At 41.3% G+C, this 41256-nt stretch carries 33 protein-coding genes and 1 riboswitch; of the genes, 15 read left to right on the plus strand and 18 right to left on the minus strand.

Annotation, left to right across the window (positions count from 1 at the left end):
• Nucleotides 1-793: 793 nt before the first annotated feature.
• The 7 genes from rraA to priA form a co-directional block, all read right to left on the minus strand.
• Entirely contained in the window at nt 794-1318 is a 525-nt protein-coding gene (rraA, locus tag ACHB7C_RS20085; protein WP_042846675.1) for a ribonuclease E activity regulator RraA, read from the minus strand.
• Nucleotides 1319-1438: 120 nt separating this feature from the next.
• Entirely contained in the window at nt 1439-2359 is a 921-nt protein-coding gene (locus ACHB7C_RS20090; RefSeq protein WP_042846674.1) for a 1,4-dihydroxy-2-naphthoate polyprenyltransferase, read from the minus strand.
• A 324-nt stretch (nt 2360-2683) separates the two neighbouring features.
• On the minus strand, nt 2684-4018 hold the full coding sequence (gene hslU, locus ACHB7C_RS20095) for an HslU--HslV peptidase ATPase subunit (RefSeq protein WP_042846673.1): 1335 nt from the start codon (nt 4016-4018) through the stop codon (nt 2684-2686).
• Between the two features lie 11 nt (nt 4019-4029).
• Nucleotides 4030-4560 (minus strand): ATP-dependent protease subunit HslV, encoded by a 531-nt coding sequence (gene hslV / locus ACHB7C_RS20100; protein WP_004265304.1) that lies wholly within the window; start codon nt 4558-4560, stop codon nt 4030-4032.
• A 168-nt stretch (nt 4561-4728) separates the two neighbouring features.
• Complete coding sequence (gene ftsN, locus ACHB7C_RS20105; protein ID WP_395348396.1) at nt 4729-5538, minus strand: cell division protein FtsN; 810 nt, start codon at nt 5536-5538, stop codon at nt 4729-4731.
• Between the two features lie 323 nt (nt 5539-5861).
• A complete protein-coding gene (cytR, locus tag ACHB7C_RS20110; protein ID WP_042846671.1) occupies nt 5862-6890 on the minus strand; it encodes a DNA-binding transcriptional regulator CytR in 1029 nt (342 codons plus the stop codon).
• Between the two features lie 270 nt (nt 6891-7160).
• The gene (gene priA, locus ACHB7C_RS20115; RefSeq protein ID WP_272678197.1) at nt 7161-9359 is read right to left on the minus strand and encodes a primosomal protein N'; all 2199 of its coding nucleotides are present in this window, start codon (nt 9357-9359) and stop codon (nt 7161-7163) included.
• A gap of 219 nt (nt 9360-9578) precedes the next feature.
• Between priA and rpmE the strand changes: the two genes are divergently transcribed.
• The gene (rpmE, locus tag ACHB7C_RS20120; RefSeq protein WP_004265313.1) at nt 9579-9794 is read left to right on the plus strand and encodes a 50S ribosomal protein L31; all 216 of its coding nucleotides are present in this window, start codon (nt 9579-9581) and stop codon (nt 9792-9794) included.
• Nucleotides 9795-9861: 67 nt separating this feature from the next.
• Here rpmE and ACHB7C_RS20125 read toward each other — a convergent pair whose 3' ends face one another.
• From ACHB7C_RS20125 to metJ, 3 genes are all read right to left on the minus strand, one after another.
• The gene (locus ACHB7C_RS20125) at nt 9862-10599 is read right to left on the minus strand and encodes an outer membrane protein (protein ID WP_048605758.1); all 738 of its coding nucleotides are present in this window, start codon (nt 10597-10599) and stop codon (nt 9862-9864) included.
• Nucleotides 10600-10837: 238 nt separating this feature from the next.
• Nucleotides 10838-11581 (minus strand): hypothetical protein, encoded by a 744-nt coding sequence (locus ACHB7C_RS20130; protein WP_042846668.1) that lies wholly within the window; start codon nt 11579-11581, stop codon nt 10838-10840.
• Between the two features lie 284 nt (nt 11582-11865).
• Nucleotides 11866-12183, minus strand: coding sequence for a met regulon transcriptional regulator MetJ (metJ, locus tag ACHB7C_RS20135; RefSeq protein WP_004265315.1), 318 nt, complete (start codon nt 12181-12183; stop codon nt 11866-11868).
• Between the two features lie 315 nt (nt 12184-12498).
• On the opposite strand from metJ, the gene metB reads away from it, so the two are divergent.
• From metB to ppc, 4 genes are all read left to right on the plus strand, one after another.
• The gene (metB, locus tag ACHB7C_RS20140; RefSeq protein ID WP_042846667.1) at nt 12499-13659 is read left to right on the plus strand and encodes a cystathionine gamma-synthase; all 1161 of its coding nucleotides are present in this window, start codon (nt 12499-12501) and stop codon (nt 13657-13659) included.
• A 12-nt stretch (nt 13660-13671) separates the two neighbouring features.
• On the plus strand, nt 13672-16113 hold the full coding sequence (locus ACHB7C_RS20145) for a bifunctional aspartate kinase/homoserine dehydrogenase II (protein WP_042846666.1): 2442 nt from the start codon (nt 13672-13674) through the stop codon (nt 16111-16113).
• A gap of 290 nt (nt 16114-16403) precedes the next feature.
• The gene (locus ACHB7C_RS20150; protein ID WP_155405705.1) at nt 16404-16547 is read left to right on the plus strand and encodes a hypothetical protein; all 144 of its coding nucleotides are present in this window, start codon (nt 16404-16406) and stop codon (nt 16545-16547) included.
• Nucleotides 16516-19155: a phosphoenolpyruvate carboxylase gene (gene ppc, locus ACHB7C_RS20155; RefSeq protein ID WP_395348401.1), complete on the plus strand. Its 2640-nt coding sequence runs from the start codon at nt 16516-16518 to the stop codon at nt 19153-19155. Before ACHB7C_RS20150 ends, ppc begins: the two co-directional genes overlap by 32 nt.
• A 70-nt stretch (nt 19156-19225) precedes the next feature.
• Here ppc and gadC read toward each other — a convergent pair whose 3' ends face one another.
• Together gadC and ACHB7C_RS20165 are read right to left on the minus strand one after the other, a co-directional pair.
• Complete coding sequence (gene gadC, locus ACHB7C_RS20160) at nt 19226-20776, minus strand: glutamate:gamma-aminobutyrate antiporter (protein ID WP_048605761.1); 1551 nt, start codon at nt 20774-20776, stop codon at nt 19226-19228.
• 111 nt (nt 20777-20887) lie between these two features.
• Nucleotides 20888-22288 (minus strand): glutamate decarboxylase, encoded by a 1401-nt coding sequence (locus ACHB7C_RS20165; protein WP_042846663.1) that lies wholly within the window; start codon nt 22286-22288, stop codon nt 20888-20890.
• Between the two features lie 618 nt (nt 22289-22906).
• Here ACHB7C_RS20165 and ACHB7C_RS20170 point away from each other — a divergent pair.
• Entirely contained in the window at nt 22907-23971 is a 1065-nt protein-coding gene (locus ACHB7C_RS20170) for a linear amide C-N hydrolase (protein ID WP_042846662.1), read from the plus strand.
• Between the two features lie 63 nt (nt 23972-24034).
• Here the strand turns inward: ACHB7C_RS20170 and metF are convergent, their stop codons facing one another.
• Complete coding sequence (gene metF, locus ACHB7C_RS20175; RefSeq protein WP_042846661.1) at nt 24035-24919, minus strand: methylenetetrahydrofolate reductase; 885 nt, start codon at nt 24917-24919, stop codon at nt 24035-24037.
• Between the two features lie 238 nt (nt 24920-25157).
• The gene (argE, locus tag ACHB7C_RS20180) at nt 25158-26321 is read right to left on the minus strand and encodes an acetylornithine deacetylase (protein WP_395348405.1); all 1164 of its coding nucleotides are present in this window, start codon (nt 26319-26321) and stop codon (nt 25158-25160) included.
• Nucleotides 26322-26423: 102 nt separating this feature from the next.
• Between argE and argC the strand changes: the two genes are divergently transcribed.
• From argC to argH, 4 genes are all read left to right on the plus strand, one after another.
• On the plus strand, nt 26424-27428 hold the full coding sequence (gene argC / locus ACHB7C_RS20185) for an N-acetyl-gamma-glutamyl-phosphate reductase (RefSeq protein WP_048605764.1): 1005 nt from the start codon (nt 26424-26426) through the stop codon (nt 27426-27428).
• 14 nt (nt 27429-27442) lie between these two features.
• Nucleotides 27443-28219, plus strand: coding sequence for an acetylglutamate kinase (gene argB, locus ACHB7C_RS20190; RefSeq protein ID WP_048605766.1), 777 nt, complete (start codon nt 27443-27445; stop codon nt 28217-28219).
• 44 nt (nt 28220-28263) lie between these two features.
• Nucleotides 28264-29484, plus strand: a complete 1221-nt coding sequence (locus ACHB7C_RS20195; protein WP_042846657.1) for an argininosuccinate synthase — start codon at nt 28264-28266, stop codon at nt 29482-29484.
• Nucleotides 29485-29646: 162 nt separating this feature from the next.
• Nucleotides 29647-31023, plus strand: coding sequence for an argininosuccinate lyase (argH, locus tag ACHB7C_RS20200; RefSeq protein WP_042846656.1), 1377 nt, complete (start codon nt 29647-29649; stop codon nt 31021-31023).
• A 64-nt stretch (nt 31024-31087) separates the two neighbouring features.
• On the opposite strand, the gene ACHB7C_RS20205 is transcribed toward argH, so the two are convergent.
• Both ACHB7C_RS20205 and ACHB7C_RS20210 read right to left on the minus strand, forming a co-directional pair.
• The gene (locus tag ACHB7C_RS20205) at nt 31088-31435 is read right to left on the minus strand and encodes a hypothetical protein (protein ID WP_166685517.1); all 348 of its coding nucleotides are present in this window, start codon (nt 31433-31435) and stop codon (nt 31088-31090) included.
• 79 nt (nt 31436-31514) lie between these two features.
• Entirely contained in the window at nt 31515-31847 is a 333-nt protein-coding gene (locus tag ACHB7C_RS20210; protein WP_166685518.1) for a pilus assembly protein, read from the minus strand.
• A gap of 1263 nt (nt 31848-33110) precedes the next feature.
• On the opposite strand from ACHB7C_RS20210, the gene oxyR reads away from it, so the two are divergent.
• Nucleotides 33111-34016, plus strand: a complete 906-nt coding sequence (gene oxyR / locus ACHB7C_RS20215; protein ID WP_042846654.1) for a DNA-binding transcriptional regulator OxyR — start codon at nt 33111-33113, stop codon at nt 34014-34016.
• A gap of 79 nt (nt 34017-34095) precedes the next feature.
• On the opposite strand, the gene sthA is transcribed toward oxyR, so the two are convergent.
• The gene (sthA, locus tag ACHB7C_RS20220; protein ID WP_042846653.1) at nt 34096-35493 is read right to left on the minus strand and encodes a Si-specific NAD(P)(+) transhydrogenase; all 1398 of its coding nucleotides are present in this window, start codon (nt 35491-35493) and stop codon (nt 34096-34098) included.
• Between the two features lie 431 nt (nt 35494-35924).
• Between sthA and fabR the strand changes: the two genes are divergently transcribed.
• Nucleotides 35925-36581 carry an HTH-type transcriptional repressor FabR gene (gene fabR / locus ACHB7C_RS20225; protein ID WP_042846652.1) on the plus strand — a complete coding sequence of 219 codons (657 nt, stop codon included), beginning with the start codon at nt 35925-35927 and terminating at the stop codon, nt 36579-36581.
• A 12-nt stretch (nt 36582-36593) separates the two neighbouring features.
• The gene (locus tag ACHB7C_RS20230) at nt 36594-36983 is read left to right on the plus strand and encodes a YijD family membrane protein (RefSeq protein WP_042846651.1); all 390 of its coding nucleotides are present in this window, start codon (nt 36594-36596) and stop codon (nt 36981-36983) included.
• Between the two features lie 59 nt (nt 36984-37042).
• Here the strand turns inward: ACHB7C_RS20230 and trmA are convergent, their stop codons facing one another.
• The gene (trmA, locus tag ACHB7C_RS20235; RefSeq protein WP_166685519.1) at nt 37043-38140 is read right to left on the minus strand and encodes a tRNA (uridine(54)-C5)-methyltransferase TrmA; all 1098 of its coding nucleotides are present in this window, start codon (nt 38138-38140) and stop codon (nt 37043-37045) included.
• A gap of 85 nt (nt 38141-38225) precedes the next feature.
• A riboswitch (cobalamin riboswitch) is annotated at nt 38226-38349 on the plus strand.
• A gap of 73 nt (nt 38350-38422) precedes the next feature.
• Here trmA and btuB point away from each other — a divergent pair.
• Nucleotides 38423-40291, plus strand: coding sequence for a TonB-dependent vitamin B12 receptor BtuB (gene btuB / locus ACHB7C_RS20240; protein ID WP_198860997.1), 1869 nt, complete (start codon nt 38423-38425; stop codon nt 40289-40291).
• Nucleotides 40236-41099, plus strand: coding sequence for a glutamate racemase (murI, locus tag ACHB7C_RS20245; protein WP_131680233.1), 864 nt, complete (start codon nt 40236-40238; stop codon nt 41097-41099). The genes btuB and murI overlap by 56 nt, the downstream gene beginning before the upstream one ends.
• The last annotated feature ends 157 nt before the right edge of the window (nt 41100-41256 follow it).

Below are 41256 nucleotides of genomic sequence, written 5' to 3' on the forward strand. Positions count from 1 at the left end.
GTTTCTTCGCCCTAGTCACATACTTATGTATGCTCCTAGGGTCTTATCGACTTTGCCGCCTACCTACAACACGAATTATTTAGAGAAACTTTCGTCATACTTCGTGTTGTAGGGGTGTTGGCTTCGTTTCTTCGCCCTAGTCACATACTTATGTATGCTCCTAGGGTCTTATCGACTTTGCCGCCTACCTACAACACGAATTATTTAGAGAAACTTTCGTCATACTTCGTGTTGTAGGGGTGTTGGCTTCGTCTCTTCGCCCTAGTCACATACTTATGTATGCTCCTAGGGTCTTATCGACTTTGCCGCCTGCCTACAACACGAATTATTTAGAGAAACTTTTGTCATACCTTGCGTTGTAGGGTGTTGGCTTCGTCTCTTTGCTCTAGTCACATACTTATGTATGCTCCTAGGGTCTTATCGACTTTGCCGCCTACCTACAACACGAATTATTTAGAGAAACGTTCGTCATACCTTGCGTTGTAGGGGTGTTGGCTTCGTTTCTTCGCCCTAGTCACATACTTATGTATGCTCCTAGGGTCTTATCGACTTTGCCGCCTGCCTACAACACGAATTATTTAGAGAAACTTTCGTCATACCTTGCGTTGTAGGGTGTTGGCTTCGTTTCTTCGCCCTAGTCACATACTTATGTATGCTCCTAGGGTCTTATCGACTTTGCCGCCTACCTACAACACGAATTATTTAGAGAAAGTTTCGTCATACCTTGCGTTGTAGAGTATAAAAATAAGGGCTGCAATAATTTGCAGCCCTTATTTTTAGAATTTTTAACGGATTATGCGTCGATATTGTCATCTTCGATAAAACCGTCGTTCTCAGACGAGGTTAATGGCTCTTCAGAAAGAATAATGCCGGTATTATCCGCATACAGATAATCACCAGAGAAGAAGGTGACGCCACCAAAATTGACGCGGACATCACTTTCACCAATGCCCTCATCAGGGCAACCTGCTGGCATAGCGGCAATAGCTTGGATGCCAAGGTCAAGTTCCATTAGTGCATCGACTTGGCGAACCGCGCCATAAATCACGATGCCTTCCCAATGGTTGTCAACAGCAAGCCTTGCTACTTCGGCGTCAATAAGCGCTTTACGGACAGAGCCACCGCCATCAACTAGCAGAATACGGCCGGTACCGTCTTCTTCCAGCAAATCATACAGTAGGCCGTTATCTTCAAAGCACTTAACTGTAATGATTTGACCGCCAAATGAAGTACGCCCACCAAAGTTGGAGAAAAGAGGTTCTACCACATTAACGCTTTCTTGGTATATATCGCAGAGTTCGGAAGTATCATAATTCATAGGATTTAGGTCTTTTTTTGCTGCAAGAGGTAGCCAGTATATCCCTTTTGAACAGTACTTGGCAAAGTTACCCGCCTAAAAATAGGCGGGAAAAGTCAAAAAATAGGCAAATAATGATGATTACTTGCTCATCACCACGCCAATAGAGAATAACACGTTGGTGATCAGTGCCGCTTTTACCATATTTTCAAGTAAAGGACGCATACCTTCTGGTGTGGGGTCGCTAAGAACACGGCGTAAATGGTTCATCAATACTGGCACCGCAAGTAAGAATAGCCAGCCACTCCAACCTTGTAAGTAAATCAGGTTGAAAAACACTAAACATAAAATGGCAACGATAATAATAATTGCGTGGTAAATGCGTGCACCCTGCGGCCCTAAACGCACAGCTAATGTATTTTTACCTGCTTTGATATCATTTTCGATATCACGCATATTATTAATGTTTAATACGGCAACTGATAGCAACCCGCAAGCTGTGGCGGGTAACAGGGTGATGATATTGAAACTATTTGCCTGTAAGTAGTAAGTCCCAATCACGCTTAGCCAGCCAAAGAAGATGAGTACCGATATATCCCCCAGCCCTAAATAGCCATAGGGTTTTTTACCAACAGTGTAGGTAATGGCCGCAACGATGGCAATTAACCCTAGGGCTACGAAACCGATAGCATCTTCGGGTTTTTCACACGCGACAATAATTAACAGTAACCCAGAAATACAGGCCGCCGTAATATTGATTTTTAACGCTTTTTTCATGTCAGCTTGCGTGATAACGCCTTTTTGCATACCACGTAGTGGGCCAATACGCTCTTCGGTATCGGAACCTTTTACAGCATCACCATAATCATTGGCAAGGTTAGATAAAATCTGTAATAGTCCAGCGGTAATAAGGGCTAAAAGCGCCACAGGCCATTTAAAGTTGCCTGTTAAATAGGTTAGAGCGGAGCCTGTGACAATCGCAATCACCCCGAGAGGGAGGGTTTTGGGGCGTAGGCTTTCAATCCAAGCTTGTTTACGGCTTATTGTATTTGGTGAGTTCATTTAATTACTTCACAGGTTCATACTTGTCATATTTCAAATTGTAGTGATCTTGGCTGTACTTTATTGCTCTAGTCACATACTCGTATAGGTTACTTGCTATATTCCAGCTACTTTAGTCACATCGGGCTGATGTTATTTTGGTTTTCTACAATCTGAATTATTTAAAGTCGTGTTCTTAAAAATTTAACTAGCCTATCGCAATGATAAATATTGTTGAATTTCAAAGCAGTAGGATTAATATTTCATAGAAAAAAGTGCAGCGATAAAAGCTGCACTTTAGTCGATGTATATTAAGGATACATGAAAACCTGATAATTAATAAGATTATAAAATAAATCTACTCAGGTCTTCGTCAGCAACCAGTTCGTCTAAGTGTTGTTTGACGTACTCAGCATCGATTTGGATAGTTTGGCCATTACGGTCGCTTGCATCGAAAGAAATATCTTCCATTAAACGTTCAAGTACCGTGTGCAGACGACGAGCACCAATGTTTTCAGTTGACTCATTCACTTGCCATGCTGATTCTGCAATTTTACGGATACCGTCTGCTGTAAATTCAATATTGACGCCTTCAGTTGCCATTAGCGCTTTATATTGCTCAGTTAAGGAGGCATTTGGTTCTGTCAAAATGCGGACAAAATCTTCAGTGGTCAGTGCTTGCAGTTCAACGCGAATAGGTAGACGACCTTGCAGTTCAGGGATTAGATCTGATGGGCTAGATACTTGGAATGCACCTGATGCAATAAAGAGAATGTGGTCGGTTTTTACCATACCGTGCTTAGTCGAAATGGTACAGCCTTCGATTAATGGTAATAAGTCACGCTGAACCCCTTCACGGGATACGTCTGGACCTGAGCTTTGACCGCCACGTTTACAGATTTTGTCGAATTCATCGATAAACACGATACCGTTTTGCTCTACGGCTTCAATAGCTTGTTCTTTTAGCTCTTCTGGGTTAACTAATTTAGCGGCTTCTTCTTCCACTAATAGTTTAAACGCCTCTTTGATTTTCATCTTACGAGGCTTTTGTTTTTGACCCGCTAAATTTTGGAACATGGATTGTAACTGGTTAGTCATTTCTTCCATGCCCGGAGGCGCCATGATCTCAACCCCCATTGGGGTGGCCGCAACTTCAATCTCAATTTCTTTATCGTCTAACTGGCCTTCACGTAATTTTTTACGGAATGTTTGACGCGCAGGTGATTGTTCATCAGTGGGTTCAGATTGACCCCAATTGTTTTTTGCCGGTGGGATCAACACATCTAAAATACGCTCTTCGGCCATTTCTTCTGCACGATAGCGGTTTTTTTCGATAGATTGTAAACGCACCATTTTGACGGCAGAATCAGTCAAATCACGAATAATAGAGTCAACTTCTTTACCCACATAACCGACTTCTGTAAATTTTGTCGCTTCAACTTTGATAAACGGTGCATTCGCTAATTTTGCTAAGCGGCGAGCAATTTCAGTTTTACCTACCCCTGTTGGGCCAATCATCAGAATATTTTTTGGGGTAACTTCATGGCGTAACACTTCATTTAACTGCATACGGCGCCAGCGGTTACGCAGAGCAATTGCTACAGAGCGTTTGGCTTTGTTTTGGCCAATAATATGATTGTCGAGTTCGCTGACAATTTCGCGTGGAGTCATTTCGGACATGCTAGCAATCCTTATGATTTTGAAGAAATTTCTTCAAAGTTGACATTGTGGTTGGTGTAAATACAGATGTCGCCAGCAATGGCGAGTGCTTTTTCGGCAATTTCTTTTGCGCTCAAGTCTGTATTTTCTAACAGTGCACGTGCTGCTGATTGCGCGTATGGACCACCGGAACCTATGGCAATTAAGTCATTTTCAGGTTGTACCACGTCACCATTACCCGTAATGATAAGCGAGGTGTGTTCATCTGCGACAGCGAGCAACGCTTCTAGCTTGCGTAGCATACGGTCTGTACGCCAATCTTTTGCAAGCTCAACGGCCGCTTTAGTTAAATGGCCTTGGTGCAGTTCGAGTTTACGCTCAAACAGTTCAAAAAGTGTGAATGCATCTGCGGTGCCACCGGCAAATCCGGCAATGACTTTGTCATTGTATAAGCGGCGAACTTTGCGGACATTGCCTTTCATGACGGTATTACCCATCGTCGCCTGTCCATCACCACCAATTACGACCTGGCCATTACGGCGAACACTTACGATTGTTGTCATGAGTTAGCCCCTGGTTTTATTACAAAAAGAATGCAGCTGGTTTTAATTTCCAAAAGATAAAATTCAAGTGGTAGCTGTTTAATTAGCTAGCACTTGAATTGTGTTGAAGATAAAAACAACCGCTCATGAGTACATTAAAACAGTACATGGGGTGGGAGGTTAGGATTTTCAACCCCCTGAAGCACGAAGAATGCAACCTGATACACCGACACCTGCTGCTCGGTCACGCATTTTCTCTGCGGTTGACTTGGAATAAGGGCCTAATACGATACGGTGCCAGCCACCGCCACTAGAGATACGGCTTTCAATACCTGAAAAGGCGAGTGTTGCTTGTACCGACTCTGCTTGTTCTGCTGTACGGAATGACCCGCATTGAACTAACATATTTTGCAGATTATTCGCTGGTTTTTTATCCGGTACATTTTGTGTCGATGAGGCCGGTGCCGCTGGTCGAGATTCTACTTTCGGTTCGTTATTCACAACAGGCTTACGTTGAACTGGCTCTATAGGTTGAGCCGGTTCATTGATAATGACCTGAGACCGCGGCACTGGTTTACCGTTAGCAGGGATTTCTTGTAAGTTAGTTACCGGTTGGCGCCGGTCAGAATCGATTTGCTCTAATAATTGACGTTGTTCAGGTGTTAAATCTGATGGACGCAGAATATTAGTACCGGTATTAGGCTGCTGAGAGCTTAGTATATCAACACCGCGGCGCTCGAGTTCTTTAATATAGCGCCAGCGCTCTTCAGGTTTGGGCGGAAGTGTGCTGCCCGTAGGTGCAGTTGGTACGACAGATTGTGGTGGTAGGGTATCCTTTTTATTTTGGGTGATATAAAACAGGCCACCAACGAATAGCACGACAATCACCACAGCAACGACCAAAGTAGTCATTGGCAGTCCCTGTGCTTTTTTCGATTTACCTTTGCCTTTTTTACGAGCGGATGAGCGCCCTCGAGCTACATAATCTTTTTGTGCCACGCTATTAATTCACTAATTATTAATTGTTGTCGTCATTTGGCTTAACATGTTACTTAACCTGAGTGGCTTTGACTAGGGGCTGTTCATCTTTGCTGATGATTTTTACAGCGCGTTTTGGTGTTAAAACCAGCTACATGGTTAGGTTTAGTACAACCATGCTCGGTAAGCTACATAATTCAGAAAAATAGACCTTCGGGTTCGATTAAATGTAATTTTTCTCTGTGTTAAGCACTTCTTGCCTAGGTGACTAGACGGTAAATCGCTCGCCTTGAGCAAAATACATTTAATACGAATAAAAATGTACCATTAAAGTTCAATAACCCCTAGCTTTTAGGCGCTTTTGTACTCTCTCTAATGATTAAATCAGAATCTAGGAGACGAGACCCTGGGGTGACATTGTTACCGTGGATCTGTTCTAGTAACAGTTGCATAGCATGATGGCCGATTTCAGTACGCGGTTGGTCGATAGTCGTTAATGCGGGTAAAGTGTATTTTGCTTGTTCTAAGTTATCGAAACCAACGAAAGAAAGGTCATCTGGGAGTTGTAACCCCATTTTCTTCGCTTGCCACATAGCCCCTATGGCCATGATATCACTGTGACAAAAAACGGCAGTTGGGGGTTCAGGAAGTGAAAGTAACGTTTTCATGGCTTCTGCGCCACCTTCGTGCGTAAAATCGCCGCGAATAATATAGTTTTCGCGTAACTTTTCGCCAGTACGCAACATCGCCTTTTTATAACCTTCTAACCGATACTCACTCAACGGCATATGAGAGGGACCTGCGATACAAGCAATCAGCCGGTGGCCTTGCTTTTGTAGGTAATGGGTCGCGTTAAATGCTGCCGTAAGGTTATCAATATGAACGGTAGGGAGCTTTAATTCAGGGGCAAACTCATTCGCCATAACAATTGGCGGTAGGTTTTTTTGTTCTTCAGTGGAGACATCAAAGGGGATATTAGAGCCGAGTAATACCATACCATCGATTTGTTTGGTAATAATCAGGTTAATAAAGGCATTTTCTTGTTTTTGTTGATGTTTGCAATCACCAATTAGCACAAAATAGCCTTCTTGTGCTGCAATTTCTTCGATACCACAAACCACGTCGCTAAAGAAAGGGTCACGGATATTCGGAACGAGTACAAGAATAGTTTTTGATTCATTGCGCTTATAACTTCTAGCAAGGTTGTGGGGGTAATAGCCAACATCCATCACGGCTTGCTCGACCTTTTGCCTTGTCTGCAAAGAAACCTTTTCTGGGTTCATCAAGGTTCTAGAGACTGTCGCTGTCGAAACGCCCGCAGCACTGGCAACGTCTTTCATTGTTGCCGTATTATTGTGTTTTTTACTTTCCACAACGCCTTCCTTAGATTGATTTAATCGTTTGCTTTTTTTGAATGGCGAAAGCACGTCATTATTTATGATTAGAAGTTATTCTAATTGGTTTCACAATAATATCTGTTACCTAGTTTGCATAAAAAGTGTGACTTACGTCATTTTTTAGAGCTGCTTCGCAAATTTAAAAAAAATTTGAGAGGAAATTCCTAAAAATCGGCTGTTGAAACACAGAGATATCTAGAGATACTTTGTTCATGAGTATTCAAATTATTAATTTAAGGAATGAGGTTAGCAATCAGTCGGGTCGACGTCCACATTCCATTTTACTTTACGGCTTTCTGGCTGCTGAAGGATTTCAGGCAGTAGTTTTGCCATAAATTGCTGCAAATATAACCGTGAAGGGTGTTGGAGCAATAATTGCCAGCGGAATCGTCCACCTCGTTTGGCTTGAATCGACGGCGATGGCCCTAAAATCCACAGTTTAGCGTCACTTTGCGGGTGCTCTGCGATATATTGCCGTACATTTTGCAAAAAAAGGCGTGAATCTTGGTTATTGTGGTCTTCGGAGCGGATCAAAATATGGTTAGTGTAAGGTGGTAACATGGCGATACGGCGCTCTTCCATTGCCTCTTTTGTGAAAGCGTCATAGCCGTTTTCAAGTAAATTGAGTAGCAGAGGGTGCTCTGGGTGGTGAGTCTGTAAAAAAACGTCCCCTTGCTTACCAGCTCGACCCGCACGGCCTGAAACTTGTACATATAATTGGGCAAAACGCTCAGCCGCACGAAAGTCACTCGAAAATAGTGCGCCGTCAACGTCTAATAGCGCGACTAAGGTAACATCTGGAAAATGGTGGCCCTTAGCTAACATTTGCGTGCCGATAAGGACCCTTGCCCCACCTTCGTGAACTTGGTTTAAATGTTGCTCAAGTTCGCCTTTACGACTAGTAGTATCACGGTCAATACGGGTCACTGGCGTGTCAGGGAAAAGCTCCGATATCCCCTCTTCAAGTTGCTCTGTTCCCATACCTACGGGCACCAAGTGGGTTGACCCACATTGTGGGCATTGGCGAGGGATCGGGCGTTGGCTGTCGCAGTGATGACAACGTAATTGGTGAAAATTCTGATGTAAGGTGTAGTAATGATCACAGCGTTGGCACTCGGCAATCCAGCCACATTCATGGCAAATCAGTGCCGGGGAATAGCCCCGACGATTTAAAAATAAAATCACCTGATTATTTTTCGCTAAATGTTCTTTAATATGTTGGATTAGCAAGTGTGATAGGCCATATTTTAAGGGTTGGCCTTTTAAGTCAATTAGATGTTGTACTGCAGGGTGAGCATTCCCAGCCCGAATAGTGAGGTTTAATTGACGATACTTATTTTGTTGAACATTAAAAAGGGTTTCCAGTGACGGTGTTGCGGTCCCCATCACAATCGGAATATTATTTTTTTTGGCGCGAAAGACCGCGAGGTCTCGAGCATGGTAACGCCAGCCATCCTGTTGCTTATAAGAGCTATCATGCTCTTCATCGATAATGATGATGCCTAAGTGGGCAAATGGGGTAAATAGGGCAGAACGAGTGCCAATAATAATTGCATTTTGCCCTTGTTTAGCTCGTAGCCAAACGGCTAAACGTTCACTGTCATTTAACCCCGAATGTAGAACATCTACAGGGGCATTGAAACGCTCACGAAAACGGCTAATGGTTTGTGGGGTTAAGCCAATTTCGGGAACGAGAACTAAAGCCTGTTTACCTTGGGAAAGCACATTTTCTAATACGCTTAAATAGACCTCTGTTTTACCGGAACCTGTGATCCCAGCAAGCAGCCATGGTGAGAACTCGTCATCTTGTGCACGGATCGCTCCGACCGCGGTGGCCTGTTCGCTGTTAAGGCGTAGCCTTTCGCCACATATTGTAAAGTTAGGTTGCCATTTTTCCGCAGTAGGCTGAACAGGGTGTAGTTCTATATAGCTTTTCTTTTTTAAGGCTTGTAAGGCACTTTCGCTGATTTCAAGTTCATTGACCTGATGGCGATACACAGACCGGCGACGTAAAAGGGCGAGTGCTTGCTGCTGCTTAGGTGAACGTTTTAGCTCATTAAGGTCAACCGCAAGGCCTAACTCAGTAACTTGCCATTGCCAAATAGGGGTGAATTCTGCGGCTTTACCTTGGCGCAGTAATGTCGGTAGGGCGTGGAAAAGAACCTCACCAACTGGGTAATGGTAATATTGGGCAGACCATAATAATAATTGCCAAACATCGTCAGGAAATAGAGTTTGCTGGTCAAGAACCAGTTCGATAGCTTTGAGCTTGTCTTCAGCAAATTCACTTTTATCGCTATGTTTAACCACAACCCCCAGTGCTTGGCGCTTGCCAAACGGCACCATGACACGGCTCCCAATGACGGGAAGCGCCATGTTATCAGGGAGGCGATAATCAAATGTGCGATTTAAAGGAACAGGTAATGCCACCTGAACGACGATCATAGCTGGATTTCCGTCTGTTTTTTATGCGATGATAATAATAAGAGCGGACTAGAGTAACACAAAATTTACTCGGTTTTCATTGCGTGATAAACAGAATTTCTGTATGATCCGCCGCCTTTGGTAGTTATTTTTGCCAATAATATTAAATTCAATCAACACGACGTGTGGTGTCCGGCGTTAGGGCTGGAATGGCGACACGGCCTTAATAGAGGTTCTCCCATGAAAAAAGGTATTCATCCTAAATACGAAGAAGTTACTGCAACTTGTTCTTGCGGTAATGTTATGAAAATTAATTCAACTGCTGGTCACTCGCTGAACTTGGACGTTTGTGGTAATTGCCACCCGTTCTATACTGGTAAACAGCGTGATGTTGCGACTGGTGGTCGTGTTGATCGCTTTAACCAACGTTTCAGCATCCCAGGTTCTAAAAAATAATCGAACTTGTGAAATGCAAAAAAAAGGGAAAATATATTTTCCCTTTTTTTATGGGTAGAATAAACCGTTAGAAGCGGTAAACCACACCAAGCATAATGTCATTGCTTCTGACTTTCACTTTTGATTTATCTTTGGCACCGTCAGTGTAAGAGCTCACCTCAGATTTACCTGCATCTAAGAAGCGGTAGCTTAAATCTAATGATAGATTGTCATTGATTGCATACTGTGAACCCAATCCTAAACTCCAAGCAAAATTACTATTAGTTTTTGATTTAGACGATGAACTATATTCGCTACCACCGGAATTCGTTTCAGAGTAGGAATACTGTGCTTTATGCTTAATGCTCGCTAACCCTAAGCCCACAGATACATAAGGTGTGAAATTAGTTTCATTTTTGAAGTCATAGTAGGCATTGACCATGAAAGTATTTAGCGTGATATCATTTTTTGCATCATCACTATCTGAATAGAAAGAACCATTGCCATTGTCCCAAGAGCTACTCGCTAGATTATATTTGGAAGATGCTTTCCCTCTAAGGGTTATATCGAGCTCAGTACGAAGAGGTAAAGAGGTCATATCATATAAGTCATAACCAACAGCAAGGCCGCCACCGAACACGCCTTTGGTTTTGCTTCCACCACTGGCACGATCATACTCACCAAGGTCATCAATACTTTCCCACTTTTGGTCGGAAAGTTTTAAGATTGATGTTCCCATTTTACCAGAAACATAAAAACCACTATTCGATGCCATCGCTACGCTAGAAACGACGCTTAAAAGAGATACTGCAATTATCTTTTTCATTAAAAATACCGTTTAGTTAGTTTATTGGAAATAAGGTTTTATTATAAGTCAAATTAAGCGTTTGATTTAAGATAAGTCAAAATTGGGTGAAAAACGATATGATTATCGTTATTCTTTGTTAATAGTTGATAATTAACGGTTTCATGGAGGGGGTTATGGTGGTTATTAGTATTTTATTTTGTTTAAACGCGGCCAATATTTAAGAACGCACTCTTTATGGGGTGCGTTTTAAGCGTATTTAGCGTTTTTTACACGGGGCTGGAGCATATTGTGTCTCTGCGGGGAAAGGGTTTGCTTCGCAGTCGGCTAATTCTTCCCGAACTTCAAAAATCGCAAAACCAATTACGCCAATATTCCGTTCGTCACCTTGAACATTTTGATTTACATAAGAATCTTCTGGTGCTGAGAAGCGAAAAGCGGCGACTTGGTCCTGATTCTTGCGAAAGCCCTCAATGGTGACCTCATGTTTGGGACGGATCAAATATCCATTATTTTGGTATGAACCTGCACGGCCATTTAGTACGTCAATACCATCAACGGTTGTGACCACTTCGTAGGTTCTATTTCTATCGGTATTGGCGATAGTCAATTGATAACGCTGTCCCTCTTGGGCGGGCAAAATATATTGTCCTTGGTTATTACGGTAAATTGGCATTTTACGGTCATTTCCATCAGTGATTTTGATCTCTATGGGGGACAACGGAATATAATTGATGGTTTGAACATGGCTTGGGACACGTTCACCGCGGTAAAAAATAATGGCGGTGTCAAAAGGTGTGTTGGTTAAACGTGAGGCTTTGACCGTTTGTACAGCAGAATTAACATCTTCCCCCCATTTTGTCCCTAATTTTTTCGCTGATAAATCGCTATTAGCAGTTTCTTTATATTCTTTGGTATAACTAGTTGAGTGGTTTGTGCATCCTGCGGTGATGAGTAGTGCTCCGCCGAGTAAGCCGATTAAGACCTGATTATATTTATTCATTACACTATCCTTAATAATTCTAATTATTGGGTGTGGTTATAGATTGGTGTGATGAAGTGTAGAGAAGTTGGGGAAATAAGCCTGCGGGCAATTCTGAAAGTGAACTAATTCAGAGAAATCTTGGTTTTAGGTGTGAGACCAAAGAAAAATTTTAGCGTGGCTTGGGATGAGCGATTAAGTGTAATCACCTTTAGATAAGATAAGAAGAGCGCTACGCCACTGGCAGGGAATACCTGTTTGCGACGTAGTGAAAAACGTATTGCATTACTGAGGCAAAAATTGAGTTAGTACTCCCACGTTTCTGGGTCGATACCTAATTCACGCATGATTTCTTTTGCCGCTTCAGGGATTTCGTCATTACGTTCTTTGCGTAAATCTTCGTCATTCGGCAGCGGTTGCCCCGTGAATGCGTGCAAAAATGCTTCGCACAGTAATTCACTATTTGTAGCGTGACGTAAGTTATTAATCTGGCGGCGTGTACGCTCATCAGTTAAAATTTTTAGTACCTTCAACGGGATAGATACTGTAATTTTTTTTACTTGCTCACTCTTTTTGCCATGTTCAGCATACGGACTGACATATTCACCATTCCATTCAGCCATGAGTTACCTTGGATATTTTCAGTAATAATTAAAAATAATATGCATATTCTTTTTAAGAGAAACTTATTCTAAGCTTCAAATAGGGCGTGTCTGCATATAAGTAAGAAGAAACTTGTCCTAGTTTACCACAATTTTTCCTGTGAAATTAACCAGCTAAGTCTATTTGTGCTATTGATTATCAATGAGCACATAATCATTAAGGCTGATTATTCCATTACTTGATATAAACGTAAAGAGGTTTAGACGTCTAGATATGTTGACGTCTAAACATCTCATGGGTATGATTTGAGCAATCACAAATCAGGAGAAGCGTTTATGGCCTACAAACCGTCAACTATCGCAATTCATAATGGATTAAATGAAGATCAACAATTTGGTTGCGTTGTGCCTCCCATTTATTTGTCCAGTACCTATAATTTTACTGACTTTAATCAGCCGCGAGTTCATGATTATTCACGTCGAGGAAACCCAGGGCGGGATATAGTACAAAAAACATTAGCACAGCTCGAAGGGGGAAGTGGGGCTGTAATGACGAATAGCGGTATGTCTGCGCTTCATCTGTTATGTACGGTATTTTTACAACCGGGTGATTTACTTGTAGCTCCCCACGATTGTTATGGGGGAAGTTACCGGTTATTTAATAGCCAAAGCCAGCGTGGGGCTTATCAAGTACAGTTTGTCGACCAAAGTGACGAAAGTGCATTGCAAAAGGCATTAGATAAAAAGCCTAAATTGGTGTTAATCGAAACACCGAGCAACCCACTATTAAGAATTTTTGATATACAGCATATTGCTCATTTGGCTCATGAAGCAGGGGCATTAGTCGTTGTTGACAATACATTTCTAAGCCCGATTTTACAGCAACCGCTTTCATTAGGGGCGGATTTTGTTGTCCACTCATGCACTAAATATCTTAATGGCCACTCAGATATTGTGGCTGGAGTTGTTATTGCCAAAGATGAAAAATGGGCAATAGAATTAGCGTGGTGGGCAAATAATATTGGTGTTACTGGAGGGGCTTTTGATAGCTATTTACTATTGCGAGGGATTCGAACCTTATCGCCACGTATCTTACAACAGCAGAGGAATACACAAGAAATCGTAAAGTATCTTAAATCACAGACTTTAGTGAAAAAATTGTATTATCCTGAATTGGAAGATCATCCAGGGCATCAAATTGCACTTAAGCAGCAAAAAGGTTTTGGGGCAATGTTAAGTTTTGAATTTGCTGGTGATGAATTACAACTACGTCGTTTTCTGAGCGCCTTGTCTTTATTTACATTGGCAGAATCATTAGGTGGTGTAGAAACCCTGATTTCTCATACGGCAACAATGACCCACGCGGGGATGTCCGCTGAAGCTCGAGCACAAGCCGGTATTACGGATAGCTTGCTGAGAATTTCGGTCGGGATTGAAGACCCTCAGGATTTAATTACAGATTTAGAGCAAGCATTTCAGGTTGCGGCACAACGTTAGCGGAGTTTTTTGATGAGTGTACTAACAGCGGTTGAGGTGGCACCTTGCCACCGCCAGTTACATAAGTTTGGAGGTAGTAGTTTAGCGGACGCAAAGTGTTATCAACGAGTCGCGGCTATTATGGCTAACTATAGCCAACCCGGTGATTTAATGGTGGTTTCCGCTGCGGGTAGTACAACCAATCAACTAATCAATTGGTTGAAATTAAGTCAGATTGACCGTATTTCGGCTCATCAAGCTCAGCAAATATTACGCCGCTATCAACTGGATTTAATTGAATCTCTTTTGCCAGAACCAAAAGCAAAAGAATTAAGCCAATTATTCATTCAGGATTTAGAACGACTCAGTGTTTTACTGGATAAGCCGAATAGTGATGTCACTTACGCAGAAGTCGTCGGTCATGGTGAAATTTGGTCTGCGCGCCTTATGTCTGAAGTGTTATCTCAAGCTGATATGGCAAGTTCTTGGTTAGACGCGCGTTTATTTTTACGTGCTGAACGCGCTGCACAGCCTCAGGTAGATGAAATACAATCACGGTATTTATTACAACAACAATTAACTCAATTACCTAATCGACGTATTGTTGTTACTGGCTTTATCTCCCGTAACCAGCAAGGCGAAACCGTATTACTCGGGCGCAATGGTAGCGACTATTCAGCCACACAGGTTGGTGCGCTCGCCGATGTTGATAAAGTCACCATTTGGAGTGATGTTGCAGGGGTGTACAGTGCAGACCCTCGTAAGGTTAAAGATGCGTGTTTATTGCCTTTATTACGTCTTGATGAAGCTAGCGAATTGGCGCGTTTAGCGGCGCCAGTTTTACATACTCGTACCTTGCAGCCCGTTTCTGTCAGTAACATTGATTTGCAATTAAGGTGTAGTTACCAACCAGAGCAAGGCTCAACCAAGATAGAGCGTGTATTAGCATCAGGAGCTGGGGCTAAAATTGTCACAAGTCACGATGATGTTTGCTTAATTGAACTACGTATTGCTGCAGGGCGGGATTTCAAACAAATCTGTAAGGATGTGGACTTACTATTAAAACGGGTCCAATTACGTCCATTAGCTCTTGGTATTCACCATGACCGTGCATTACTTCAATTATGTTATACCTCAGAACTTGTTGAAAGTGCGTTGAATGTCTTAGAGGAAGCCGGGTTACCGGGGTCATTATCACTGCGTGAAGGTTTTTCTTTGGTTGCTTTAGTGGGGGCGGGTGTTGGCAAAAAACCTCTGCATAGCCACCGTTTTTATGAGGAGTTGAAGGGGCAGCCTGTTGAATTTATTTGGCATTCTGAAGATGCGATTAGCTTGGTTGCCGTATTGCGTACAAACCAAACTGAACATTTAATCCAAGGTATGCACCAAAGCTTGTTCCGTGCGGAAAAACGTATAGGGTTAGTACTCTTTGGTAAAGGGAATATTGGCGCGCGTTGGTTGGAACTTTTTGCAGCGGAGCAACCTAATATTTCTGCTCGTAGTGACTTTGACTTCGTGTTGGCTGGTGTGGTGGATAGCCGCCGTAGTTTATTAAATTATCAGGGGATCGACCCTAGTCGCGCTTTGGCATTTTTTGATGACGAGGCGGTGGAACATGAAGATGACAACTTGTTTTTATGGATGCGTTCTCACCCTTATGATGATTTAGTTGTCTTAGATGTTACCGCCAGTGAAACTTTGGCTGATAGCTATGTTGATTTTGCCAGCTATGGTTTTCATGTTATTAGTGCTAACAAAATTGCAGGGGCCGCACAAACAGCTCAGTATCGCCAAATTCGAGATGCATTTTCAAAAACAGGTCGTCACTGGCTTTATAATGCGACAGTTGGAGCTGGGTTGCCGATTAACTATACGGTGCGAGATTTAAAAGAAAGTGGTGATGCCATCCTGACGATTAGCGGTATTTTTTCAGGGACATTATCATGGCTATTTTTGCAATTCGATGGCTCGGTTCCGTTCAGTGAGTTAGTTGAGCAAGCGTGGCAACAAGGTTTAACAGAACCTGATCCACGTATTGACCTTTCTGGGCAAGATGTGATGCGCAAGTTAATTATTTTAGCCCGTGAAGCTGGTTACGATATAGAACCTAATGACGTACGTGTTGAGTCTTTAGTCCCTAAACAAGCTCAAACCGGCTCATTAGATGAGTTTTTTGAAAATAGTGCTGTGATCAATGAACAGATGCAACAGCGCTTAGAAGCGGCACAGGAAATGGGGTTAGTACTTCGTTATGTTGCGCGGTTTGATGCAGTAAAAGGTAAAGCTAAAGTGGGTGTTGAGGCAGTACAACCGAATCACCCATTGGCTTCATTATTACCGGGTGACAATGTATTTGCGATAGAAAGTCGCTGGTATCGAGATAACCCATTAGTAATAAGAGGTCCAGGGGCAGGGCGAGATGTGACTGCTGGGGCTATTCAATCTGATTTAAACCGCCTTTCTCAATTGTTGTAATCATTGTTTAAATGTATTGGTGCTTTAAATGTAAATTTGGCACCAATACATCATGAAAATTTTTAATCTACAGCCTTCTTTTCTGTCTTTTTATTCTGATGATTTAATTCTTAAGCATTATTCATGTCTTAAAAGTGCTGAATCGACGATATATTGCGCTGAAACAATACTTAAATAAGAAAAATTAATAAAAATGAATCTGTAATTAAATTTCAGAAAAATCCCCCAAAGTCATTTTTTTCTGATATGAATATACATTGAAGGGTAAATTTAGCGGTCTGCATCACAAAATGATAATTCTAACGCAGCCGACTGAAATTTTGTTACAGGAAACAGGTAGCAGTCTGTTAACCGTGAGTCATGCGGGATGCATTCTGCCAGAAGCACAAGGTCAGGAGTCTCATGAATCAGCAATATTCCGCAATGCGCAGTAATGTCAGTATGCTAGGTAAGTTACTCGGCGATACCATCAAGGAAGCTTTAGGCGAAGACATACTCGATAAAGTAGAGTCCATTCGTAAGCTTTCTAAATCTTCCCGTGCAGGTAATGAAATTCAGCGCCAAAAACTGCTGATGACATTACAAAACCTCTCTAATGATGAGTTGCTACCCGTCGCAAGGGCATTTAACCAATTCTTAAACCTAACAAACGTCGCTGAGCAATACCACAGTATTTCACCTCATGGTGAAGCGGCAAGTAACCCCGTCGCATTGAAAAATCTGTTTGGCCGCTTAAAAGAAAAAAGCTTTACTGATACAGACATTCAAAAAGCAGTTGAACAGCTTTCTATCGAATTAGTTTTAACCGCTCACCCCACTGAGATCGCACGTCGGACGTTGATCCACAAACTGGTTGAAGTAAACACCTGTTTATCTCAGCTTGATCATGATGATATTGCGGACTATGAGCGCAATAATATTATGCGGCGCCTGCGCCAATTAGTCGCTCAATCATGGCATACCGATGAAATTCGTAAAATTCGTCCAACGCCAATTGATGAAGCGAAGTGGGGTTTCGCAGTGGTCGAAAATTCACTGTGGGAAGGGGTTCCTGCATTTTTACGTGAATTTAACGAACAACTCGAAGACTCGATTGGCACTGTTTTACCTGTCGAAGCCAATCCAATCCGTTTCACGTCATGGATGGGCGGTGACCGTGACGGTAACCCAAATGTGACGGCGGATGTTACTCGTCAAGTTTTACTGCTAAGTCGCTGGAAAGCAGCAGATTTATTCCTAAAAGACATTCAGGTTTTAGTTTCTGAACTGTCCATGACGGAGGCAACCCCAGAGTTACGTGCATTAGCTGGAGGCGATGATGTGGATGAACCGTATCGCCAAATTGCTAAAAATTTGCGTAGCCAATTATTCTCAACATTAGAATATTTAGAGCGCCGTGTAAAAGGTGAGCAAGCCTTGCCTCCCGCCGATTTATTGACAGATAATGCCCAGTTATGGGACCCGTTATATGCCTGTTATCAATCGTTAATTGCCTGCAATATGAAAATTATTGCCAATGGGCAACTGCTGGATACCTTACGTCGTATTCGTAGTTTTGGCTTACAGTTGGTACGTATTGATGTCCGCCAAGAAAGTACTCGCCATACAGAGGCTATTGCAGAACTCACACAATATTTAGGGCTGGGGGATTACTCACAGTGGTCGGAAGAGGAAAAACAGCAATTTTTACTGTCCGAGCTGCAATCACGCCGCCCATTAATTCCACAAGATTGGCAGCCTAGCCCAGAAACACAAGAGGTATTTGAAACCTGCCGTGTTATTGCGAATGCGAAGAATGATTCGATTGCGGCTTATGTAATTTCAATGGCTAAAGTACCTTCAGATGTCTTAGCGGTTAAATTATTGCTTAATGAAACTGGCGCTTCAGTTCGTTTACCTGTCGCACCATTATTTGAGACCTTAGAAGACTTAAATAATGCTGAAAGCGTAATGCAAAAACTGCTCAGTATTGAATGGTACCGCGAGCTGATCGATGACCGCCAAATGGTGATGATTGGGTATTCAGATTCAGCTAAAGATGCAGGGGTAATGGCAGCATCGTGGGCACAATACAGGGCACAAGATGCGTTAATTAAACTGTGTGAAAAAGAAGGTGTGACACTGACCCTGTTCCACGGACGTGGTGGCACTATCGGTCGTGGGGGGGCTCCGGCTCATTCTGCATTGCTGTCTCAGCCTCCGGGGAGTTTAAAAGGTGGCTTGCGTGTTACAGAACAAGGGGAAATGATCCGCTTTAAATTCGGGTTACCACAAGTCACTATCAGTAGTTTAGCAATGTATACAAGCGCAATCCTAGAAGCTAATCTCTTACCGCCACCAGAACCGAAAAACGAGTGGAAATCGGTGATGGATTCATTATCGGATGTTTCTTGTGCAATGTACCGTGACTATGTACGTGAACAGCCTGATTTTGTTCCGTACTTTCGTGCTGCTACGCCTGAATTAGAACTAGGCAAGTTGCCACTAGGGTCAAGGCCAGCGAAACGTCGACCTACTGGTGGTGTTGAAACATTACGTGCTATTCCTTGGATTTTTGCATGGACACAAAACCGCTTGATGCTTCCTGCTTGGTTGGGTGCGGGCGCAGCACTGAAACATGTCATTGAACAAGAAGGCAAACAAAACATTCTTGATGAAATGTGGCAGCAATGGCCATTCTTTAATACACGTATAGCTATGTTAGAGATGGTTTATGCGAAAGCAGACCTATGGCTGGCGGAGTACTATGATCATCGTTTAGTGGAAGAACGTTTATGGCCGTTGGGGCAAAAACTACGTGATCAGCTGTCGGAGGATATAAAAAGTGTGCTAGCGGTTTCGAAAGACGAAGCGTTAATGGCGGACTTACCGTGGATTGCTGAATCTATTGCACTACGTAATGTCTACACTGACCCGTTAAACGTTTTACAAGCCGAACTATTACACCGGTCTCGCCAACAAGAACACCCAGACCCACGCGTAGAACAAGCGCTGATGGTCACTATTGCAGGGGTTGCTGCTGGGATGCGTAATACGGGCTAGGGGTATTACAGCCGTATTTAAGAAAAAAGCTGCCAATTCATTCGGCAGCTTTTTTTATCTTTATTTCATCTTACTTAGGGGAGTTACTATCTTGCTTATCATCATGCACTAGATGATAGGTAGAACGCGCTCTAGGGTGAATAAAGAAGTGGTTAACTGGTGCATTATGCGTTTTGATATGTACCATCGCCACATTGGTTTTCTTACCTTGCTTGCTATGGAATGCATAAATTACAAATGGCAGTAAGAAGATAATTATAAAGCTGACGGCAAGTAGCGTGACGTAAGTATTATCACTTGCTCCGCCGGGTAATGAGCTTGGTGGGAAGAATGAAACAATAAACGCTAAGATAGAAATAATAAACCCAGCGGAGGCAACAAGTAATTTAACACCTTTGCCACCAGGGATATTAAACGCTCGTTTCTTCTCAGGTTGCTTGCAGACTAAATGCATATAACCAAGGAATAACATAAAGTAGCTACAGAGATAAATAACGACCGTCAGTGCCAATGCAATAAGGAATGACATATTCCCGCCGCCGCCAGTATTGGTGAGGACGATAATCGCGACAGTTGTAATTAATAATTGAGAGACAACCAGTGTGACTGGGACGCCATTTTTATTCACTTTGGCGAAACTTTGCGGCAAAATTCCTTTCTGTGCCGCAACGTACATTCCTCGCGAAGGCCCTACAATCCATGAGGCTATTTCCGCTAAGACACCAAGCAATAATAAAGCTGCAATAATTCGCACTGCCCATTCAAGGGAAGAATTAAAGTGTGTAACAAGTACGTTGAATGTCTGAACTACACCGGCAGACAGGTTAATTTCACTATTTGGGATAGCAACAGCAACAGATAACCCGCCAATAGAGCTTAAACAAATGGCTGCTATCATCAGTAAAAACATGGCTGCTGGGTAGTCTCTACCTGGGTTTTTCATTTCGTTAACGTGGGTTGCGGAAGCCTCAACTCCCATATAACTCAAAATAAACGCAACAAAAACGACCAATGTCCCTATTTGGGTAAAATCAGGAATAAAGGTTTTTTCACTGATTTCAATGGCTAAAGGGGCACCGCTGGATAAATAACTAATGGCTAAAAACACTAAAATGAGTGCAGGAAGTAAAATACCTAAAAAGAAACCTACTTTAGCGATGGTCGCAGTATATTTGGTCCCGCCAAATTGAGTGAAAGCTAGCACCCATAAAATGACTAATGCCCCGATAGTTTTGGTTACAGGGTCCGTATTCAATTCTGGCCAATTTAGAATATAAGATAAGGCCCCTAGCACGAAGTACAGCATTGGGATAAAGCCAATAGCAATCTGTAGGTAACCAAATGAAATTGCAGCAAATCCCCAGCGCTCACCTAGTGTATTAGAAACCCATGCGAACACACCGCCTTCTTCCCAACCTTCCACTGTCGCCATTTCTGCGGCACATAATGCGACAGGAATGAACCATAACAATCCGCCTAACAATAGGAAAAAAACTAAACTAAAACCAGATGTTGCAAACGTTGGGTATTCATATACAGCCATTACCATTGAGGCTGTAATGGCAAAAAAACCCAGTAATGTGAGCTGTTTTGCGGCTGGAGCTGTCGTTGTTGTCGCCATACGAGTTCTCCTAAAGTCTATAAACAATCAGTCTTACAGGACTGATCCCAATAGAAGCCAAAGAACATGACATTCTTTGGCTAATAAATAATAGAGCTAATGACTAGCTAATTAACTGTGGTTAAAACCGCCGCCTTCATCTTCTGTTAGCGGTTTATTGACTGGATGTTTTTCGAAATAATCTAGCGTGCGTTTAAAATCTTCAATTAACAATGCGGCTAAGTCTAAACTTACTCCGTGACGAACTAAGATACGTTGAACAACGAGGTCTTCACGGTTTGCTGGCATTGAATATGCAGGGACTTGCCATCCACGACTACGTAGTTTATCTGCTATGTCATAGAGGGAATAATTGCTGGTGGTCTCGCCTTTTTTCAACTTCCAAGCCAGCGCTGGGATACCTTTTTGGCTATCACCATCGAAAATCATTTCAAATGGACCTAACTTTTCGATTTCGCGGGCTAGGAATTGCGCAGTTGCGTAGCAAGAATTATGAATTTTTGCATAGCCTTCACGACCGAGCCTCAGGAAGTTATAGTACTGAGCGATAATTTGGCCACCTGGGCGAGAGAAGTTAAGCGCGAAGGTTGGCATATTGCCACCTAAATAGTTTACATTGAAAATTAATTCTTCAGGTAAGTCTTGCGCTTCACGCCAGACTACCCAGCCTGCGCCTAATGGAGCTAAACCAAATTTATGTCCGGAAGAGTTAATCGATTTTACGCGAGGTAAACGGAAATCCCATTCTAAATCTGGCGCACAAAATGGTGCTAGGAACCCACCGCTTGCACCATCGACATGGATAGGAATATCTAAGCCCGTTTCTTTTTGTAACTTATCTAATGCATCATGAACTGCTTTAACAGGTTCATATTGGCAAGTAAATGTCACGCCTAACGTTGGTACTACACCAATCGTATTTTCATCTACACGTTTAAGCACTTCCTCAGGGTTCATAATCAGGCGGTCGCCTTCAAGTGGGATCTCCCTGAGTTCAACATCAAAGTAGCGGGCAAATTTATGCCAACATACTTGAACAGGGCCACAGATCATGTTTGGTTTGTCTGTTGGCTTTCCTGCTGCTGCACGTTTTTTACGCCATTGCCACTTTAAGGCTAACCCTCCAAGCATTGCTGCTTCAGAAGAACCGATGGTCGAGCAGCCGAGGGTATTTTCTGCATCTGGCGAATGCCAAAGATCCGCTAGCATATGTACACAACGGTTTTCAATTTCGGCAGTTTGTGGATATTCATCTTTATCGATCATATTTTTATCGATAGATAAGTCCATTAAGTCACGAATTTCATCATCTACCCAAGTTTGGCAGAATGTTGCTAAATTTTGACGTGAATTACCATCTAACATTAATTCATCTCGCACTGCACTAAATACATTGCGAGGTTCTTGTTCTTTTGATGGAAATTTAGTTTTTGGTAATGATTTTGATAACTCTAATGACGCATAAACGTCATCCATCCCATTATATTTTGGATTCAATGAACGATTACTCATATTTTAATTTCCTCAATAACCAAGTGGTAATTATGTGATATTTAATATTGAGAGCAATATTAAATATACGCGCTCTTCTTTAAATATCCAAAGATTTAAACTAAAAAAAATTAATTGAATAGCCATTATCTTAATTAGAATGAAATTAAGGTTATAACTATGGCGGATGGGGGGAAGTAATATATTTAATATTGGTTAGGTGTCTTTTTAAGTCATGTTTACTCTGAGATTTTAGCTGCTTAACTCATCATGAGTGAAAATTTTGGGGTTAACTTCTGTAAATTTATTCTTTATGAGTTAGTTTGTCGTTATCTGATGATGCTAATTAGTGTTGGGTTTTTATAACATATTAAATGGATTACATATTTCATAATTGTGATGATTATTAACGAATAATTCAAATTTAGTTTTCATTAAATTTAAATTTAATGTGATGCTCTAAAAAAGATTTAACGCTAAATTCCCCCTTTCTGTTTTATTTTTATATTCATTTTGTTGGATATAAACGCCAGAATGTATTATACCTTAAATAAGTCAGGTTAATTTATTAAATATCATGGGTTTTATTCATCGTAATTATGGTAATAGGCAAATATATTATTTGATAAGGCTGCTAACATGTTAGAAAAAAACACAAATCCTCGCGCGTTTGCTTGTACATCTCTGGCAATCACAGATAAAAATAATTACGTTTATCACGGTAGAACATTAGAGTTCTCTTCAGATGAACCTGAGTCAATTTTAACTTATTACCCGAAGAACCATATTTTTCAGCGTAAAGCCCCTGATGGCTCTTTAGGACTAAAGTATAAAGTGAAGTATCCTTTTATCGCAATTACTGCACCAGTGAGTATTTTAGGGGAAAGGGATGTTCTTGAGGGCGTTAACTCCGGAGGGTTAGCTTTTAGTTTAAATATGATCACAGATTCTGAATTAGCCCCCCTTAACCCCAAAAAATATACTAAAGCAGTACCGATTGCATCAATTGGTGAGTGGGCATTATCTCAATACGCCACAGTCGCTGAGTTGAAAAAAGCGATCCCTAAAACGGCATTTTGGTCACAAAAATTATTACTGCTGCGTAATATGCCAAGCCCTTTTCATTATGCTTTTTATGACAGAACGGGGGCGTGTATCGTGGTTGAAGTATCAAAGGGGGTTTTGCACGTTTATGACAACCCAACTCGCTGTATGACGAATGGCCCTGAATTTCCTTGGCATCTCACTAACCTTAATAACTATACCCAACTCTCAAATGTTGATGTGTCATCAAGCACGTTAGGTAATATGAAACTCTCCCAGCCTGATAGTGGTATCGCTCTTGCTGCAGTGCCAAATGCTGACACCTCTGTTGGGCGGTTTGTTCGGGCAGTTTATTATTCAACTTACTATCATAAAGTATCAGACCCCAATGTTCAGCTTGTAGAATTAGGGCACGTCATGAATAAATTTGACCGGCCTAAAAATGCCTCTGTTGATCCATTATTAGGGGAAGATGATATCTTCAAGCTTTACCTAACCGAGTTTTCAGTTTGGACAGTATTGACTGATTTGCAGCGGGGGATACTCTTATTTAGAGGGTATAACAATTTAAATTATCAAAAATTTACGATAGAACAATTTGAGAATGAGCAACAACCCGTATTCATTCACGTTAATGTTCCTAACCCAGCCTTGGTTTAGTCTATTTATAGGGTGAGGGGCAACTCGCCCCTTTAATGAACTTATGTGCTGTAAACTCGCCCTTTAAGGCCTAACTCCTAACGTATGACAGATTGCATAAGTAAGTTCAGAGCGGTTAAGGGTATAAAAATGGAAATCTTTCACGCCTTCTCTGCTCAAAATTTTGACCATATCCATGGCGATTGACGCACCAACAAGGTTACGGCTTTCAGGGTCGTTGTCTAACCCTTCATACATTTTGCTCATCCATGCGGGAATGCGTACATTGGTTAATTTGGCAAAACGCTCTAACTGACGGAAATTAGAAACGGGTAAAATACCTGGGACGATTTCAACGTCGATACCTGTTGCAACGCAGCGATCGCGAAAACGGAGGTAGCTTTCAACATCAAAGAAAAATTGGGTGATTGCACGGCTAGCACCTGCATCAATTTTCTTTTTAAGGCTAATTAAATCTGCTTGGGCACTTTTCGCTTCAGGGTGAACCTCTGGATAAGCAGCGACTGAAATATCAAAGTCGGCTTCACCTTTTAATAGTTCAACCAAATCAGTTGCATACATATCGGGTTTATTGCTGTTATCGGGTAGGTCGCCACGTAGAGCTACGATATGGCGTATACCATTATTCCAGTAGTCACGTGCAATGCCTTTTAATTCATCACGGCTCGCATCGATACAGGTTAAATGAGGGGCTGCAATTAAACCTGTTTTATCTTTGATATCTTTAATAATGCTATGGGTTCGATCGCGTTCACCTGAGTTGGCACCATAGGTCACTGATACAAATTTAGGTTTTAAGGTTTTGAGTCTATCGATAGATTTCCAAAGTGTTTGCTCCATCTCTTCACTGCGAGGTGGGAAAAACTCAAATGAAACATTAATTTGGCCATCTAATTCAGCTAAGTTTTGATTTAGCGCTTCGCGCTGGTTTGCGTGAAAAAAACTCATACCCTGTAACCTCGCAATTTGCAGACTCATTATTATCTTTGTGAGTTATGATCTTTATAAATAATCACATCCATGTACGCGTCTATACGTTTAGACGGCTAAATAGAGATTACCGGATATTGGTCGATAGTCAACCCTTAAATTAAATATAGACGCTGAGGTTTTTTCAAAGGTAACAGGAAAAAAATTCATGATAAAAACGCATGGCGCTAAATATAGCCATGCGTTTTTAAGGCAATCATTGATTTTGTTTAGTAAAACAGAAGTGTTCTATCATTTGGCTAATTAGCTGACGAGTCGGTTCTATAAAACGCATATCAATAAACTCATCAGGTTGGTGTGCTTGCTCAATCGAACCTGGGCCAAGTACTAAGGTCGGGCACAGTTCTTGAATGAATGGCGCTTCAGTACAGTAATTTACGGTATCTGCTTTTTGCCCTAGTAACTGTTCAATCACAGCAACCATTTTGTGATTTGTTGGGCATTCATAGCCAGGAATTGGTGGATGCATTGATTCTATTGCTATACGGCCTGGCCATTTGGTGCTTACAGGCTCAAGGGCATGATTTAACATTTCATCCAGATCTTGCAATGTCAGCCCTGGTAGTGGGCGAATATCCATATGCAACTCACAACAGCCGCAGATACGGTTTGCCGCGTCCCCTCCATGAATGTGCCCAAAGTTCATAGTTGGGTATGGAATAACAAAAGCAGGGTTATTAAAACGCTCTTTCAATGTATTTCTGAGCGTCATCAAATGAGAAATCGATTCATGCATTAATTCAATCGCATTAACACCACGCTCTGGGTCACTGGAATGCCCTGATTGCCCAGTAATGCGAATGGCATTCGATATATGCCCTTTATGTGCTCGTATAGGTTGTAAAGACGTAGGTTCACCAATAATAGCAAAATCAGGGCGTAGTGCTGTGTTAGCCGCAAAATAACGTGCACCTGCCATTGACGTTTCTTCATCAGCAGTTGCTAAGATATGCAGTGGGCGTTGGAGTTTTGTTAAATCCATATCTCTTAACGCATCAACAATAAAGGCGAAAAAACCTTTCATATCTGCGGTACCAAGCCCATATAACTTACCATCGTGCTCAGTCAGCTCGAATGGGTTTTTACTCCAACGGCCCTCATCGAATGGTACTGTGTCGGTATGGCCACATAACATTAGCCCACCGTTACCCTCACCGATAGAAGCGAGTAAGTTGTATTTATCACGTGTTTCCGGCACAGGTTGGATGTTAACCGAAAAACCGAGAGTTTCTAACCAACCACCTAAAAGTTCCACAAGGGCTTTATTGCTTTGATCCAAATGAGAATCAGTCGCACTAATCGATGGAGTGGCAATTAATTGACGATAAATCTCAATAAATGCAGGTAATTTAATATTCACTGTTGACAGCCTTTATCCATAATAGTATCAATATTCATGCACTTTATTTGAATAAAAATACACATTAAACTGTTTGGGTCACGAGTACAAGGTAGAAAGCATATGTTGAACACACTCATTATCGGGGCCAGTGGCTATACTGGAGCAGAATTAGCCGCTTATTTGCAGCGTCACCCTGAAATAAATCTTCAGGGATTAATGGTTTCTGCGCAAAGCGCAGATGCAAATAAACGTTTTTCTGATTTGCATCCTCAGTATAAGGGTATTATTGACCTTCCGGTACAGCCATTAACTGATGTTGCAGAGGCTGCGAAAGGTATTGATGTTGTTTTTCTCGCTACTGCACATGAAGTGAGCCATGACATCGCGCCTCAATTTCTTGAGGCGGGTTGTGTGGTGTTTGACTTATCCGGTGCTTATCGCGTTCAAGACCCTGCGTTTTATACGCAGTACTATGGCTTTGAACATACAAATACCGAATGGTTAATGCAAGCGGTTTACGGTTTAGCTGAATGGCAGGCGGATAAAATTCGACAAGCTCAGTTAATTGCTGTTCCGGGGTGTTATCCGACGGTGTCTCAGTTAGCGCTGAAGCCATTAATTGATGCGCAATTACTGGATGACGCAATGTGGCCAGTAATTAATGCAACTAGCGGTGTTTCAGGTGCGGGCCGTAAGGCATCGATGACCAACAGTTTTTGTGAAGTTAGCTTACAGCCATATGGCATCTTTACGCATCGTCATCAGCCAGAAATTGCGACTCATTTAGGTCGGGATGTCATTTTCACTCCTCATCTGGGCAATTTTTCACGAGGAATATTGGCGACTATCACCTGCAAAGTAAAAGCCGGTGTGACCGCAGAGCAGGTCGGTAAAACTTTTAAAGAGGCATATCAAGGCAAACCGTTAGTCCGTTTGTATGAAAAAGGTGTTCCAGCATTGAAATCAGTTGTTGGTACGCCATTTTGTGATATCGGCTATGTATTGAAAGGGGAACACCTGATTTTAGTCGGTACAGAAGATAACCTGCTTAAAGGTGCTGCTGCACAAGCCGTTCAGTGCATGAATATTCGTTTTGGTTTTAATGAAACTCAGTCATTATTTTAATAAGGATCAAACCCATGCAACCCTTAGTGATTAAATTGGGCGGAGTGTTACTTGATAGCACCGAGGCACTTGAAAAGTTGTTTACGGCAATCCAAAGCTATCGCCAGCGACATCAACGTGAGCTAGTGATTGTTCATGGTGGTGGGTGCTTAGTAGATGAACTAATGCAAAAACTACAATTACCTGTCGTGAAAAAACAAGGGTTGCGTGTCACGCCTGCAGACCAAATCGATATTATTACGGGTGCCTTAGCGGGAACAGCTAATAAAACCTTGCTAGCGTGGGCGATAAAATATCAGTTACCTGCGGTAGGTTTGTCGCTGGGTGACGGTCAAAGTGCCATAGTGACTCAATTAAATGAAGAGCTAGGGCATGTTGGAAACGCAAAGCCAGGTAACTCTAATTTATTGAAATTACTTTTGAATTCAGGTTATTTACCAATTGTTAGCTCGATAGGGGTCACCCCAGAGGGTGAATTGATGAATGTGAATGCTGACCAAGCAGCCACCGCTATCGCGCAAGCATTAAATGCAGATCTGGTTTTACTGTCTGATGTGAGCGGTATTTTGGATGGTAAAGGCCAGAAAATTGATGAAATGACGACACAAAAAGCCCAAAAATTAATTGAGCAAGGCATCATCACTGATGGAATGATTGTTAAGGTGAATGCTGCACTTGATGCCGCAACGGCCTTACAGCGCTCGGTTGATATCGCAAGTTGGCGTCATGCAGAACAACTTCCTGAGCTGTTTAATGGGACAGCTATCGGAACTCGGATCTTGGCATCATAAATGAGCCATGGAAATAAATATTAATTGAGCGGAATAGGTACGTTATGAAAAAGGGCATTAAAAAAATCGTATTAGCATACTCAGGTGGTCTCGATACATCGGCAATTATTCCATGGTTGAAAGAAAACTATGATGACTGCGAAGTGGTTGCTTTCGTTGCTGACGTAGGGCAAGACAGAGAAGACTTAGTCGGTGTTGAGAAAAAGGCTCTGCAATCAGGCGCATCTGAGTGTTACGTTGTTGATCTGCGCGAAGAATTCGTTAAGGAATATATTTACCCAGTTCTTAAAACAGGTGCGTTATACGAAGGTAGTTATTTATTAGGTACCTCAATGGCTCGTCCTATTATTGCAAAAGCCCAAGTGGAAATTGCCTTAAAAGTAGGGGCTGATGCGGTTGCCCATGGCGCAACAGGTAAAGGGAATGACCAAGTACGCTTCGAAAGCACTTATACTGCGCTTGCGCCGCAATTACAGGTGGTTGCTCCATGGCGTGAGTGGGATCTTCGCTCACGTGAGGCGCTGCTCGATTATTTAAAAGAGCGCAATATCCCAACGACTGCTAGCCTTGAAAAAATTTATAGCCGTGATGAAAATGCGTGGCATATCTCTACAGAAGGTGGTGTATTAGAAAGCACATGGAATGCAGCAAACCAAGACTGCTGGGTATGGACAGTTGACCCACAAGATGCGCCAGATGAAGCTGAACTGGTGACCGTGGGCGTGAAACACGGCGAGGTAGTTTCAGTTAATGGTAAAACATTATCTGCACTAGGTTGCCTAGAAACACTGAATACGCTAGGGGCAAAACACGGTGTTGGGCGTATCGATATCGTTGAAAACCGTTTAGTCGGCATGAAATCTCGCGGTTGCTATGAAACCCCAGGGGGCACCATTATGATGGCGGCTCTGCGTGGCGTTGAGCAATTAGTTCTGGACCGCGATAGCTACAAATGGCGTGAGCAATTAGGCTTAGAAATGTCTTATGTGGTTTATGATGGGCGTTGGTTTGCGCCATTACGCCATTCGCTACAAGCTGCGGCAGAATCATTAGCACAAGATGTCACCGGTGAAGTTGTTCTGAAATTATATAAAGGGCAAGTCACGGCAATTCAGAAGAAAGCGGACAAGAGCCTATATTCTGAAGAATTCGCCACATTTGGTGAAGATGAGGTATATGACCATAGCCACGCAGGCGGGTTTATCCGTCTTTATTCTCTGTCTTCACGTATCCGTGCGTTGAAAGAACAGAATAAAGCTAAGTAACCTATACTCGTCATACTTCAAGTTGCAGTGGCGTTGATTGTACACATTGACTTGTCGCTTAGCTGCACCTCGAATTATTGGGAATATAACAGGCTAGATCCCCGGCAGCGTTTAGTGTTGTCGGGAGCAAAACTTATTTTATCAATCAGGTAGGGATTAGTTATGGCACTATGGGGTGGGCGTTTTAGCCAGCAAGCGGATCAACGGTTTAAACAGTTTAATGATTCACTGCGTTTTGATTATCGCTTGGCGCAACAAGATATTATTGGCTCAGTCGCATGGTCAAAATCATTAGTCACCGTTGGTGTACTGACTGAGAGCGAACAACAATCTTTAGAACAAGCGCTAAATGCATTGTTAAAAGAAGTGCAAGATAACCCTGAAATTATACTGCAAAGTGATGCAGAAGATATTCACAGCTGGGTTGAAGGTAAACTGATTGATAAAGTTGGTGATTTAGGTAAAAAATTACACACAGGTCGTAGTCGTAATGACCAAGTGGCGACAGATTTAAAATTATGGTGTAAAGACCAAGTCGCATTATTATTAGAAGCGGTCACTGAGCTACAAAAAGCATTAGTCATCACAGCCGAAAATAACCAAGACGCAGTGATGCCAGGCTATACTCATTTACAACGCGCTCAGCCCGTGACATTTGCCCACTGGTGTTTAGCTTATAGTGAAATGTTAGCGCGTGATGAAAGCCGCTTAAAAGACACACTAAAGCGTCTAGACGTTAGCCCATTAGGGTGTGGTGCATTGGCGGGGACAGCGTATGATATTGACCGAGAGCAACTTGCCTCTTGGCTTGGTTTCGCATCTGCGACACGCAATAGTTTAGACACCGTTTCAGACAGAGATCACGTACTCGAATTATTATCCGATGCCAGCATTGGCATGGTGCATTTATCGCGTTTTGCTGAAGATTTGATTTTCTTCAATAGTGGTGAGGCAGGCTTCGTTGAGTTATCTGACAAAGTAACCTCTGGCTCTTCATTAATGCCACAAAAGAAAAACCCAGATGCACTGGAATTGATCCGCGGTAAATGTGGGCGAGTTCAAGGTGCATTAACGGGTATGATGATGACGTTAAAAGGGTTACCGCTTGCTTATAACAAAGACATGCAAGAGGATAAAGAAGGCTTATTTGATGCATTAGACACATGGTTAGATTGTATGCATATGGCAGCGTTAGTCCTTGATGGTATTCAAATTCGTCGCCCACGTTGTGAAGATGCAGCAAAACAAGGCTATGCAAATGCGACTGAGCTGGCGGATTATTTAGTAGCGAAAGGCGTTCCATTCCGTGAAGCGCACCATATTGTGGGTGAAGCGGTTGTTACTGCTATTGCTCAAGGTAAAGCATTGGAAGAAATGGCATTAAGTGATCTGCAAAAATTCAGTGATACTATTCAATTGGATGTGTATGAAATTTTATCGCTGCAATCATGCTTAGATAAGCGGTTAGCAAAAGGTGGGGTATCTCAGAAGCAGGTGGCGAGTGCGATTGTGGAGGCAAAAACAAGGTTGGGGCTTTAATCGGTCATTGTCATCAGAAAATGGGGGGTAGCATGACTACCCCAATTCCCATAACACAGTTCTATTAAATATATTTAACGGTTAGCATGCCTAGTTGTTTCTCCTCGTTAACCCAATTGTATGAATATTCATTTCTGCCATCATTAATAACCTTCCAGCCACTTTTTTGAGTAATATTATTTAGCTCAATACTCTCGGTGGTTGATTCTGTATTATTATTCATACAATGTAATTTAACCTGTGTTTCAGTGATATCATTTGTACAATTCGGATGGACAATTGCGCCATAGAAATTAATGGTGCCAGAATCTTGATTCTGAGCGGCATAAGCACTAAATATACTAGAAGCTGTCACTAATAATAAAGCTGTTATTGAACAATGAAATGTTTTTTTCGCCATTGAATTTTTCATAATAGAATCCTATAACTGAATTTGTTTAAAATCAGTTGGTTATATTGTTTTGGTTATTTAATAAAAAGTCGTTTAATGATTATGCATGTTGTACTGATAGTAGTGCATGGCCTTTATCTTCATTAGTCCATTTAAATTGATAAATGCTACGGTTATTATCTAATTTTTTCCACTCTGTGGATTTTTGCTCTTTAGAAAAATCAATTTTGCTAGTTTCCATTTTATTTTTTTCATTATTAAAACAATTTAAGTTTGTTTTATTATTATTGATATCATAAGTACATGGTGAAGCAACAATAGCAGCTTTAAAATTAATTGTTGTTTGATTTTCTTTAGCTTGTACATTTGTAGTGAATAATGAAGTAGCGACTAAAGTTAATGCTAATACTGAAGAGATACTTTTAATAGTCATGATGTTAATTCCTAATTTAAAGTCTATATAATTTGGTTGATTCAATTTGTTCATGTCTTGCTATGGGAAGAATTATAAAACGAAAAACGCGCCAAAGGTGTAAATTTGAAAATTCAAATGTGTGGAAATATAATAGAAATAGGGGTTGTATAGAATCTATCCTGTTTAATGTCCTATAGCAGATTTTTTATTATCATCTATTAATTTGTCTTTTTTGGTGTTTAATGTTCTGAGTTTGTGGTTTTGGTTCTCTTTTTGATGGTTTAATCTGCTGTGATTTTTTAATAGTGACAGCGAGTAGAGCTCTATTTATATATAAAGTAGTCAGGTTACATTGAGATTTTGAATTAACTTTCAAACAGAAACTTACAAAGATTAATAATAAATGAAAACAAATATAACAAAATGTTTCTAAAAAAAGGCTAGCCAAGCCCATTTTTAAACTTTTGGAGAGTAAAGCTCCCTTGTTTTTCGAGCTATTTCGCTTAAAACTACATTGTGATTAATATAAATGTTTCAATATTACATCCAATTATATTGGAACTCCCCAAATTGATGTTTGACGTCTTTATTTTTGCTTGCTTGCCCTATTAGTTGTTGCTCATGTTAAGGTGCAACTCTTTTTTTGTATTTACAAAAAGAGAAGGCTAAATGGGTTGCCTCTTTACTACATCACATTGCTGATCTCTATTACGCCTTTTGTTGTTATTTGTTTTCAGCCGCCTCACTTGCTTACTTGGCCGTTTCAGCTCTCTTCAATACTCAGGTTTGTTATCATTAGTATGCTGTATAGGGTATCGACAGTGTGGCGACATTCTTTAATCATTTAATAGGGTATTTTTTAACTTGTGAGGGGATAAAGTGTGGTAATAGTAGCATCCATAGTATTTTAGCTCCTCGTGTCATTATCACGGATGAAAGCTTTCTAGAAGCGACTAGACTAGATATAAACTATTATTTGGGGGAGGTTTGTTTATGTACTCATATAAAATTGAAGAAAGGTTTACTTTAATTTGATGTCATAAATACAATTTATAATTGTTTGATTCCTATTTTTGTTTTGTGAAAAATGGGGGAACAAAATTGATTCATTTTGTTTCTAGGCGTTACTATTTATTTCACTAAATGGGTTATTTATGCAGAAATGGGATGAAATACGGTGTTTTTTTAATATATCAATAGATATAACAAACTAATATCGATATAGTGATTGGTATTATCTATCTTTGGTTTGGCAAAGAATTCACGAAAGGAAATAGAAATATGAATATTCGAGATTTGGAGTACCTTGTTGCACTAGCTGAACATAAACACTTTAGACGTGCCGCGGATTCTTGTCATGTTAGCCAACCAACATTGAGTGGACAAATTCGTAAGCTAGAAGAAGAGCTTGGTGTTATGCTACTAGAAAGAACTAGTCGTAAAGTTCTTTTTACTCAACAAGGTTTATTACTCGTTGAACAGGCTCGAACTATTTTGCGAGAAATAAAAGTACTGCAAGAAATGGCCGCGTTGCAAGGCGAGAGTATGTCTGGCCCATTGCATATCGGTTTGATACCTACAGTGGCACCGTACTTATTACCACATATCATTCCTCAATTGCACCAAGCACACCCTAAATTAGAAATTTATTTACATGAAGCACAAACTCAGCAATTACTGGCTCAGTTAGATAGTGGTAAATTAGACTGTGCAATTTTAGCGGAAGTGAAAGAAACAGATCCTTTTATTGTTGTCCCTTTATTTGAAGAACCCATGAAATTAGCTATCTATGAAAGCCATCCATGGCATGGGCGTGACACCATTGAAATGGGTGAATTATCAGGTGAAAAGCTATTAATGCTAGAAGATGGCCATTGTTTGCGTGACCAAGCTATGGGCTTTTGTTTCCAAGCGGGCGCTAAAGAGGATACGCATTTTAGGGCGACTAGTTTAGAAACGTTACGCAACATGGTCGCCGCAGGAAGTGGGATTACACTATTACCTGATTTAGCGGTACCAAATGAAGTTTGCCGTGATGGCGTTTGCTATTTGAATTGCATTGAGCCAGAACCGAAACGTACGATTGTTTTAGTTTATCGTCCGGGGTCTCCATTAAGAGGTCGCTATGAGCAATTAGCAGAAACCATTTATAACTCGATGGATCACTATTATAAGAATCGAGTTTAGGAATAAAGCTCGCTAATTGTTTACATCTCAAAAAGATATGATGGTTGCCAGAAAAACAGGCAACCATAATTGCACATCATTAAAATAAGCGGTTTAAGCCATTTAATGCAGCGACACGGAAAGCTTCTGCCATAGTAGGGTAATTGAATGTGGTATTAACGAAATATTCAATGGTATTACCTTCACCTTTTTGTTCCATAATAGCTTGGCCGATATGAATAATCTCAGCCGCCCTTTCACCGAAACAGTGAATACCTAATATTTGTAGCGTTTCTCTATGAAATAGTATTTTTAAACTGCCGACATTCATCCCAGCAATTTGAGCTCGAGCTAAATGTTTAAATTGCGCTCGGCCAACTTCGTAAGGTACTTTCATTGCCGTCAGTTCTTGTTCTGTTTTACCAACAGAACTAATTTCAGGGATGGTATAAATCCCCGTTGGAATATCCTCAACTAAATGTGCATTACCTAAACTACCGCCGATTGCACGAGCTGCAATTCGCCCTTGGTCATAGGCAGCAGACGCCAGACTTGGGTAGCCAATCACATCACCAACAGCATAAATGTGTTCATTTGTTGTTCGGTAGGCTTTGTTGACTTTAACTAAACCACGGCCATCCGCTTCGATTCCTACATTGGCGAGACCTAAACCGTCAGTATTACCTGTTCTTCCGTTGGCGTACAGTAAACAGTCAGCTTTGACTTTTTTACCTGATTTAAGGTGAACAATGACCCCATCATCTAAACCTTCAATCTTTTCATATTCTTCATTATGGCGGATCACAATGCCACTATTCCAAAAATGATACGACAAGGCATCAGACATTTCTTGGTCAAGAAAAGCCAGTAGGTGATCGCGAGTGTTAATTAAATCAACTTTGACTCCCAATCCACGGAAAATAGATGCGTATTCGCAGCCGATAACCCCCGCACCATAAATAATGACGTGGCGAGGTTCATGGGTTAGGTTGAGAATGGTATCGCTGTTATAAATTCGGGAATGGTTAAAATCTACGTCAGAAGGGCAGTATGGGCGAGACCCTGTTGCTATCACAATTTTATCTGCACTTAAAACATCGCAGCTTCCATCTGCATAGCGGACACTCACATGTTGCTCATCAATAAAAGTTGCTTCACCAGAAAACATTTGGCAACCATTACGCTCATAAAACCCTTGTCGCATACGCGTTTGTTGGCTAATAACTGTTTCGGCATGCCTGAGGATTTCAGAAAAAGAGGAGCTTAAGTTACGGGAATTATCACTATAAAGGGGGTTCTGGTTGAATTCGATAATACGGCTAACTGCATGGCGGAGGGCTTTTGAGGGAATGGTTCCCCAGTGGGTACAGCCTCCGCCGACATTATTATAACGTTCAATAACAGCAACGTTTTTTCCTTGTTTTACCAGTCCCATGGCAGCGCCTTCACCACCAGGGCCGGAACCAATGACTATTGCATCAAAATGGGTAAGTTGCATAAGGTAAGACCTGTTTTTAATACGAAGTGACTACATTATAGTAACATCAGTTGCTTCCTTAACCTAATTTCTCTTTTTCCATCGCCTTCTTTTGCATATTCAAAACACGGATTTATGTCTGTTTATTTAAACCCATTCGTTTGCCGTTTTGCGATAAATTAGAAATTCTGGGGGAACAATATCGAGTGCATTTTTGGTAAAACTATTTTTTCTTGTTCGGGTAGGGTGTAGTGGTGAAGATGATGGTTTCTATATAAGAAAACAGCAAAGATAGTAAGCGAAATTCTGAAAATGGCTAAATTGTAATAAAGAGTCGATTTTTCTCTCAACCAGATGAAGAAATTTCAGGTATGCTAGGGGGTGAATAGCACTCCTTATTTACATCTTTGATGTAATTATTAACGTTTAATGACATAGAAATTAGGATCACCGTGAGCAACACTATTGGCGTTAGAGCAAAACAAAAAGAAAAAACACGTCGTTCACTCGTCGAAGCTGCTTTTAGCCAATTAAGTGCTGAACGGAGCTTTACTAGCCTTAGTTTACGGGAAGTCGCTCGGGAAGCGGGTATTGCGCCAACTTCATTTTATCGCCATTTCAAAGACGTTGATGAACTTGGTCTGACAATGGTAGATGAGAGCGGTCTGATGTTGCGCCAGCTGATGCGTCAAGCACGGCAGCGTATTGCGAAAGGTGGGAGTGTGATCCGCACATCAGTCTCAACTTTTATGGAGTTTATTGGTAATAACCCAAACGCCTTTCGGTTATTATTGCGAGAGCGTTCCGGTACCTCGGCTGAGTTTCGTGCTGCAGTGGCAAGGGAAATTCAACATTTTATTGCTGAATTAGCGGATTACCTTGAATTAGAAAGCCATATGCCGCGTCATTTTACTGAGATGCAATCAGAAGCAATGGTGACAATTGTATTCAGTGCTGGTGCTGAAGCGCTTGATATAGATGAAGAAAAACGAAGAAAACTTGAAGAACGGTTGGTATTGCAACTAAGAATGATCGCTAAAGGCGCCTACTATTGGTACCGCCGTGAACAAGAACGACAGAATCAAACTGACCCAGACCTAACCAAATAATAAGGAGAATCAATGACGGATCAAAAAAGTTACGAAAGAAGTACATTACTGCTGGCACTTGTAATTGGGCTTGCGACTCATGGGACTTTCTCTACGTTGTTTAACTCATTAGTCGATTTTTCTTTTTTTCCCATTTTAACATTAGTACTCGCTGTTTATTGTTTGCACCAACGTTATTTACACCAAGCTATGCCGATGGGGTTACCAAAATTTGTTGCTGGTAGTTTCTTTGTTGGGATATTTGGCTATGCCGCGATTTTACGTGTTCAAAATCCAGAGGTTGGCTCAAATTTTATTCCCTCGACTATCATTGTGATTTTAGCTTTATGGATGTATGTCAGTTGGAAAGCTCGTAAAAAAGAACAACAAGAATTAGCGTTAGAACAAGAAATTGAAAATTAAAGTGAATTAATAAACTAAAAAACGCCGTATTATACGGCGTTTTTTGTCGCTGCTATTTTCTAACGGCGGGTTAATAACACACCGCTTTCCATATGGTGGGTATAGGGGAATTGGTCAAATAACGCTAGTTTTTCAATTTTATGGGTTTGGGTCAGTTCATTGAGATTATCGCATAAGGTTTCAGGGTTACATGAGATATAGACAATGTGGTCATAACCTTGAACTAGTTTTACAGTTTCTTTATCTAACCCACTTCGTGGCGGGTCAACAAAAATGGTATTGCATTGATAATCTGCAAGTGAAATTCCTTCAAGGCGTTTAAATTCACGCACACCTTGCATTGCTTGAGTAAAATCTTCAGCGGACATTCGGATAATCTGCACATTTTCAATATTATTTGCTTCTATATTATATTGAGCAGCAGCAACCGACGGTTTGGCAATTTCAGTCGCTAATACCTGTTTAAAATTTTGCGCTAAAGCCAATGAAAAGTTCCCATTACCACAATAAAGCTCTAATAAATCACCTGTTGAATTTTTTGTTGCACCAATAGCCCATTCCAACATTTTTATATTGACCTGTGCATTCGGTTGAGTGAAGCTATTTTCTACTTGGCGATAAACCATGTTTTTACCATTTACAGGTAAAACTTCATCAATATAATCATTATCTAACATGATTTTTGTCTTTGATGCTCTACCGATAAGCTGTACATCAAACCCTTTTTTAGTCAGCGTTTCTTTTAACGCCTTAGCTTCAATGACCCACTCTTCACCTAATTTTTTATGATATAGCAGTGAAACAATCAGCTTATTACTCAGTGTGGATAAATAATCGATTTGGAATAACTTGTGGCGTAGCAACTCATTGGGCTGAATTAATGGTAACAGCGTTGCCATCATGTCATTAATTAGCTGACTTGCGACCGGAAATTGTTCGATACGAATGCGTTCTTTCGTCTCTTTATCAAACATAATATGAAACAGGTCATCGCCTTCGTGCCAAATTCTAAATTCTGCACGCATCCGGTAATGGGACGTCGGTGATGAAAAAATTTCAGGTTCGGGAGCATTAAAAGGAGCCATCATAGCTTTTAAGCGGTCAGTTTTCTCTGCGAGTTGCAGTTCGTAGTCTTCTGTATGCAACGTGTTTGGCATGTTTGGCCCCATAAAACAGTAAAAAATTCGTATCAGGGGCGAAATTGTAGGGCAAGCAGCGAAGATGTCCAGTTTTCATTATTCATCCGTAGACACTGATTGTTATTCCTCTTAGGATAATGCCTTGAGTGAGCAGGGAATTTGGTTGGAATCCAAAACTGACGCGCAACGGTAAAAGTCCGATACCTGCCACACATCTAATCGCTTCGTTGAATATTCGCGCGGATCTTATATTCAACCTCGCGGAATCTTAATTTAATTGATTTTCCGAGTGTAATCATAATGAATAATAAAAAGTTGCTGCCGTTATCGGCCGCTGCTCTGGCAGTGCTATGTAGTATTCCTTCTTTGGCAAGTGGAAATAGTCAATCTGATCAGCTAGTTGTGTCAGCAAACCGTTTTGAACAACCTATCTCTTCTATATTAGCTCCTGTCACGGTCGTGACCCGTGAAGATATTGACCATTGGCAATCTAATACCGTGATTGATGTATTAAGGCGTTTGCCAGGTGTGGATATTGCGCAAAGTGGGGGAATGGGTCAACAAAGCTCACTATTTATTCGTGGAACTGAATCTCGCCATGTTTTGGTCTTAATTGATGGTGTTCGTTTGAATCAAGCGGGTATTTCAGGCTCATCTGATATGAGCCAAATTCCAATTTCTCTGGTACAGCGCATTGAATATATACGCGGAGCACGCTCAGCGGTTTATGGTTCTGATGCTGTTGGTGGTGTAGTGAATATTATTACTCGCCGTGATAACGATGGCACAACTTTAAATGCAGGTATTGGCTCACACAGTTACCAAAACTATAACGGTTCGACTCAGCAAAAGATTGGTGAAAATACAACCGTAACAGCTGCCGGAGCTTATACTCATACCAAAGGGTTTGATATTGAAGCCAGAGGAAATACAGGCGGGGGCCCTCAACCCGATAAAGATGGTTTTTTGAATAAAACGTTATGGTTAGGTGTTGAACATCAATTCTCTTCCGATCTTTCTGCTTATGCACGCGCTTATGGTTATGACAATCGTACGAGTTATGACGGTACACCAGCAGACACTCGTAAGCTATACAGCAGAACATATGAGTCTGGGTTGAAATATACGAATGGTAAGTACTCTACAAGTTTGCTTGGGAGCTATAGCCATATGAAAGATTATAACTACAACTATCATAATGGGCGGTATGGTAGCGGTTCTGTAATTGATGAATCAGACCAATACAACTTCCAATGGGGCAATAGCTATAGATTAGAAAAAGGAAATATCAGTGCAGGAGTTGATTATCAACGTCAAAGCATTGAGCCAGGCGGTTATACAATGACAAGTAAAAAAGAAACGGTGAATAACACTGGTATTTACCTTACAGGGCAATATGCGATTATTGATTCTGTAACAGCAGAAGCCGCTATACGTTCTGACCATCACTCTGAATTTAATTGGCACACAACATGGCAATCAGGTTTAAGTTGGGAGTTTTATGAAGGTTATAAGCTAATCGGTTCTTATGCTACTGCCTATAAAGCACCTAATTTAGGTCAGCTTTATACGGACAATGTCACTTGGGACATCAAAGGAAATCCCAATTTAAAGCCAGAAGAAAGTAAACAGTGGGAAATTGGTTTAGAAGGCGAAACAGGGTTATTATTTTGGCAATTAATTGGGTATGAAAACGAGATAACTAATCTGATTGATTTCACTACGGATCCAGTGACTTATGCTAGTTCTTATAACAATATTGGCAAGGCAAAGATTAAAGGTGTCGAGTGGAATGGTGAATTACAAACAGGCCTATTTAGCCATCAACTCACGTTACAGTATCTAGACCCAAGAAATGAAAAAACAAATAAAGTGCTTAATCGTAGAGCAAAACAACAAGTCAAATACCAGCTAGATTGGAATATTGCTGCTGTAGATATGGGGCTGACTTACCAATATATAGGCAGTCGCTATGATATCAATGAAACTTATCAACGCACTAAAGTTGGTGGAGTAAGCATCTGGGATATCACTGCTGCATATCCAATCACTTCACATCTCACAATTCGTGGTAAAATAGCTAATATGTTCGATAAAGACTATGAGACCGCGTATGGTTATCGCACCGCTGGAAGAGAATATTTCCTCACAGGAAGCTACAACTTCTGATAACACCTTATCTATCCGCCCGACCATTCTAGTATTTGACTCTGGAGTGGGCGGGTTATCTGTCTATCGTGAAGTCAAAAAAATGATCCCGCATGCCCACTATATATATGCATTCGATAATGAAGCCTTCCCTTATGGTGAAAAAAGTGAAGAGTTTATTATTGATAGGGTCTATCAAATCGTAAATTCGATAGCTGCAAAGCATCCTTTAACGATCGCAATTATTGCTTGTAATACGGCAAGTACAGTCAGCCTTCCTAATTTAAGGGCCCATTTCTCCTTTCCTGTTGTAGGCGTGGTTCCCGCAATTAAGCCGGCTACCAAACTAACACGTAATGGTGTGGTTGGTTTATTGGCAACGAAAGGCACCGTAAACCGTGAATACACTAAAGAGCTGATCGATCGTTTCGCAACAGACTGCAAAGTGATTTCCTTAGGGTCTGCGGAATTGGTCCAACTAGCAGAAAGAAAGCTGCATGGGGAAACATTACCATTAGACGAAGTTGCTCAAACTGTCAGGCCATGGCTCAGAATGCCAGAACCCCCAGACACCGTTATTTTGGGCTGTACTCATTTCCCTCTATTAATAGAGGAACTAGAAAAGGTACTTCCCGATGGCACAAGGTTTATTGATTCAGGTTCTGCAATAGCAAGAAGAACGGCTTGGCTAATTAACAACCAAGCTGAGACGATGAATTCTGATGAAGACGATTTCGCATATTGTTTATTAATGGATGCCAACGTAAAAGACTTACAGCCTATTCTTGAGCTTGAAGGGTTCAAAACGCTGCAAAAACTAGCTATTTAAGTTAAATTTGATGGAAAGCTGAGCGAACGAAAAAAAAATGCAAAAAAAGGGTTGCCAGATTTTTCTGACTCCCTATAATGCGCCACCACTGACCGGGAACAAGACAACGCAAAGCGCGATGAACACTGAAACGGCAGCGAGAGATTCTGAAAAGAAA

Source organism: Providencia sp. 2024EL-00732, assembly GCF_044006275.1.
Taxonomy (GTDB): Bacteria; Pseudomonadota; Gammaproteobacteria; order Enterobacterales; family Enterobacteriaceae; genus Providencia; species Providencia huashanensis.

Excerpts from the sequence above, each read along its gene's own strand:
- rraA (WP_042846675.1), bottom strand. The coding sequence starts at position 1,318 with ATGAATTATGATACTTCCGAACTCTGCGATATATACCAAGAAAGCGTT.
- ACHB7C_RS20090 (WP_042846674.1), bottom strand. The coding sequence starts at position 2,359 with ATGAACTCACCAAATACAATAAGCCGTAAACAAGCTTGGATTGAAAGC.
- hslU (WP_042846673.1), bottom strand. The coding sequence starts at position 4,018 with ATGTCCGAAATGACTCCACGCGAAATTGTCAGCGAACTCGACAATCAT.
- hslV (WP_004265304.1), bottom strand. The coding sequence starts at position 4,560 with ATGACAACAATCGTAAGTGTTCGCCGTAATGGCCAGGTCGTAATTGGT.
- priA (WP_272678197.1), bottom strand. The coding sequence starts at position 9,359 with ATGATCGTCGTTCAGGTGGCATTACCTGTTCCTTTAAATCGCACATTT.
- rpmE (WP_004265313.1), top strand. The coding sequence starts at position 9,579 with ATGAAAAAAGGTATTCATCCTAAATACGAAGAAGTTACTGCAACTTGT.
- ACHB7C_RS20125 (WP_048605758.1), bottom strand. The coding sequence starts at position 10,599 with ATGAAAAAGATAATTGCAGTATCTCTTTTAAGCGTCGTTTCTAGCGTA.
- ACHB7C_RS20130 (WP_042846668.1), bottom strand. The coding sequence starts at position 11,581 with ATGAATAAATATAATCAGGTCTTAATCGGCTTACTCGGCGGAGCACTA.
- metJ (WP_004265315.1), bottom strand. The coding sequence starts at position 12,183 with ATGGCTGAATGGAATGGTGAATATGTCAGTCCGTATGCTGAACATGGC.
- metB (WP_042846667.1), top strand. The coding sequence starts at position 12,499 with ATGGCCTACAAACCGTCAACTATCGCAATTCATAATGGATTAAATGAA.
- ACHB7C_RS20145 (WP_042846666.1), top strand. The coding sequence starts at position 13,672 with ATGAGTGTACTAACAGCGGTTGAGGTGGCACCTTGCCACCGCCAGTTA.
- ACHB7C_RS20150 (WP_155405705.1), top strand. The coding sequence starts at position 16,404 with ATGATAATTCTAACGCAGCCGACTGAAATTTTGTTACAGGAAACAGGT.
- ppc (WP_395348401.1), top strand. The coding sequence starts at position 16,516 with ATGAATCAGCAATATTCCGCAATGCGCAGTAATGTCAGTATGCTAGGT.
- gadC (WP_048605761.1), bottom strand. The coding sequence starts at position 20,776 with ATGGCGACAACAACGACAGCTCCAGCCGCAAAACAGCTCACATTACTG.
- ACHB7C_RS20165 (WP_042846663.1), bottom strand. The coding sequence starts at position 22,288 with ATGAGTAATCGTTCATTGAATCCAAAATATAATGGGATGGATGACGTT.
- ACHB7C_RS20170 (WP_042846662.1), top strand. The coding sequence starts at position 22,907 with ATGTTAGAAAAAAACACAAATCCTCGCGCGTTTGCTTGTACATCTCTG.
- metF (WP_042846661.1), bottom strand. The coding sequence starts at position 24,919 with ATGAGTTTTTTTCACGCAAACCAGCGCGAAGCGCTAAATCAAAACTTA.
- argC (WP_048605764.1), top strand. The coding sequence starts at position 26,424 with ATGTTGAACACACTCATTATCGGGGCCAGTGGCTATACTGGAGCAGAA.
- argB (WP_048605766.1), top strand. The coding sequence starts at position 27,443 with ATGCAACCCTTAGTGATTAAATTGGGCGGAGTGTTACTTGATAGCACC.
- ACHB7C_RS20195 (WP_042846657.1), top strand. The coding sequence starts at position 28,264 with ATGAAAAAGGGCATTAAAAAAATCGTATTAGCATACTCAGGTGGTCTC.
- argH (WP_042846656.1), top strand. The coding sequence starts at position 29,647 with ATGGCACTATGGGGTGGGCGTTTTAGCCAGCAAGCGGATCAACGGTTT.
- ACHB7C_RS20205 (WP_166685517.1), bottom strand. The coding sequence starts at position 31,435 with ATGAAAAATTCAATGGCGAAAAAAACATTTCATTGTTCAATAACAGCT.
- ACHB7C_RS20210 (WP_166685518.1), bottom strand. The coding sequence starts at position 31,847 with ATGACTATTAAAAGTATCTCTTCAGTATTAGCATTAACTTTAGTCGCT.
- oxyR (WP_042846654.1), top strand. The coding sequence starts at position 33,111 with ATGAATATTCGAGATTTGGAGTACCTTGTTGCACTAGCTGAACATAAA.
- sthA (WP_042846653.1), bottom strand. The coding sequence starts at position 35,493 with ATGCAACTTACCCATTTTGATGCAATAGTCATTGGTTCCGGCCCTGGT.
- ACHB7C_RS20230 (WP_042846651.1), top strand. The coding sequence starts at position 36,594 with ATGACGGATCAAAAAAGTTACGAAAGAAGTACATTACTGCTGGCACTT.
- trmA (WP_166685519.1), bottom strand. The coding sequence starts at position 38,140 with ATGCCAAACACGTTGCATACAGAAGACTACGAACTGCAACTCGCAGAG.
- btuB (WP_198860997.1), top strand. The coding sequence starts at position 38,423 with ATGAATAATAAAAAGTTGCTGCCGTTATCGGCCGCTGCTCTGGCAGTG.
- murI (WP_131680233.1), top strand. The coding sequence starts at position 40,236 with ATGGTTATCGCACCGCTGGAAGAGAATATTTCCTCACAGGAAGCTACA.